The following is a 57,671-nucleotide window of genomic DNA, read 5'->3' as shown; positions in this document are numbered from 1 at the left end:
TTTCCGTACCAAGCTTGCTTCCGCCTTTAATTAGGACATATTTCGCACCTAAAGCATGAATTTTCTTCGCTGCTTCTTTCATGTCCTCAAGAGAATTAATTTTCACACCGCTTAATTGGTAAGCTTCAAATAAGTTTGGCGTTACAACTAATGCTTTTGGCACAAGAACGTCACGTAAGCAGTCATTTGTTTCAGGATGTAATGCTTCATCAGCACCTTTACATACCATAACAGGGTCAACTACTACATTTTTGAAATTATGTTTTTCGATTGTTTCAGCAACCATTTCAATAATTTCTACTGATCCAAGCATACCTGTTTTTAAAGCATCTACTCCAACACCGTCAATTGTCGTTTCTAATTGTGGTTTTAATGTAGAAGCTGGGATTGGGAATACGTTATGTGCCCAACCGTTATGTGGATCCATCGTTACGATTGTCGTAAGAGATGTCATTCCGTATACACCAAGTTCTTGGAATGTCTTTAAATCTGCTTGTATACCAGCACCGCCACTTGTATCAGAACCAGCGATAGTAAGTGCTTTATTTAATGTCATTATGAAAGCCCCCTCAAGTGATATAATGAAAACTATGTTTTCACCATTATATCAATGTTACGAATAAGTACAAAGTGAAAAGTAGATGATTTATTTTAGGAGCTATTTAAAATTTTGCGTGTAGGAGACTGATTATGTTTCGAGATAATCGCACAAATGAATTAGTTATATTAAAAGAAATTGCAGAAACACTAAATACATCAAATGATACATACCATGTATTGCAAGCGGTGCTAGAAAAATTGCTTAGTGTAACAGGTTTAACGACAGGATGGATTTTTCTTGCGGATGAAAATGGGAAGTATACGAAGTTGATTGATTACCAGTTGCCAGAGGCACTTACATATGAAAATAAACGTCCGATGTGTGAAGGGGAATGTTGGTGTTTACGTGGCTTTGTGGATGGGAAATTGGAGAGAGCCGTTAATATTATTGAATGTAAAAGAATTAATAATGCAATTGAATATAATTGGGGAGATACAGAAGGCATTCTTCATCATGCTACGGTTCCTTTAAAGGCTGGAGGAGAAAAGTTTGGTGTGTTAAATGTAGCAAGTCCTGGTAAAACGCATTTTTCGGAAGAAGAATTAGTATTACTTCAATCGGTTGCTTTCCAAATTGGGACGGCCTTAAAGCGAACAAAATTATATGAAAATGAAAAGCGAAGAGCACATTATTATGTGAAATTGGAACGCTTTATTCAAGATTTAAAAACGATTCATAAATTTAATGTATTACCTGAAAAAGTGGTAAATCATATAGGTGAAGTATTTCAATGGAATCAAGTGGCTTTTTTTATTAGGGAAGAAAAGGAATTATCTTTGCGAGCGTCCTATAGTCAGGAAGAGTTACAAGAGGATGTAAAAGAAGCGGCAAAGAAGGCGTTAGAACAAGATGAGCCGGTGCTACTAAAACATCAAATTGGGCATAGTGTACATCTAAATAGAGCTGTTATTGCTACACCAATACATATTCAAAATCATATATTTGGTGTTTTATGTGTTAGTTTGAATAATGGAGAATTTGATGTTAACACAATAGATGTAATCCAAGCGCTATCGAATCATGTCTCGTTAATAATCGAGAATTTAAGATTAAATGAGCAGCGCCGTGAACTTGTACGAATGGAAGAAAGGAATCGGTTGGCAAGAGATTTACATGACTCAGTCTCACAAAAGCTATTTTCGTTAACCTTTATGACAAAAGGCGCTGAGGCAGTTTTAAAAGGTCAAAATGAAAAGGTAGATCAATCTTTGCATGAGATGCGTGAATTAGCACAAGGAGCTTTAAAAGAAATGAGGACATTAATTTGGCAGCTTCGTCCGGCAGGATTAGAGAAAGGGTTATTACCTGCTCTAAAGCAGTACGGTGAAAACTTAGGATTGAAGATTAGGGAGCAAGTTACTGGTGTTCGTGACTTACCTCGTGTAGTAGAAGAAGCACTGTGGCGCATTGGACAAGAGGCGCTAAACAATGTGAGTAAGCATGCAGGTGTAAAGGAAGCGACGATTTATTTTAAAGTAACTGAGAACAATGTATCATTAGAAATAGTGGATCAAGGTAATGGGTTTATAGAAAAGGACATAAAAGAGAAGAAGTCACTTGGCATGACAACGATGCGCGAAAGAGTAGAACTAATTGGTGGAACAATTAAAATTGTAAGTGAAAAAAAACGAACAAGTATAAAAATAAATGTACCATTATGATGTGAAAATGAGGGAAGTTTGTGAAAATAAAAGTATTATTAGTTGATGATCATACAGTCGTTTTAAAAGGATTAGCATTTTTCTTAAGTACACAGGAAGATTTAGAGTTAGTTGGAGAAGCAAATAACGGGAAAGAAGCATTAGTGAAAGTAGGAGAAACAAATCCTGATGTTGTACTAATGGATTTATATATGCCCGAGATGGATGGTGTCGAGGCGACAGCGTGTATCAAAAAAGAATATCCTGATGTGAAAGTAATTGTATTAACAAGCTTTTCTGATCAGGCGCATGTTTTACCAGCGTTAAGGGCGGGGGCAAGTGGGTATATTTTAAAAGATGTAGAACCGGATCAACTTGTTGAAGCTATTCGAAGCGCATATAAAGGTAATATTCAATTACATCCGGATATAGCAAATACTCTTCTCTCTCAAACATTACCTGTGGAAGAAAAGGAAGAAGAACCTTCTATTCAAGTGGATGTGCTAACGGCGAGAGAAAATGAAGTGTTGCAGCTATTAGCGAAAGGGATGAGTAATAAAGAGATCGCTTCTGTTTTAGTTATTACAGAAAAAACGGTAAAAGCGCATGTAAGTAGTATTTTGAGTAAGTTGAATTTATCTGATCGCACGCAAGCAGCATTATATGCAGTGAAAAATGGAATTATATAAGACAAAAGTCGTAAGACCTAGTTCGCCTTTAGAAGGTGGACTTTTTTTTTGGAAAAATACGTCTATGTGAGGACGAAATTGTCTTGATATAAAGATAAAATATGTTTGTAAGCAACAAAACAACAATTACAAGGGATACCTTTTTTGAAAGCATATAACAACAGAAGAGTGAGTACTAGGAGGAAAAACAATGGCAACAGTTTTATTTGTAAAAGCAAACAACCGCCCAGCGGAACAAGCAGTTAGTGTGAAATTATACGAGGCATTTTTAGCAAACTATAAAGAAGCACATCCAAATGATACAGTAGTAGAACTTGATTTATATAAAGAAGAATTACCATATGTAGGCGTAGATATGATTAATGGTACATTCAAAGCAGGTAAAGGATTTGATTTAACTGAAGAGGAAGCAAAAGCAGTAGCAGTTGCTGATAAGTATTTAAATCAATTTTTAGAAGCTGATAAAGTCGTTTTCGGTTTCCCATTATGGAACTTAACGATTCCAGCAGTGCTACACACATATATTGATTATTTAAACCGAGCTGGCAAAACGTTTAAATATACGCCAGAAGGTCCAGTTGGTCTAATTGGAGATAAGAAGATTGCATTATTAAACGCGCGCGGCGGCGTATATTCTGAAGGTCCAGCAGCTGAAGTAGAAATGGCTGTTAAATATGTAGCAAGCATGATGGGCTTCTTCGGTGCAACAAATATGGAAACAGTAATTATTGAAGGACATAACCAATTTCCAGATAAAGCAGAAGAGATCATTACAGCTGGTCTTGAAGAAGCAGCTAAAGTAGCAAGTAAATTTTAATTGAAAATAGAATCGTCACTCGAAAAAAGTAGCATTAACAGGTAAACGTTAATGCTACTTTTTTTATATTTTAAGTTCATCAGCCAGTTTTTCTAATTGAATTCGATCTTGTATGTAATAGGTTCTTCCGTCTTTTTTTAAGTAATTTTGCTGGCAAAACTGGTTTAATACGTATAAAAGATGGCGGTAGCTGACATTTAAGTATTCCGAAGCCTCGGTATGTTTTTCTGTATAACTGTTATTTTGTTCTGTTAATAGAATAAACGCCGCTAATCGATTTTCGAACGGATAACTATTGTTTTTGGCGTAACTTTCTGTTCGGCTAATTGTTTTTTCACCGATAAATTTACATAGTTTCTGTAGAAAGGTAGCATCTTGCAATAAAAGATGCTGACAATCTTTAAGAGGAAGCGCTAAGCACATACAATCTTCAATCACTTCCACTGTTTTCGTAACGGATTCTACGCCAATTAATCCTAATTCTCCAATGAACGAAGGTGCTTGAATAAAGTTAATTAAGGAGACCTTCCCGTTTTTGTGACTCATATATACTTTCGCTTTCCCGGAAATTAAGTAATAAAGATAAGGAACATCAACGCCTTCATTACATATCCTTTCTCTCTTTTGAAAGGAATGTAGTTCAGCGTAAGGTAAGACATCAAAAGAAAAAAGAGTATGGAAGTTGTAAGTTTGCATGTAATGAGAGATTTCGTCGCTATTTTTGCTGACTTTCATATTTTCACCTCATGTTTAGTATGAGATATCTCCTATTATTTTTACAAGAAGGAATGATACGATTTACGTAAATTTATTTTTGTAGAAAAGAGTGTGTGAAGGGCTTATGAAAAAATATAAAACATTGCTATTTGATGTAGATGATACATTGTTAGATTTTCAAAAGGCGGAGAAAGTGGCGTTACGTATGCTTTTTGAAGAGAAAGGGATCCATCTAACTAGCGAGGTTGAAAGGCGGTATAAAAAAATTAATAAAAGTCTTTGGGATGCTTTTGAAGAAGGTGAAATAAACCGTGATGAAGTTGTAAGTACACGGTTTTCAATTTTGTTTAAAGAATACGGGGAAGAAGTAGACGGGATATTATTCGAAAATAATTATCGTAGCTACTTAGAAGAAGGAGATCAACTTATGCAAGGTGCGTTTGAATTTATAAATCAAATTCAAAGTGAGTACGATTTATATATAGTGACAAACGGTATTTCTAAGACGCAAGATAAACGTTTACGTAATGCAGGATTACATGCCTTGTTTAAAGATATTTTCGTTTCTGAAGATACGGGATTCCAAAAGCCGATGAAAGAGTATTTTGATTATGTTTTTGAACGGATTCCTAATTTTTCCTTTGAAGAAGGACTCATTATTGGGGATTCGTTAAGTGCTGATATTAAAGGTGGATATGTAGCGGGAATTGATACTTGTTGGTTTAATCCAGAAAAGAAATCAAATAATAGCGAGATTGTGCCAACATATGAAGTGCAAAATTTTGAAGAGTTATATGCGTTATTGAAGCAACGTGTGTAATAAAAATAGGCAGTGGAACTTTTGTCCCTACTGCCTATTTTTATTCGTTTGTAGCTTCGTTGTTTTTAGGAAGTGGAAATGCATTACCAATCGCTGCCGCTCCAAGCATCGGTAATAGTAAATTGAGCGGGAAAAACATGAGTAATAGTAATGTTATAGCAATTGGTTTTCTTAATGCATAGCTTGAAATTGCTGTCGTGACGATGGCTACCGAAGCGATTGGATCTATCGGGATAATAGAAGCTATAGCATATCCGATACTAGATCCAGCAAATATAATTGGGAAAATATGTCCACCGCGCCAACCTGTATTTAAACAAACGGCAGTAATACATAATTTTAAAACACCTGAAAGAAGTAGTACCCAGAAGGATAAATGACTCCATTCAACGACTAAATCTTTTAATTGGTGTTCTCCTGAGAATAACGTGTACGGGAGAAAAGTTCCTGTAATTCCTAATAAAATACCACCGATAATTCCAAGTGATAGTTTGTATTCCCTGAAGGGATGGATTAATTTCTCTAATGTGAATTCAAATTTGAAATAAAAGAAACCAACTATAGCACCAATACTAGCAAGTGGTAGAAAGGCGATCCATTCATTAAGAGAAAGGGAACCTTCCCCAAAATCAACGATAAAGGATCCGCGATTATCGAATTTACTAAGTAATAAATAAATGGAAAAGCCAGCGAAAGTGGTAGCTAAATATACAATTGCTTTTTTTCCTTTAGAAAATTCGTTAATTTGCTCACCCTCATTTTCATTTGGCGCTAAATAACCGAATAATGGCGCGTTAAAAATTACACTTAAAGTAGCGCCAATTCCAACCTCTGTTAGTTCATTCATTCCTTTTAAGGCGAATGTAAAGCGATCCCCTACCCATGTACAAAGTCCACCGATAATTCCAACAAGTGCTGCTTCGGGACCTAAGCTAGCTCCAAATATTAAAACGATAATCGCAGTTAAAGTAGCTTTATGTACAAAAAGGTATTCAATTCTACCTGTTTTTTTATATTCACTCATCACTTCCGGCATAAGACGTGGATATGTGCCGAAGTATTTTTGGGTGAAACCAACGAGAATACCACCGATAGTTGTTACACAAATAGTGTAATACGGGGGAGAAGAGAAAATAGTAGGTAAGTATCCCCAAATAAAGTGAATGCCGATATTTATTGTAACTAAAAATAGCCAGACTGTAGCTCCTACTATAGAGCCTAAAAGAATGCCGTATAGGATGAGTATATAGTGTATGTCCTTTGTGTTTGTCATGTTATACCTCCGTTATGTAAGTTTTAATGTCGAAAGGATTAAATATGCTACTGTGAAATGAAATGAATATGTATAGTATCTTTTTGAGAGGTTGGCTTATTCAATATATTGAGGTCTCGTGAGAGTTTGAAATGTATACAGTTAAACTACTTACTTAATTTTATATAGTAATCGTGGGTTTTAAAAGGTCTTTTTTAAATGAATATGGAATATATTTCTTTTGTTATGCATGTCAAATTCTTTACGTTTAATTTAGAACATTCAGAAAAATTGATTGACATTAGGAAATTATTGCTATAAAATCAACGGTAATTGCATAGTCTTATCAAGAAAAGGTGGAGGGACAGGCCTGATGAAACCTTGGCAACAGCCGTATAACGGAATTGTGCCAAATCCTGCAGGTAATAATCCTGAAAGATAAGAAAGAGCCTTTAGAGCGTGTTTTCAAACTGCTCCTTTCTTGTTTTCAGGAAAGGAGCAGTTTTTTTATTTTGTATAAAAGAAAGGAGAATGAGAGATGGGAGAATCATGGGGAAAAGGAACAATTTGTGTGCAAGGTGGCTATACACCAAAGAATGGTGAACCGCGTGTTTTACCACTTTATCAAAGTACAACGTATAAATACGATACTTCAGATGATTTAGCAGCGCTATTTAATTTAGAGGCAGAAGGATATATATATACGCGTATTGGAAACCCTACTTTAGCTGCATTTGAGCAAAAGTTAGCGGATTTAGAGGGTGGTGTAGGAGCTGTTGCAACGGCTTCTGGGCAGGCTGCTATTATGCTTGCTGTTTTAAATATTTGTAGTAGCGGAGACCACTTGCTTTGTTCTTCCACAGTTTATGGCGGAACGTTTAATTTATTTGGAGTGAGTTTGCGTAAGCTTGGTATTGACGTTACGTTCTTTAATCCGAATTTAAGTGCTGATGAAATTGTGGCCCTTGCTAATGATAAGACGAAACTTGTTTATGCGGAGTCGTTAGGAAATCCAGCGATGAACGTTTTAAATTTCAAAGAATTTTCAGATGCAGCGAAAGAGTTAGAAGTACCTTTTATCGTGGATAATACATTAGCAACTCCTTATTTATGCCAAGCATTTGAGCACGGAGCAAATATTATCGTTCATTCTACGACGAAATATATTGATGGTCATGCAAGCTCTTTAGGCGGCATTGTCATTGACGGAGGGAACTTCGATTGGACAAATGGGAAATATCCTGAACTTGTTGAACCGGATCCAAGTTATCACGGCGTAAGTTACGTTCAAAATTTTGGTGCAGCAGCTTATATTGTGAAGGCGCGTGTTCAATTATTAAGAGACTACGGAAACTGTATGAGCCCATTCAATGCGTATATTAGCAATATCGGCTTAGAAACGCTGCATTTAAGAATGGAGCGTCATAGTGAAAATGCTCTCGCAGTTGCTAAGTGGCTTGCTAACCATGAACGTATTGAGTGGGTGAATTATCCGGGATTAGATAGTAATGAAAATTACTCGTTAGCACAAACGTATTTGAAAAAAGGTGCTAGTGGTGTTTTAACATTCGGCATTAAGGGCGGATTAGAAGCAGCGAAAGAATTTATCGCAAATGTAAAACTAGCAACTCTCGTAACGCATGTAGCGGATGCACGAACTTGTGTTATACATCCTGCTAGCACAACGCATAGACAATTAAGTGCTGAAGATCAGCGTCTAGCTGGCGTTACATCAGATTTAATTCGTTTATCGGTTGGTATAGAAGATGTTTCTGATATTATTGCAGATTTAGAAGCAGCGCTAGTCGGAGGCAAAGAACATGCCGATCATAATTGATAGAGATTTACCAGCTCGCAAAGTGTTGCAGAAGGAAAATATTTTTGTAATGACGAAGGAGCGAGCAGAAACACAAGATATCCGGGCATTGAAAATTGCTATCTTAAATTTAATGCCTACAAAGCAAGAAACAGAAGCGCAATTACTTCGTTTAATTGGCAACACACCGCTGCAATTAGATGTTCACTTACTTCATATGGAATCACATTTGTCTCGCAATGTAGCGCAGGACCATTTAACGAGTTTCTATAAAACATTTCGTGATATTGAGAATGAGAAATTTGATGGACTTATTATTACAGGAGCACCAGTTGAAACTCTTTCTTTTGAAGAGGTAGATTATTGGGAAGAGCTTAAACGTATTATGGAGTATTCAAAAAAGAATGTAACATCTACGCTTCATATTTGCTGGGGGGCACAGGCTGGCTTGTATCATCATTATGGTGTTCCAAAGTATCCTCTTAAGGAAAAAATGTTCGGTGTATTTGAACATGAAGTTCGTGAGCAACATGTGAAATTGTTACAAGGGTTTGATGAATTGTTTTTTGCCCCGCATTCTCGTCATACAGAAGTACGAGAGCGTGATATTAGAGAGGTGACAGACTTAACATTATTAGCAAATTCTGAGGAAGCGGGTGTTCACCTTGTCATTGGGCAAGAAGGAAGGCAAGTGTTTGCGCTCGGGCATAGTGAATATAGTTGTGATACGTTAAAGCAAGAATACGAACGGGACCGCCAAAAAGGGTTAAATATTGATGTGCCGAAAAATTATTTTAAGCATAATAATCCAAATGAGAAACCACTTGTAAGGTGGAGAAGCCATGGGAATCTATTATTCTCTAATTGGCTGAATTATTACGTGTATCAAGAAACCCCTTATGTATTATAAAAAAAGATTGTGTAACACGTGGTAACGTTTTCTTTGTAAAGATTAACTTATATTTTTACGAATGTTCAAAAAACATTGTTTTTCAGATTTTTTACTCATATAATTTCATCTAAACACAATTTTTGAGGGGTGGACAGTATTATGAAAGAAATTCAAGTTGGTTTATTAGGTCTTGGGACAGTTGGTAGCGGTGTAGTTCGTATCATTACAGATCATCAAGAGCGACTTATCCACCAAGTAGGTTGTCCTGTAAAAGTAACGAAAGTACTAGTACAAAATATTGAAAAAGAGAGAGAAGTAGAGGTACCTTCTACTCTATTAACACAAGATGCAAATGAAATTTTAGATAATCCAAATATTGACGTTGTCATCGAAGTGATGGGTGGCATTGATGATGCAAAAGCATATATTTTGCAAGCCTTACAGAGCGGGAAGCATGTTGTGACTGCCAATAAAGATTTAATGGCGTTACACGGGGCGGAACTCTTAGCGGTAGCAAAAGATAATAAAGCAGATTTATTTTATGAAGCAAGTGTAGCTGGAGGGATTCCGATTTTACGAAGTATCGTAGAAGGACTTTCTTCAGATCTTATTACGAAAGTAATGGGAATTGTAAATGGAACGACAAATTTTATTTTGACGAAAATGTCAGATGAAGGGAGAGCATATAACGACGTGTTAAAAGAAGCCCAACAACTTGGATTTGCAGAAGCAGATCCAACATCAGATGTGGAAGGTTTAGATGCAGCGAGAAAAATGACGATTTTGGCTACCCTTGGTTTTTCTACAAATGTAGAGCTTGGAGATGTGAAGGTAAAAGGGATTACTTCTATTACAGAAGAAGATATTGAATACAGTAAGAGTTTAGGATACACGATTAAATTAATCGGTCTTGCGAAGCGAGATGGTGAAAAATTAGAGGTGACAGTTGAACCGACACTACTTCCAAATACACATCCTCTTGCGGCCGTGCAAAACGAATATAACGCTGTATATGTGTATGGTGAAGCGGTCGGAGAAACGATGTTTTATGGGCCAGGTGCAGGAAGTTTACCGACAGCAACAGCTGTTGTTTCAGATTTAGTAGCTGTAATGCAAAATATTCGATTAGGTGTAAACGGAAATAGTGCGGTATCCCCGCAGTATAGAAAAGTATTAAAAGAACCAGACGAAATTGTTGTGAAGAAATTTTTAAGACTTCATGTAAAAGATGAAATTGGTGTATTTGCAAAAATTACTTCATTGTTCTCTGAGCGTGGCGTTAGCTTTGAAAAGATTATTCAAATGCCGCTTGAAGAGAAAGGGAAGGCTGAAATTGTAATTGTGACGCATCGTGCGTCTCTCGCTGATTATGATTATATTCTACATACGTTGCAAGGGTATGAAGAAATAGATTGTTTGAAAGCAAACTATCGAATTGAAGGAGATGCTAAGTAGTATCTCTTCTCATAAAACAGAAAAGAGCCTGTTAAGCAGCTTGCTTAATAGGCTCTTTTCTATTTAAAATCTTCGTACCAATTTGAATAAATGCGTGGATAATCCAGCCTGTTGTAAAGGATAAGATGATTGTTCCAAAATAGATAGGTCCATCTAATAGGAAGCTTAATGTTAAAAATAAAAACGCTAACGAAATTTCTGTTCTTCTAAATGTCCATTTCTTTTTCTCAGAAACGGTTAAAACGAAAGCTTCTTGAGGTGCTGCGCAAAGGTTTGTAGAGACGTAAAGACCAATTCCAGCTCCAACGAATAGATTTCCGCAAATAAGTGTTATATATTTTGGAAGAGAACGGATAGCGTCCATAATAGTTGGCATGGAACCAATCCAATCAACAAAAAGAGAAATAAGAGCCATCGTTACAATTGTACCGATCGTAATTTGTTTTTTATTCCAAAAGAGTACGATAAGGGTAAAAGCAAAGTTAATTATGAAAATCCAAAAACCGATACTTATCCCAAAATTTTGATATAGTGCAATAAAGAAGGAATCATAAGGGCTAAGTCCAAAGGAAGTAATTGTCGTCATCATATTAATACCGATGGCGAGAGTAAGTAGACCGCCAATGAAAAATATATATTCTAATTTGAATCGAAGCATAGTTGTAGATCCTTTCAAAATGTATTTGCTAGGAAAGGATATATTGTGGAAAGCTTACCAGGTCAAGGGAGAATTTTTGCAGAGAAGGGGAAAATGAGATGACGAATATAAGGAAGATTGCTGAACTTGCTGGAGTATCTGTTTCAACTGTTTCACGTGTACTGAATAATCATCCATATGTGAATGAACAGAAACGAAAAGAAATTTTAGCAATTATAGAAGAATTAAATTATACGCAAAATGTGAATGCAATTCATTTAGTGAAAGGAAAAACGAATGTCATTGGTGTTTTATTACCGCACGTAAATGATCAATATTATAGCGCTATTATCGAGGGAATATCAAAGGAAACAGCAAAGAATAACTATAATATGATGCTTTGTCAGACGAATTATAGTGAGGAAAGAGAATTAGAAATTTTGAATATGTTAAAAATGAAAAAGCTTGATGGGGTTATTATATGTTCCCGAGCAAATAGTAAGGAAAAGCTTGAAGAATATACGAAATTTGGTCCAATTGTTATGTGTGAAGAAATAGACTCGAATTTCATTTCGAGTGTGCATATTGATTACTATAAAGTCTTTTCGCGTGGGATGAAGAGCTTAATAGATGCCGGCCATACAAGTATTGGGTATTGCATTGGAAGAAGTAATAGCATTAATAGTCAGCGAAGAAAACAAGCTTATGAGGATTCGCTTCAACAGATTGCTGTAACACCGATGGAGGCCTGGAAGTTTAAAGGCTGTTTTACAGTGGAAGATGGGCGTAATGTGATTAGGGAATGGGTCCATATGTTAGTAAAACCAACCGCGTTTCTTGTATCTTGCAACCATATTGCGGCGGGAATGGTAACGGAAGCGAAAAAACAAGGAATTCGTATTCCGGAAGATATTACGATTATCGGTTGTGATGATCAAGATGTGGCAGATATTTTAGGCATTACGACGATTTCGTATTGTAGTAAAAATGTTGGTGTGAAGGCATTTGAATTGTTATATGACAAGATTAATGATGAGAAAATCGATATAAAGCATGTAGAGCTATTGCCAGAATTAGTACATAGGGAAACAACATAATAGATAAGGTGTGAAAATCGCTTTTCAAAATTGCGTTTGGTATAATTATGGACAATCTATGAGGGCTAAAAGGGGTTTTGATATGAGATCAAAAGTAGTAAAAGTAATTCTACTCATTACAATTGCATCTTTCTGTTTATTTGCATATGGCTTTGTTTCAGGTGTAAATGATGTGTTAAATCCGAAAGCTTCAAATTTAATTAAAAAGACCGATGTAGTGGCAAAAGAGAAAAAGAAAACGGGAACGTTAAAAATCGTTAGTTTAGGTGATTCATTAACACGCGGTGTTGGTGATAAAGAAGGAATTGGCTATATTGGAAGGGTGAAAGAAGATTTACAAAAAGATTATAAGCAAAAGGTTGCTTTAACGAACTTAGCTGTTAGTGGTGCGAAAATGCCTGACTTATTAAAACAAATGGAGAGTAGTGGCGCTCAATATTCAATTAAGCAAGCAGATGTAATCGTTTTAACGATTGGAGGAAATGATTTATTTCCAGGTTGGGAATCGCTTGGAAAGGTAGATTTAGAAACATACCGTCCTGATACAGAAACATTCCAGAATGAAGCAAAGAAAATTATAGAAGAAATTCGTAAGTTAAATACAGATAGTCCTATTTTTTGGCTAGGTTTATATAATCCTTTTGAAGATGTAGAAGATTTAAAAGGTTCTTCAAACATCGTTGTAGACTGGAATGCATCTTTAGAAAAATTGGCGATAAATAATAAAAATGTATATATTACACCGACATTTGATTTATTCCAAAACCGTGGGAAAGATTTATTATACTCCGATCATTTCCATCCGAATGAAATAGGATATACATATATGGCGGACCGATTAGTTCAAAATGTTGCGAGTAAATTAAAACTAGAACGAGGAGGGGTAAAATGACGACGATACTTTCCGTACGTGACGTGAAGAAGGTAATTGGAAAGAAGACAATTGTAGAGAATATTTCCTTCGATGTAAAACAAGGGGAAGTGTTTGGCTTCCTAGGGCCGAATGGTGCCGGAAAAACAACTACAATTCGAATGTTAGTTGGATTGATTAAAGAAACAGAAGGTACGATTTCTATCGGTGGTTATTCTATTAAGGAAAATTTCAGAGAAGCGATGCGTCAAATAGGGAGTATCGTTGAAAACCCAGAACTGTATACATATTTAACGGGATGGGAAAATTTAAAGCAATTTGCCCGTATGCTAGGTGGTATATCAGATGAACGTATTATTGAAATTGCTCAAATGGTTCATTTAGATGAAAGAATTCACGATAAGGTAAAAACGTACTCACTCGGTATGAAACAGCGCCTTGGCATTGCGCAAGCGCTTCTTGGAAATCCAAAATTGCTCATATTAGATGAGCCAACAAATGGTTTAGATCCAGCTGGAATTAGGGAACTTAGGGAATTTATACATAAGCTTGTGAAAGAAGAAAATATGAGTGTATTTATTTCAAGTCATTTGCTAAGTGAAGTACAAATGATATGCGATCGGGTTGCGATTATTCATAAAGGAAAAATGATAACAGTTGCCAAGGTTGAAGAGTTAATTAAAACAGCAAGTGATCGTGTAGAATGGATTGTTACACCAATTTCTAAGGCAAAAGATATGCTAGAAGATGCTGAGGAAGTAAGAGAAGTGAGTATAGAAGGTAATCGATTACTATGCCGCATGGATATTGTATCTATAAGTAGTTGGAATAAACGTTTTGTAGAAAACGAGATAGATGTGCATAGTGTTAAGGAGCTTGTATTTACGTTAGAAGATTTATTTATTGAACTCACAAGGGGTGAGCAGCATGCGTGAATTTGCGAATCTAGTCTTAAATGAATCGGAAAAAATTTATCGTAAGAAACGTATTTTTGTTGTCATGCTTATTTTAGCAATCTTGATCCCACTTTTCGTGTATGCACAGTATCGTGAAGTAGAAACGACACAAAAAAGGCTCGGTACAACGGATTGGAAAGTTTCATTACAACAACAAATTGTTGATTCTCAAAACCGCTTGAACAACTCTAGATTACCAGAAGAATGGCGTGATTGGCTAAAGGTAAGAGTGGAGCAACAACAATATTATTTAGATCATGATATTAACCCGATGGCACCGGGCGCACCAACTTTTGTAAGGGCGTTTATTGAGCAAGGAATTACATTGTTTATTCCGCTTCTCGTAATGATTGTCGCTATTGATATTGTTTCAGGAGAACGAAGTGATGGAACGATGAAGATGTTACTTACACGGCCGATCCGGCGCTGGAAAATACTCCTTAGTAAGTACGTGACGATGTTATTTTTTATTTCACTCATACTGCTTCTTGTCGGTTTGTTTGCTTACATATTATCTGGGCTTGTATTTGGATACTCGGGATGGAATTTACCTGTGTTAACAGGATTCATCATTGATAAGGAAACGTTAAATACAAACTTTGTGCATCTTATTCCGCAGTGGCAATACATCTTAATGGCGTATGGATTAGCTTGGTTCGTTGCTATCGTTGTCGGAACTATATCATTTATGGTTTCTGTTTTAATTCGAAATACACCAGCCGGTATGGGCGTTATGTTAGCCGCATTAATCGCAGGTGGCATTCTAAGCTCATTCGCAACATCGTGGGAAGGCGCGAAATATATTTTTAGTGTGAATTTATCATTAACAGATTATCTATCAGGAAAATTACCTGCATTACAAGGCTTATCGATGGGGTTCTCTTTAATGAATTTAACAGTATGGGCAGTTGTTTCCCTTATTATTTCGTTTGTAGTATTTACAAAGCAAGATATGGTGAATTAACCGGACAGGAAGTGAAGATATGGAAAATGTTTTAAAGAATGATTGGGAGCCATTATTGGTACCAGAATTTGAAAAAGAATATTATCGTACTTTAGCCAGTTTTTTGAAAGAAGAGTACAGTGCACATGTTGTTTACCCGAAGATAGAAGATATTTTTAACGCCCTTCAGTATACAAGTTATGAAAATACAAAGGTTGTTATTTTAGGACAAGATCCATATCATGGACCGAATCAAGCGCATGGTTTAAGTTTTTCTGTACAACCTGGTGTTAAAACACCACCATCATTGTTAAATATGTATAAAGAACTTCGAGATGAATATGGTTATGAAATTCCGAATAACGGTTATTTAGTAAAGTGGGCAGAGCAAGGGGTACTACTATTAAATACTGTATTAACAGTTCGACAAGGTGAAGCAAATTCTCATAAAGGAAAAGGATGGGAGCATTTCACTGATCGCGTGATTGAGCTATTAAATGAGCGTGAAAAACCAGTTATTTTCATATTGTGGGGACGCCATGCACAGGCGAAGAAGAAGTTAATTACGAATCCGAATCATCATATTATCGAATCCGTACATCCAAGTCCATTATCAGCAAGACGTGGTTTCTTTGGGAGTAAGCCATACTCTAAAGTAAATGCGATTTTAGCTAATATGGACGAGAGAGAAATTGATTGGGAAATTCCAAATTTATAAATAGAAAAGGTAGTTAACATTCGTTAACTACCTTTTTATTATTGTTGTTCGTTCTTTAATTTTGCATCTAGTACAAACGTACCAAATGGGATAACTGATGAAACGAATGCCCCAAGTGCCCATAAAATCGATTTACGGTGTACGATTGTTACTTGAATTACTGCGAAGATGAATAGAATAAATAAAACGCCGTGAGCCATGCCTGTAATTTTAACAGCTGTTGCAAATCCTGCGAAATATTTCAATGGCATTGCTACAAATAATAGTAATAGGAAAGAAATCCCCTCAATTAAGCCGATTGCTCTTAATCGTCCGATTGGTGTAGATAACATGAAGTAGCCTCCTTTAACGTATGCTTGTTTATAGTAAATTTGTATTCTTTTTCAAAATAAAATAGTCTATTTTGTTTCATTATATACAAAAAGAAAGTTTACACTACGAGAATAGTGCAAAGTTCAAAATATAGTCACAAAAACATGAGAATTTAAATAAAAACCTATTTGAAGTGTTTGACTTCAAATAGGTTTTATGGGTGGAAATATTAAACGAGCGCTTCTCTTTTTAATACGAATTTCTCTACAACCTTTGCAACGCCATCGTTCATATTTGTATCTGTTACGTAGTTTGCAATTTCTTTAATATCATCTGGCGCATTGCCCATTGCAACACCAAGACCAGCGAATTCGATCATTGCCTGGTCGTTATAGCTATCGCCCATTGCGATAACTTCTTCACGCTTAATGCCTAGCTTTTGAATTAATTGGTTTAAGCTCGTTCCTTTTGTAACACCAGCTTCAGTAAATTCTAAGAAGAATGGTTTCGAACGCATAACGCTTAATTGACCTTCTAGTTGTTTTTGTAGTTTTGATTCTACCGTTTGTAAATGTCCTGGATTTTCTACCATTAATACCTTTACAACTGGTTGTTGTACAGCTTCTTTCAGGTTATTTACTTCTACGATAGGCATACCCGTAATTTGACCTTCAATTTCTGTATAAGAGTTGTTTTTCTCAGTGATAATATCGTCACCAATGTATGTGTGAATCCATACATTTTCTTCTTTACTAATGTCGTATAGACTGTGAACGATTTCAGGGGATAACGTACTACTGAATAACTCTTCATCTGTTTTACAGTTAATAATTTTTGCACCGTTAAATGAAAGAATAAAACTACCGTACTCCTCTAAATGTAATTCTTTTGCGATTGCACGCATTGCGAATGTTGGACGTCCAGAAGCAAGTACAACTTTTACACCTTGCTCTTGTGCAGTCATTAGAGCCTCTTTCGTACGAGGTGAAATGGTATGGTCGTCACGTAATAAAGTATCATCTAAGTCTAAAACAATCATTTTATAAGTCATATTGAAAATTCCTCTCTTTGTTGAAATAGAAATAAAGTTTTATGAAGATATTGGGGAATATATAGTAAGACATCGAACTTCTTTATGTGAAGCTAGGAGAAGTTCTGTATTTTTAGTATAAATTATCACGAGCACGTTGCCCATGATAATTTATACTGCTAATGCCCGATCGATGAGAGCTAATCATTAGTAAAGATGAGTGGCTCTCATTGATCAAAGTTGCACTTTATCATTATCGTAACAACTCTAAAGATAGAGTGCAATAATGGAAGTTTTCCAATTTACGATGGTTGTTTTTCTGTAGAACGAGAAAATAGTATTTCGAGCAAAATTGCCATTACAGATCCGAGAACAAGACCGTTACTTAAAAACGATGCTAGAAACGGCGGGAGTGTAGAAAATGCTCCTGCTGGAACAAACATAACTCCGACTCCTGTAAAGATCGAAAGACCCGCTACTTTAAATAATCGTTCTTTATCCTGTACTGTTTCGTATTCGCGAAAGGCAAGACCAATCATGCTTGCAAATACAGGGTAAATGGCAGCATATCCGACTGCGACAGGTATCGCCGCAAAGAATGAAGTAATCTTCGGGAATATACTAACGAAAATAATAAAGCTTGACCCTAACATAAATGGGAGTCGTTTATAAATATTAGTCGTTGCAATAAATCCTGCTGATCCAGAAATCGCGACAGGTCCAATAGCTGAGAATAGACCGCCTAATAATTGATTGATCCCTGTTATAATGCCGGCTTGTTTGAAGCGATCTGGTGCGGCATCCTTTTCATACTTAGAGACAATCCTTTGCACAACGCGAATACTTGCTAACATATTTGTTAGAAGTAATAGTGTAACGAAAACTACCGTAATTGCCATGTTCCATTCAATGCGAGGCATTCCGAAAACAAATAGAGACGGAAAACGGATTATATCTGTCACAGGCGTTACTGGATTAGATAATCCGAAGCATGCGAATAATGTCCAGCCGCAGACGATACTGAAAAGAACGGAATATTGTCCAATAATAGGTAGCTTCATGATGAAAAAGGATAGTAAAATAACAATGAGTGAAAGAATAAATACGTCAGCTTGTACTTCTGTATGTTGTCCGTCAAGACCGAACATTCCCTTTAAGAAGGACCCGCTAAGTTGCGCGACAAGAAGAAATAAATATGTTCCAATGACTGTCGGTGTAAAATAGCGGACTAGTTTATCGATGAGTCCAAAAACACTAAGAATAATACAAATGATACCACTTAATAGGAAAGCGTACTGAAGGACTTTAAGCGTTTCATTGCTGGATCCAAATAATACGACACCTAAACTTGCATAAAGGGAGAAAATACCCCACCAAAGTCCAGCAGGACCTTCTTGAATAGGAAGTTTATGTCCAAATATAGCTTGCAGTAGGCCAGCAAAGCCAAGAACAAATAATGTTCTTTGTACGAATGCAATAGCTTCAGCGCCATCGAGACCATAATTAGTTGCGACGCTAATTGGTACAATAAGGCTTCCAGCTAAAATAAATAGTGCCCATTGTAAGGCGGAAAGAAATGTTTTCATTATATCAACCTCTTTCATAGATTCCGTATCTAGTATATATGTATTTCATTTCCACTGGCAAAGATTGTAGATAGAGAAAAGAGTTGAAGCGCAATATGAATGCACGTAAGCAATTATGGATAGCAGTTATATGTATGACTTTTGTTGTAATTCTAGGAACGCTAGGATTTATGATGATTGAAGAGATTAGTTTGTTTCAAGCATTTTGGATGACGATGATTACTGTATTGACTGTTGGATACGGAGATGCCGTTCCTGTAACGCAAGCGGGGAAAGTATTTGCACTCCTTATTATACCTGTTGGTGTCGGTATTGTTACGTATGCAATTGGTGTAGTGGCAGCTATGATTATTGAAGGGAATTTATTTCATGCAGTACGGAGGAAGAAGATGGATAAACAAATAGCACAGTTACAAAATCATATTATCGTATGTGGTTGCGGTAGAGTGGGGCTTCAAGTTGTACATGAATTGCAAGAAAAGAAAATCCCATTTGTCGTTGTTGATAAAGATGAGAGTATATTGGAACAGGAAAAGCTTTTATTTGTACACGGAGATGCAACGGAAGACCAAGTGTTACATCATGCTGGAATTTCAAAGGCAGCTGGTTTAGTTGCTATCGTAGCAAATGATGCTGAAAATGTATTTATTACATTAACGGCAAGAGGGCTAAACGATGCAATTAAAATTGTGGCAAGGGCGGAAAAACCAGAAACCGAAGACAAATTAAAGCGTGCTGGGGCAAATAAGGTGATTAATCCATCTAGCATGGCAGGAATTCATATTGCAAAAGGTATTGCGAATCCGCTAACAGTTCATTATATTGATACAGTACTATATGGCATGGAACAGTCATTTGTAATTGAAGAAATTGCAGTCGGCAAGGGTTCTATTTTAGCTAGTAAATCGTTACTAGAGAGTGATGTGAGAAATCAATTTGATGTAACAATTTTAGCGATTTTGAGAAATGGGGATGTTATACATAATCCAACGGGGCAGGAAAAACTACAAGAACATGATATGATAATAGTGTTTGGTTCAGTAGAGAAGCTAGGACAATTTGAGAAAGAACTACAAAGTAAGAGGTGACAAGGAATGCAAATATCGAGCGATAAGATTTTAAATAAAATGGCGAATGAAATTGCAAAGGCAAAAAGCAGTGAAGGGCAACAATCAAAAGCGCATTTATTAGTTGTGCGAGCGTTATGTGATTTATTATTAGATGAACAAGCTGAGCCTTCTATGTATAGAGAACCTGAGATTCCATCACAAGTAATTGGATCTCAGCCTATGACGACAGTTCAACCAGTTATGCCGGTTTCTGGAGAACCTGTGTATATAAAAGAAGAAGGCGCAAACGGTAATTCTTTATTTGATTTTTAGAAGATAAATCGTTTGGCTTATATGAAAAAATTGCTTATGATAAAGGTAAAAAAAGGGGAATTAAGATGAAAATTTTCTTTTTACTAGGTTGTATTGCGGCAGGGCTATCTGTTGCGCTAGGGGCTTTTGGAGCACACGGTTTAGAAAATAAAGTTTCTGCAAAAATGTTAGAAGTTTGGAAAACAGGCGTTACATATCAAATGTTTCATGCAGGTGGACTATTCGTAGTTGCTTTATTAATGGATAAAATTCAATCATCACTTTTAACTACTGCTGGCTGGCTTATGGTAGCTGGGATTATTATGTTTTCAGGTAGTTTGTATGCATTAAGTACGACAGGTATTAAGTTCTTTGGCCCAATTACACCTCTTGGTGGTGTAGCGTTTATCGTGGCATGGATCTTAGTCGGAACTGCAGTTGTAAAAGGTTTATAAAAAAACAAAAGCTGGCATATGCCAGCTTTTTTTATGGTCTTGGAGCATAAGTTGCTTGTTGACTAGGTAAATACATAATTTCTTCTGGGAATTCTACATAATCTAAGTAAATCATTAGTAGTAAAAAACGTTTCCCCGATTGCGGTTCACTAATAACGATGTGATCACGTCCAGCTGCCTCAATAATACCTGTATAAGATTGTGTACCGAGTGAACTACCACGCTCATAAGTCATTACTACGGTGGCTTGCTTGCCTTTGTTCAAGCGAAGAATATTTTCAATATACGACTGTTCTAATGGTAACATGCCTTGAGAAACGGCATATTGAGCTTGCGCAGCTTGTTGTTGCATCGCTTGCTGTTGTTGCTGTTGCTGTGGGGTCATTTGTTGCTGTTGTGCATAAGTTCCGGATGGTTGATAAAAACCTGTTCCATAATACGGGTTTTGTTGCTGTGCCATTCAAAAATCCCTCCTCGTTTTCATTCCTTAATATACGCTAGGGCAATCCCCGGCAGATGGTTGGAAGAAGCAGTGCTTTTTAAAACGTCCAGAGTTTTGTTGGTCATACCAAGTTGGTGGGCAAGGACCTTCAGGTCTAAAAAACCATAAGGCGAAATTTGCAGGCCAAAAACGTTGTCCTTGAATCGTTCGCCTTGCTAATGCGATATCTTGTTCTCTTGCACGCTGATAAAAATACCCTTTTTGCGTTGCCTCAAAACCGCCAGGATTTTGATAAACCATTTGACGTAAATTACGTATTTTTTTAAAATCTAAACAATTTCCGCGGACACGATTTACCCCTACGTTTCCGACCATTAACATTCCTTGTTGTCCTTCTCCTTCGGCTTCAGCACGCATCAGTCTAGCTAATAACTTTACATCTTCTTCGTTATAAGCAATAACACCCATTATGTGTCACCTCTCTTTTTGGAATACCTTGTGGAAAGAGGTTTATTTCTAGATGAAGTGTGTAACGATTACTAGTTCATACGTATGAGAAAAAGGACTCAGATATGACAACCAAACGAAGTTTTACATGGAGAGAGGAAAATAAAAAAAGCTAGCGTGAGCTAGCTTTCCATCATTAAAATACTTTAGACCATAAGTTTGAGAAGAAATCTCCGATAGAGCGCATTGTTAATACGAACCAATTTGCCTTTTCAACTTCTTCTGTCGTTTTTGCAGTAACTTTCATACTTTTACTACCGTCTAAGAAACCATATTTATCAGTTGATTCTAAAGTAATTGAGCCTACTTTGGCATCTTTCTTAATAGGAGCAACTAAATGTCCATCTTCAGCAAGAGATTTATCTACTTCAGTCCCAATTTTATAAGGATCTTTGCTACCTTTTTTCGCGATTACTGTTATTTCTTTTTCCGGTACAACAGTTACTTGATCTTCTTTACCTTTTACTACAGAGATTGTATTATTTTTATCAACTTTTAGCTTTTGTTTTTCGAAGTTATTAAACCCGTATTCGATTAATTCACGAGATTCTGTGAAGCGCTCGTCCATTGATTTTGTTTTAATAATGACTGAAATAAGACGTACATCACCACGTTTAGCAGTAATAGTGAATCCATATCCAGCGGTATCAGAACTACCAGTTTTTAAACCATCTGATCCTTCATAAGAGAAAGCAGCACCTGGTAACATCCAGTTCCAGTTTTCCATACGAATTGGTTTCGGATGATTATCTGGGAAGTTTCTAAATCTTTGTTTTGTATCCTCTAGCATTTCTGGATACTTTGTAATCATTGCTTTTGAAAGCATACCCATATCGCGAGCTGACATGGAATTTTCTCCATTCGGATCCGTTCCCTCAGGGTGTTTTCCTTTTAAGTCAGCGTTATTTAACCCAGTAGCGTTTACAAATTTATATTTCTTTAACCCTAGTTTTTTTGCATGTTCATTTGCAAGATTTAAGAAGTTCTTCTCACTTCCTGCAAGAAGTTCTGCTAAGGCAATACTAGATCCGTTTGCAGAGAAGATAACGATAGAATGATATAATTCTCTTACAGTATATTGACGTCCCTTTTCAAACGGAACGTTAGAGAATTCATTATTACGTGAAACTTCATAAGCATAATCAGAAATGTTTACCTTTGTATCCCAAGTAATTTTTCCTTCTTTAATTGCTTCTAATACGGCATAAACAACAATTAATTTTGACATACTAGCAATAGCTAGTAATTCATCTGGATTTTGTTCATGCAGTATTTTTCCTGTATCTGCATCAAATAAAAGTGCAGCTGCCGCCTCAATGTGTATTTTTTCTTCCGCATGGGATGTTGTTACTCCTAAGGAAGAAATTGACAATAAAAGCGCTAGTAAAATAGACAAGATTTTCTTCATATAGATTATCACCTTCGCATCGTTATTAGCATGTAGCTCGTACCATTTTAGCATAAATTTGGATATAGAAAGGTTACAATTTTGTAAGGAAATTGAAAAGAATTTGTCGATTTTTGTTCAAATTTGCAGAGAAAAGAAGTATTTTGAGGAGAAATATAGAGGATAATAAAAAAAGGAACGAAATTCGTTCCTTTTTTACGATTTATATGTGTAAAAACTTCTCTACCTTTTCGTCTGGTAAAATGTTTCCAACGAAAAATGTTCCGAATTCACCATAACGAGCACTTACTTCATCGAAGCGCATTTCATATATAAGTTTTTTAAATTGAAGAACATCGTCAGCGAATAATGTTACGCCCCACTCAAAATCGTCGAATCCAACTGATCCTGAAATAACTTGGCGTACTTTACCTGCGTACTGGCGACCGATTTTACTATGACTGTACATCATTTTTTTACGTTCTTCCATAGGAAGCATGTACCAGTTGTCATCACCTTGGCGACGCTTATCCATTGGGTAGAAGCAAATGTGATTTGCTTTTGGTAGTTCTGGATATAAGCGAGCTAAGATTTGTGGGTTTTGATATGGATCTTCATCAGCTGGAAGGTAGTTGCTTAGTTCAACAACAGATACGTAAGAGTATGCAGGAACCATATATTCAGCTAATGTTGTTTTATTCAATTCTGTCTCAATTTCATTTAACTCTTCCATTGTTGGACGTAAAATCATAAGCATAATATCAGCTTTTTGGCCAACAACAGTATACATTGCATGACTACCTTTTTTCGCGGTAGATACTTCGTTCCATTTTTCAACGACATTTAAAAATTCAGATACAGCTTGTCCGCGTTCGTCGCTAGATAATGTTTTCCATGCAGCCCAATCAATAGAACGTAAATCATGTAAACAATACCAGCCATCTAACGTTGTTGTTGCTTCACTCATTCTATTCACCTCAGTTAATGATAGTTTTACACGTTAACTATAGCATATATAGTTTTAAAATCATCTATATAAAGCCTTAGCGCATAAAATTGTCACATTTAAATTTACTTGAAAATAGGAGAAGATAAGGCTTAAAGGGGATTTATTTCTAGGCTGAATTTTATGAAAATATAATCATTTTCATTTTATCTATTTTTTGGGAGCTATAAGTTTAAAATATAGAGGAAAAGCAGTATTCTTAAAGATAGAGTTTTTTTAACATAAGTAGGAGGGTTTATTCGTGAGCAACTTATTTACAACAGTAAAAGAAAAAGTTCAAGGAAAAGGCATTTCTATCGTACTTCCTGAAGGAACTGATGAAAGAATTTTAGGCGCTGCAGAGCGTTTAGCAAAAGAAGAGTTAGTACAACCAATTTTAGTTGGTAATAAAGAAGAAATTAGCGCAAAAGCTGCTAGCATGAATTTAACATTAGCAGGCGTTGATATTTATGACCCAGCTACATACGAAGAAATGGATGCAATGGTAGCATCTTTCGTTGAACGCCGTAAAGGTAAAGCAACTGAAGAAGACGCTCGCAAAATCCTTAAAGACGAAAACTACTTCGGTACAATGCTTGTATACATGGGCAAAGCACACGGTTTAGTAAGTGGTGCAGCTCACTCTACAGCTGATACAGTTCGTCCAGCACTTCAAATCATTAAAACAAAACCAGGCGTTACAAAAACTTCTGGCGTATTCATCATGGTACGTGAAGAAGAGAAATATGTATTCGCTGATTGTGCAATTAACATTGCACCAAACAGCCAAGATTTAGCTGAAATTGGTATCGAGAGTGCGAAAACTGCTGAACTATTCGGTATTGATCCACGCGTTGCTATGTTAAGCTTCTCTACAAAAGGTTCTGCGAAATCTCCAGAAACAGAAAAAGTTGTAGAAGCAACTCGCATTGCAAAAGAAATGGCTCCAGAATTAACTTTAGATGGAGAATTCCAATTCGATGCTGCATTCGTACCATCTGTAGCTGAGAAAAAAGCTCCAGGTTCTACAATTAAAGGTGATGCTAACGTATTCGTATTCCCAAGCTTAGAAGCTGGTAATATTGGCTACAAAATCGCTCAACGTTTAGGTAACTTCGAAGCAGTAGGACCAATTTTACAAGGTTTAAATATGCCTGTAAATGACCTATCTCGCGGATGTAACGAAGAAGAAGTGTACAAGTTAGCTTTAATTACAGCAGCTCAAGCACTTTAATTCTATAATGAATCGAAATAAAGACCGTCGCTATTATAGCGACGGTCTTTATTTTTCTAAGCCAAGTGCTTTATTGTTACGATCAATAATACGTTGTAAATTCGTCTCATATAAAGGTATTTCATCTATTGTTAATTGAGATGGTTTTAACTTTGGAGCGAATTGCTGCAGTGTTTTTAAAAGGCGCATCATTAAATCTTGTACTGTAATGGTTTCGCCAAGTAATTCTGAAAGTGAAGCCATCGTACTCGGTACAATTTCAGGATACGTAAAGCGTGTTTCTTCTCCTTGAATGGCTAGGTTGTAGAAATCACGAACGAGTGCGGCACGCTCAGAGCCACTTCCTGTAGCGCAGAGATAAATTTGGACAGCGACACCACCGCGAATACGGCGCTGTGAAATGCCAGCAAATTTTTGATTGCGAATACTTAAGTCATAGCTACCAGGACAGTAAGAGCCAACAATTTCTTTTGCCTCGATTGTAACATCGTAATCGTTTAACATTTCCTTAATTAAATGCCACATTGTATCGTATCCAAGATCAATATCGATACCTTTTTCTGTCTCTTGGAATAAAAGTGATATGTTTAAAACACCTTCATCAAGTACGACTGCAAGTCCACCGGAATTACGAACGATAACATTGAAGTTGTTTTCTTGTAAAAAGGAAATACCTTCTTCCAAGTGTGGTAGGCGTGAATCTTGAATGCCAAGAACAATTGTATTGTGATGAACCCAAGAACGCATTGTTGCAGCTGATTGACCATTTCCAATGCTTGTGCACAGTGTGTCATCCATTGCGAATGACTGCAATGCATGGAATGTTGGTCCCAAACTAGACTGATCTACAATACGCCACTCTGGCTGAGATAAAATGGAACGGGAATTGCTCATATAACTAACCCCTTATCTTTAAAATGACAATCTCTATTATAGCAAAAAATGTAGAAACGGTTTTTTTCATATATAAAGGGAAGTTTAAAGGTGAAAGAATAAAAAGGATGCATACAATGCATCCTTTTTATTCTGCAATTTTTTCTAAATTACCGTTTCGATCCATTCGGAAAGATGTTTGAGAACGTTCTTCGTCATCCATGACTGCCAGCTTACGAGCACGGTTCATAATATTCATAAGTGTTTCGTAATCTTCTTGTACAGTATGAGATTGTTTTTCTAATTTTTCTAGTTTCTTTTCTAGTTCTTCATTTCGAAGGATTTGTGATTTAATTTCTTGTTTCAATCTCGTATTCTCGTTTTCAAGAGCTGTCACTTTTATATTTGAAGATCCGACCGTTTGTAAAAAATAAATAACATCTTGCATTGTCATAGAGCCTTTTGCAGCAGGAACAGTAGGTTCTTGATATGGAATAGCTTCTTTATATTGCACAATTGATTCCTCTTGTACGAATTCTTCATAGTCAGTTATCGAATCTGAAGCTGGTGGTGTATAAAGTAAACGTTTTTTCGCTTGTTCACCGCTTGCAGCACGCATTTTATCTTTACGATGTTTTTTTGCTAGTTGAAGAGCTTGTTCATAGCTATAGCGAACAACAGCATTCCAACGGAAACCACAGGCAGCCGATGTACGATTTAATTGATCACCCACTTCTTCAAATGCATTTAATTGAGTACTTCCTTCTCGAACGTGACGAAGTACAGTTTCAGCAAGTAATAAATCATCCTCATCCGTCCAAGCATCTTGTCTTACTTTCATAGATTCAACTCCCTTTCTTTTTATGAACTTCCTATTTTTATAATGGGCAAAAAAATGAGCTTTTATACAAAGCTTTTAAAAATATGGTAGATTTCGATGAAAGGTATAAATTTTGCTATGAATGATGAGAGCTTATGAAGGAGAGCATATAAATATGTAACATTATATGAAGAAAGAGCGTTGTAAGGACACTTGCAACGAGCTTCAAAGAGCGGTAAAATACCATTTAGTGTTTATTTTTAAATGTACTTGTGAAAAGTTTAAAATAGAGGAAGTGTTATATATAATGGGAAACGAATTTCGTGTGTGCGATGATTGTCAGGCAACGAACGTTAAAACGTTGATTCCAAAGTTAAAAAAAGTAGATTCATGTGCAACAATTGAAGTTGCATGTCAGTCTTACTGTGGTCCTGGTCGTAAAAAATCATTCGCATTTGTAAATAATCGTCCAGTCGCGGCTCCAACAGAAGATGAATTAATTGTAAAAATTGAAGCAAAGTTAAATAAGTAAGAAAAAGAAGAGTGAACAGATTACTCTTCTTTTTTTATGCCCATACGAGGAATGAGTTATTCTACGAAAATACAATTGAGTAGATTAACATTCAATGAAGGAGGAGCATCATCTATTCATTCAAATATAAATTTATATTTCAAAATAATGGTTGACAGTCTTTTGAAGCGATAGGTAGAATAGAAAGTGTCTGATTCTGAGAATCATTATCAAGAAAAGGTCAATTAACCTAATTTTTTTATTACTATTTGAGAATAAATTTCATTAAATATATGTTGTTGGTTAGGATGGTTGAGGTATGGAAGCGAGCGCAAGGAGTATAGAACAGCAAGATGTGAATGTTAAAGAGATTAAGAGCAGACCGCTCGTTGCTTCTATTATTTTAGTAGCAGGTACAGTTTTGTTAGCTTTAAGCATGGCAGTTTCTATTTCGTTTGGTGCTGCAGATATTAGTTTAAAGACTGTATGGCAAGCTGTGTTTCAGTTTGACGGTTCTATTACGCATCATAACGTAATTCAAGAACTTCGCATGCCTAGAGCAATAGGGGGCGTAGTTGCAGGTGCCTTTTTAGCGGTATCAGGGGCAATTATGCAAGGTATGACGCGAAATCCACTTGCTTCACCATCGTTAATGGGAATTACAGATGGAGCTGTATTTGGAATTGCAATTATGTATGCATTCTTCCCTAATTCACCTTATTTAATGTTCGTTATCGCATCTTTTATTGGGGCTGCGTTTGGAGCGAGCATTGTATATGGAATTGGGTCTTCTTCACCAGGTGGATTAACACCTGTGAAGTTAGCTTTAGCCGGTGCAGCAATTAGTGCTTTATTAGGGGCCATTTCATCTGGAATTGCGCTATATTTCAACCTTGCCCAAGAGGTGAGTATGTGGAATGCAGGCGGAGTTGCGGGAGTGAAATGGGAAAGTATTAATATGTTAGTACCAATTGGCCTTGTTTGTCTCTTTATTGCAATTATGATGTCGAGGTATATTACAATTTTAAGCTTCGGTGAAGAAATTGCGATTGGACTTGGTCAAAATACGACATTAATTAAATTTATTGGAACAGTACTTGTTCTTGTGTTAACAGGTTCTGCGGTTTCTATGGCAGGATCGGTTGGATTTGTTGGTCTTGTAATCCCGCACATGACTCGTTTCCTTGTAGGCTCAGACTATAGATGGGTTATTCCATGTTCTGCGGTCTTAGGTGGGCTGTTAATTGAATGTGCAGATATGTTATCTCGCGTTATTAATCCGCCGTTTGAAACGCCAATTGGAGCAATTACAGCGCTAATTGGGGTTCCATTCTTCCTCTACTTAGCACGTAACGAAGGGAGAGGAAAAATGTGAGGACAAGTGTCTTAACAAAAAAGAACGTTTCTGTTTTAACAATCTTAGTAGGATTAATCGTTACTGTATTTTTAGTAAGTTTAAATACAGGGACATTTAAAATACCGCCAATGGACGTATTAAAGTCATTGGTTGGACTTGGGGCTGAAGATCAGTCTGTTATTTTATTTGAATTCCGTATGCCGCGTATGGTTATTGCTATATTAGTCGGATCCGCTTTAGCGATGTCAGGTGCGATTTTGCAAGGATTATCACGAAATCCACTTGCTGATCCAGGTATTATCGGTATTAACGCTGGAGCGGGATTAACAGTTGTTATATTCGTCTACTTTTTCTTCGGAAAAGTTGGGACTGGTACATTTTTATCTGTATTTATCCTTCCATTCTTCGCGTTAGTTGGTGCAATATTAGCGGCGGTTATTATTTATTTACTAGCATGGAAAGACGGCGTTTCATCAACGAGATTAATACTAGTTGGTATCGCTGTTGCAGCCGGGTTTGGTGCTGTTAGTTTAATTTTTTCTATGAAGATGACATCTAACGATTTCCGCTTTGCTACGATTTGGTTAGCAGGAAGTCTATGGGGTACAGATTGGAAGTTCGTACTAAGTGTACTTCCATGGATGGTTATTTTCTTGCCACTTGCTATTAGTAAGGCACACATATTAAATGTAATGAATCTAGGTGACTCCACAGCTGTTGGCCTTGGTCTAAATGTAGAAAAAGAAAGACGTAAATTATTATTTATTGCAGTTTGCTTAGCTGGTGCATCTGTCGCTGTTGCCGGTGGAATTGGTTTTATCGGTTTAATGGCTCCGCATTTAGCGAGGCGCCTTGTTGGTGGTAAACATCAAATTATGCTGCCTACCGCTGCACTAATAGGGACGTTTTTACTCTTATTCGCAGACGTAATTTCAAGAAGTGTGTTAACAACTTCAGAAATACCGGTCGGTCTTGTTATTTCTGTAATTGGTGCACCATATTTCATATATTTACTTATGAGGACAAAATAAAGGGAGGCTTTTTGTATGGCAACTTTAGCAGTTGATGCGGTATCTGTTGGCTATAATGAAGGGTTAATTATTGATGGATTAACAGTTGAAATTCCGGAAGGGAAAATTACAACAATTATTGGACCAAATGGTTGTGGGAAGTCCACATTATTAAAAACGGCTTCTCGTATTTTGAAGGCGAAAAAAGGTACTGTTTATCTTGACGGAAAAGCAATCGAGAAACAACCAACGAAAGAAATCGCAAAGAAAATGGCGATTTTACCACAGACTGCAGAAGTGCCAACTGGCCTTACTGTGTTTGAACTTGTTTCATATGGACGTTTTCCTCATCAAAAAGGATTTGGAACGTTGAAAGAAGAGGATTATCGTTACATTCATTGGGCACTTGAAGTGACGGGAATGACAGAATTTGCAAATCGTTCAGCAGAGGCGTTATCAGGCGGGCAACGTCAACGTGTATGGATTGCGATGGCCCTTGCACAAGGAACAGAATTACTCGTATTAGATGAACCGACAACGTACTTAGATATGGCGCATCAATTAGAAGTATTAAATTTATTGAAAAAGTTAAATGAAGAAGAAGGTAGAACGATTGTTATGGTTATCCATGACTTAAACCATGCTTCTCGTTTCTCAGATCATATGATTGCATTAAAAGCAGGTAAGTTAATGAAACAAGGAACGCCAGATGAAGTGATGACAAGTGAAACACTTCGCAGTGTATTTGAGATTGAAGCTCAAATCGTTCCGTGTCCAGTAAACTGTAAACCAATTTGTTTAACATATGATTTAGCGATGATTAGTAATCAATTGCGTAAAAAAGCATAAGTAGAATCCCCCCCGTAAAGAGGGGGGCTTCTAATGGACGTTGAGCTTCTTATTAGTAAATAGGAAGTTGAACACCCGTTAGAACGGGGCATAAGTAACAATTAATCAATATATATTTATTAATTGTTAATATTGTTTCTTATAGTTCATTGTAACCTATAAGAGAAATACAGCTAGAAGGAGTGGGAACATGAAGAATTTTAAAATGGTGTTATTAGCAATGGTACTAGTCGTTACTTCTGTACTATTTGCAGCTTGTTCTAACAAAGAAGAGAAGAAAGCAGATGCGAAGGATGCGAAGACTGAAGAGCGCACTGTACAACATGCAAAAGGGGAAATTAAAATCCCTGCAAATCCAAAGAAAATTGCTGACCTTAGTGGTTCAACAGAAGAATTATTAATTTTTGGTATGAAACCAATTATTACTGCTAATACATCTCAAGAAAAAATTGATACACATATTGAAAAGAAATTAAAAGACGTAAAACCAGTTGGTTCTGCTTGGGGCGATAAAATTAACATCGAAGCAGTAGCTGCTGCAAAACCAGACTTAATTCTTGTAAACAATCGTCAAGAAAAGATTTATGATCAATTATCTAAAATTGCACCAACAGTTATGTTAAAAACTCCATTAGATCAATGGCGTCCAAAATTCGAAGAAGTAGGTCAAATCTTCGGTAAAGAGAAAGAAACAAAAGAATGGTTCAAACAGTATGATGAAAAAGCAAGCAAATTACATGATAAAATCGTTGCGAAAACTGGCGATGCTAAATTTATGAAAATGGCTGCATATCCAAATGCTTTCCGCGTATACGGTGACTACGGTTACGGTAGCGTAATCTTTAATGATTTAAAATTACCAGCAGTTAAAGGTACACCAACGGATAAACCACTAGTACAAGTACAAAAAGAAGCTTTAATCGATTACAACCCGGATTACTTATTCGTATTTACAACTGGTGACGGTTCTCAACGTCTAAAAGAATTCCAAGAAGAATCAATTTGGAAAAACATGAACGCTGTTAAAAACAACCACGTATTTACAATTAAAAACGAAGACGTAAACAAAGGTTACTTCCCTCTAGGTAAAGAAATGATCTTAGATGAAGTTGCTGAATTCGTTTTAGGGAAATAATGTATAAACAGAAATCACTTTTACTTCGGTAAAAGTGATTTTTTCTTTATATAAGGGCAATTAATATAGTCTTTCATTTCTTTCTGTTTCCTATTTCGTTTATAATATATAGTAAGAATGCAGTAAAGAAAGGGGGATGTCGGAAGGTGGTATATTTAAACGACAAACTCAGCGAAACAAAAGTGTTTAAAGACCCGGTACATAAATATGTGCACGTACGCGATCGTGTTATTTGGGATTTAATCGGAACGAAAGAATTTCAACGCTTGCGCCGTATTAAGCAGCTTGGAACGACATTTTTTACATTTCACGGTGCAGAGCATAGTCGCTTTACTCATTCGTTAGGTGTATATGAAATTATTCGTCGTATGATTGATGATGTGTTTGATGGCAGACCGAACTGGAATGCTGAAGATAGATTGTTATGTTTATGTGCGTCATTACTTCATGATGTCGGTCACGGCCCATTTTCTCACTCGTTTGAAAAAGTATTTTCATTAGATCATGAGAAATTTACGCAAAAGATTATCGTTGGAGATACGGAAATTAATCGCATATTAAGTCGTGTGGATAAAGACTTTCCGCAAAAGGTAGCCGATGTAATCGCCAAAACATCTACGAATAAATTAGCGATTAGCATGATTTCCAGTCAAATTGATGCAGATCGTATGGACTATTTATTAAGAGATGCATATTTCACTGGCGTAAAGTATGGAAACTTTGATATGGAACGTATACTACGTGTCATGCGTCCATATGGGAATCAAGTAGTCATTAAAAATAGTGGTATGCATGCTGTTGAGCATTATATTATGAGTCGTTATCAAATGTATTGGCAAGTATATTTCCATCCGGTAACGCGCAGTGCCGAAGTTATTTTAACGAAGATTTTACACCGTGCAAAATCATTGCACGAGAAGTATTATACATTTAAAAATCATCCGGTTCATTTCTACTCTTTATTTGAAGAAGAAGTAACAGTAGAGGATTATTTAAAGTTAGACGAGAACGTTATGTATTATTACTTCCAAGTATGGCAAGACGAAGAAGATCCAATTTTAAGTGACTTATGCCGCCGTTTTATGAATCGAAACCTATTTAAATACGTAGAGTTTACAGATAAGCACGGTTTAGATAATTGGATGGAATTAAGTAGCTTATTCAAAAAGATTGGACTTGATCCAGAATACTATTTAGTAGTTGATTCAACATCAGACTTACCGTATGACTTTTACCGTGCTGGCGAAGAAGAAGAGCGTCTGCCAATCTTACTTCTTATGCCAAATGGAGAGCTTAGAGAGCTTTCACGTGAATCGGATATCGTTGAGGCGATTACTGGTAAGAAGAGAAGGGATCAAAAATTATTCTATCCGCATGATTTAATCTATGAAGATGGAAGAAAAGGAAAATATAAAGAGAGAATCATCGAGTTACTAGAAGGAAAAAAATAAGAAGCAGCTAAGGGCTGCTTCTTATGAAAGAACTTGAAATTATTTGTCGCTTAAGCGTTTTCCGCCAACTGCATAATGGTTTTTAGACATTTCTTCGATGAAAACAACGATGTTTTCTTCAGGAGCACCAGTTGTTTCGCTTACTGCTGCTGTTACTTTCTCAGCAAGAGCTTTCTTTTGTTCCTCTGTGCGTCCTTCTAGCATTTTCACTGTTACGTATGGCATATATAATCGCTCCTTTTATGTAAGTTACACTCTTATTATAGCGGATTATGGGGAAGAACAATCGAAAAAACAAATAATTTCTTTTTTTTGACAGATTGAAGAGGAGATGAATCATGGATCAGTTATTTAGATACCCATTGCAACAAATTCCGTTGGTAGCAATGGCCATTATTATTGCGTTATCAGTGCATGAATTTGCGCATGCATATGTTGCATATAAATTTGGAGACGATACAGCAAAGAAGCAAGGCCGTTTAACATTATCACCGATGGCGCACTTAGATCCTATTGGGATGATCGCTGTATTAATTCTTGGTTTTGGTTGGGCAAGACCTGTTCCTGTTAACCCATATAACTTTAAAAGGCCGCGTCTTGCAGGTATATTAGTTTCAATTGCAGGCCCAATTAGTAACTTAATTTTAAGTGCAATTGGTTTAATCATTTGGTATAGCCTATTAACATTTGGTGTATTAGACTCAATTCCATTTGCGGTAGCGGATACATTGGCTCAATTCTTCCGAATTTTTATTATGCTTAATATCGTATTACTTGTATTTAACTTATTGCCAATTCCGCCACTTGATGGGTATCGAGTTGTGGAAGATCTAGCACCAACAAATATTCGTGCGAAAATGACACAGTATGAAAAGTATGGAGCAATAGCGTTATTAATTCTTGTTATTACACCGCTTAGCAATTATACAATTCAGCCTATTTTTAATGTTGTCATTCCATATGTATTTGTATTTTTAGACAGTATCATTGCGCCTATTTTTGGCCTTTTATAATCATTAAGTGAGGAGGAGTTTACATATGACAGAGAAAAAGAAAAAAATCGGTTTTAATATCGTGAAAAATGATTCAACAGATGGACATGGTGGTTTTGGTGTTGGAGCATTAAGTCTAGAAAACATTTCACCTGTATTTGTCGATGTACTAGAGAAAACAGCATTTGTTGATATCGGTGCGATGCATGCGCGTAGTACTGTCGAAAAAGGTATTAAGTTTTTAACAAATAAAGATGAAGTTCCAAACGGAAAACCATTTTGGCTTGTGTGGGTAACGGTTGAAAGAACGGCGACAGGAGCTTATTATGCAGGTGTAACAGCTTGTGAAATGACAGTTGACCGTGAAATTCGCCGCGGATATAAATCACTTCCAGAGCACGTAAACAAAATGGATAAATCAATGAAGCGTCACATTATGGTTGACCATATGGATGAATCATCTAAAAAAGTACTTGGTACGTTCTTGAAAGAACATAATGAAGCGATTTGGAACGAATCTAGTGAAGAATTGCGCCGTGCATTATTAAGTGAATAAAAAATAGCTGACGGATACCCGTCAGCTATTTTTTTTACCAAGGAAGATATTTTTTCCACCAACTTGTTTTCTTCTTTTCTTCAGTTGTCTTTTCAAATTCTTCTTTATCATCAACATGATCCATACAATATTCAGTCGGTTCTGTACCTTTTGCGAAATACATTTTCACTGAAATGGGACAATTTTTTGTAGCGATTTTTCCGTTTTCAGGGTTAATATCGACTGCAACGACGTCACTTGGTTGTTTAAACTCTTTTTGAGGTTGTCCATCTAAGCCTTTTTCCATCGTATCGGTCCATATTTTTTTCGCATATCCTTGTTCTGCTACGTTTGAAATCGATTTAGGTTGATCGTATCCAACCCACACACCAGTTACAAGTTGCGGGGTAAACCCTATCATCCAACTATCTGTTTCTGTAGAACCAGACTTTCCGGCATATGTTCTTGATAGCTTTGATAACATTGATTGGCCGGTTACAGCGGCATAACTACTTAGGTTTTTATTAAACATACCTGTCATCATTTCTTCCATTACAAACGCTTTGCTTTTATCGAGAACTTGTTTACTCTCCAAATGAGCATCGTATAGCATGTTTCCTTCCTGGTCCATAATGCGGCGAATAAACATCGGTTTTACTTCTTTTCCGCCGTTTGCGAACATGCTATAAGCGTTAACCATTTCAATTGGTTTTACAGGAGATGTACCGAGAGCGAGAGACGGAACATCTTTTAATGCGGTAGTAATACCGAATTGCTTCGCTGTTTTTGTAAGAATGTCTTCGCCTAAAAATAAATTGGTCTTCACGGCATATACGTTATCAGAGACCGCAAGAGCTTGCGCCATTGTTACAAAATCGTCTGCATAATAGTCTTTATAGTTTTTCGGTTTATACTTTGAAACACCGTCACCTAAAGTGAACACAGTGTATTCGCTTTTTAAGCGCGTAGCAGGGGTGAATCCTCGTTCTAATGCCGCGTAATACAGGAATGGCTTAAACGTAGATCCAGGCTGTCGAGCGGCCTGTGTAGCCCTGTTAAATTGACTCGTATTATAATCAGTTCCACCAACAAGGGCAGCTACTTCACCTGTTTTTGGATTCATAGAGACGAGCGCAGTTTGTATGTTTGTTGTGTCAGGTATGTGATCTTTTACAGCTTGCTCTGCGACCGATTGTAATTTAGGGTCTAGCGTTGTATAAATACGCAAACCACCCTTTTGTAAGGCTTGTTCATCTAATCCGATATCACGAAGAAGAGAAGCTTGTACAGCATCTTGGAAATAAGGTGCAATCTCTGCAGCTTTTTTTGTATCTAATGAGGAAAAAGTTAGTGGCTCTTTCTTTGCTGACGTTGCTTGTTTCTTCGTAATGTAACCTTGTTCTACCATTTCGTCTAATATGAGAGATTGTCGTCCTTTTGCACGATCCTCTTTTAAAAAGGGAGAGTAGACACTAGGTCCTTTCGGGATACCTGCGAGCATACTAGCTTCCGCTAATGTTAATTCTTTTGCTGTTTTATCGAAATATAGACGAGACGCAGCTTCGATTCCGTAAGCACCATGCCCGTAATAAATTGTATTTAAATATCCTTCTAAAATATGATTTTTATTATAGTTCACTTCAAGGCGAATTGTGTACATCGCTTCTAATAGTTTACGTTTCCACGTTTTATCATGATCTAAGTATAGGTTACGAGCATACTGTTGTGTAATCGTACTAGCACCTTGGACCTTTGCCATCGCTTTTAAATCGGCAACAATAGCACCAGCAATACGTTTCATATCAAAGCCATGATGTTTGTAGAATCGTTGATCTTCGATAGATAGTGTCGCCTCTTTTACATAAGGAGAGATTTCATTGAGAGATACATTGTAACGTTTTTGCATTGCATTACTTTGTCCGATAACAGTGTCATCATTAGCATAAAAGACACTCGTTTGTGGGACAGCAACAGGAGGAGGTCCCATAATTTTTGCAACTATAATAATAACAAAAAAGGAAAAAACGAAAAAAAGAACAGAAGAAAACATTACGGTGAAGAAAAGACGTTTATATTTTTTAAGTTTCGGATTCATAGTTTGATCCATCTTTTTCAGCCCCTCAATACTAATACAAACATTATTGTATTAGTATTGAGGGTTTTCGGTTATTTTAAACAATGAAATTTCGAAAACAAAAAGCTCCTTCAATTAAGAAAGGAGCTCAAGGGCACGTGCTGGCCAATCGGTAATAATGACATCCACGCCATAGTCAATCATAGTTTGTAAATCTTTGTATTCGTTAATCGTATAAGGGCGGAAAACGTACCCTTGATTTTGTGCAAATTGGACAAATTCTTTTGTTAATAATTGAAAGTTTGGGTGTAAACCAGTTGCGTTTCTATTTTTTGCTTCAGCAATCGGATCAGCAAGTGGTGTGTCATATAAAATTGCTCTCGGGATTTCAGGAGCTATTTCTGCTAATAATGAAACAGAGTCGTGGTTAAATGATGAGAATACAATTTGATTAGATAGATGGTATTCACGAACGAGAGCAACAGCTTTTTCTTCAATAGTTGGATAGTGGATAACATCTGTTTTTAACTCAATATTGAGCTGTAAATTTGTCGTAGATAACCAAATGAATACTTCACGTAACGTTGGGATTTTTGCTTCATGGAAAGAAGGTTCTTTATGGCTACCAGCATCTAAAGCTTGTAATTCCGCTACCGTTTTTTCAGAAACAAGACCTATGCCATTTGTTGTGCGATCTACTGTTTCATCGTGAATCACGACAAGTTCACCATCTTTTGATAGGTGGACATCAAGCTCAATTCCGTGGGCACCAATGCGTTCTGCTTCTTGGAAGGCAATCATCGTATTTTCTGGATGTGTTCCTTTTACCCCGCGGTGGGCGAAAATAAGTGGTTTATTCATACGGAAATCTCCTTATCGTTTCTTTTCTTTCATTATGAAACTGCTTTTGGAAAAATACAATTGAATGGGATAAACATTTACAAAAGTCTAACAGTTGCGCAAAAGTTAACGTTAACGTAAAATGTAATAATCGAGTGAAGGGAGGAATAAACATGTATAAAATTGATGAAGTCACAAAGCAAGTTGGTTTAACAAAACGTACACTTCGTTATTATGAGGAAATTGGTTTAATTCATCCCCCTGAACGTAGTGAGGGGAACATTCGCCTGTATACGGACGAGGACATCGCTAGAATTAAAAGGATTGTAGAAGCGAAAGAAGTATTAGGGATTACACTTCAAGAAATGCAACATTTTTTATCGTTAAAAGAAAGAATGGAGCAAAGAAGAAATAGTGAGAATCCTCGTGACCGCGAAGTGATTCAAGAAATTAAAGAGATGCTTGAAAAACAAGTGCAAACGCTAGACGAGAAAATGGAGCAAATGCAGCGTGTAAAGGCGGAACTCGAAGATAGCCTACATCGTGCAGCGACATTTTTAGAGAGTACAAAAGGAGAATGATCAAAATGGAGAGCAAACAAAAATTAGGGAGATTGATTACAGTGGTGGCTACCTTCCTTGCCTTTTCGGGTATAGGGGTAGTCGACCCAATCTTACCAAGTATTGCTGAGCAAATTGGTGCATCGCATTGGCAAGTAGAGATGTTATTTACAGCATATATTTTAACGATGGCAATTATGATGTTACCAGCTGGAATATTCGCATCAAGATTTGGTGATAAACGAATGATGACGATCGGTCTTGCGATTGTAACTGTATTTGCGTTTATATGCGGTATATCGCAAACGATTGCCCAATTATCTATTTTCCGCGCGGGGTGGGGATTAGGAAATGCGATGTTCTTCGCAACGGCGATGACATTATTGATTGCATTAAGTAAAGAAGTTCATGAAGCAGTAGGACTATATGAAGCAGCTATCGGTTTAGGGATGGCAGGCGGACCGTTATTAGGCGGGATATTAGGTGGACATTCTTGGCGTTACCCATTTTTTGCGACGAGTATTTTAATTTTCTTAGCATTTATTTTAGTTTTCTTTTTTGTAAAAGAACCGGAGCGAAAAGTGAAACGTAAAGCGGCAGGCGTAGGGGAATTACTTAACCTGGTGAAATATAAACCGTTTATGCAAGGTGCGATTTCAGGAATGTTATACTACTACGGATTTTTCGTTGTGCTAGCATATTCACCACTTATTATGCATTTATCTGCTATTCAATTAGGGTTTGTATTTTGCGGATGGGGATTAGCGTTAGCTTACGGTTCTGCAATTTTGGCCCATAAGCTAGAAGGGAAATATGAACCGAAAGCATTGTTGAAAGGTAGTTTACTCGTATTTGCGCTTTTCTTAATCGCACTATTCTTCGTGAAAGTTATGTGGTTACAAATTGTATTAATTGTTCTATCGGGATTAGCATCTGGATTAAATAATGCATTATTTACAAGTTATGTAATGGATATTTCACCTTATGAAAGATCTGTTACATCAGGTGTTTATAACTTCGTTCGTTGGTTAGGTGGCGCAATTGCTCCAATCTTATCAGGAATTATCGGCCACACTGTTTCACCGCAAAGTCCGTTTTTAGTCGGTGGAATTGTTGTGTTAGTCGGTTGTGTAATGATTTTAATTCCGGTTCGAAAACCAGTAGAAGTAGAGACAAAAGCCCTTTCTTAAGAAAGGGTTTTCTTTCCTATTACAGGGCAATTCCTTTTCGTACATATGTTAGAACCCTCTGACTAAAATATATTTTCGGTATTTTTGTACTTTTAACTATACTTTTTGGATGTTTTGTTTTATTTTTGTTAGGGGACATTAATGATGTCCCTATTATAAATTTGCATTGAAAGGCGTGATTGTACGATGGAACTATGGTTCACTGAAAAACAAACAAAACATTTTGGGATTACGGCGCGTATTAACCGCACATTACATACGGAGCAAACAGAATTCCAAAAACTTGATATGGTTGAAACGGAAGAGTTCGGAAACATGCTTATTTTAGATGGCATGGTTATGACAACAGAAAAAGATGAGTTCGTTTATCATGAAATGGTAGCGCACGTACCTTTATTTACACATCCAAACCCTGAAAACGTATTAGTTGTAGGTGGTGGCGATGGCGGTGTTATTCGTGAAGTGTTAAAACACCCAAGCGTAAAGAAAGCAACTCTTGTTGAAATCGATGGAAAAGTAATTGAGTACTCTAAACAATACTTACCATCAATTGCAGGCGCACTAGATAATGAGCGTGTAGAAGTAAAAGTAGGAGACGGTTTCCTACACATTGCAGAAAGCGAAAATGAATATGACGTAATTATGGTAGATTCTACTGAGCCAGTAGGACCAGCAGTAAATCTATTTACAAAAGGATTCTACGCTGGAATCTCTAAAGCGTTAAAAGAAGATGGTATTTTCGTTGCACAAACGGACAACCCTTGGTTCACACCAGAACTAATTACAACTGTGTTTAAAGACGTAAAGGAGATCTTCCCAATTACTCGTTTATACACAGCGAACATTCCAACTTACCCAAGTGGTCTTTGGACGTTCACAATTGGATCTAAAAAACATGATCCATTAGAAGTGAGTGAAGAGCGTTTCCACGAAATCGAAACGAAATACTACACAAAAGAATTACACAATGCAGCATTCGCATTACCGAAATTTGTTGGCGATTTAATTAAGTAAGAAATCGAGTTTGAACAAATATAGTGTAGGTAGCTCATTTAAGGTGTTTGTCCAGAAGACTTGAACATGCTAGCTACTTACACTCCTGTAAAGAAAATTGTCTTCTTATTGTTAAAAAAGAAGACACCGGTAAATCGAGAAAGAGGAGCAGCTCGCTCCAAATTTGAGAAATAATGAAAGGTTGGGATACCTTAAGTTCCACACAAGGAGGAAAAGAGTATGCGTTTTGATGAAGCTTATTCAGGTAAAGTATTTATTAAAAGTCATCCAAGTTTTGAAGAGTCAGAGGCAGTTATTTACGGGATGCCAATGGATTGGACAGTAAGCTACCGTCCAGGTTCTCGTTTTGGCCCTGCACGTATTCGTGAAGTGTCAATCGGTCTTGAAGAATATAGCCCATATTTAGATCGTGAACTAGAAGAGGTAAAATATTTTGATGCGGGTGATATTCCATTACCATTTGGAAATCCACAGCGTAGCATAGACATGATTGAAGAGTATGTATCAAAACTTTTAGATGCCGATAAGTTTCCACTAGGTCTCGGCGGTGAGCACTTAGTGTCTTGGCCAATTTTTAAGGCAATGGCAAAAAAATATCCGGATTTAGCAATCATCCATATGGATGCCCATACTGATTTACGTGAATCGTATGAAGGGGAGCCTTTATCCCACTCTACACCTATTCGTAAAGTGTGCGATTTAATTGGTCCGGAAAACGTATATTCTTTCGGTATTCGTTCTGGAATGAAGGAAGAATTCGAATGGGCAAAAGAAGTAGGTATGAACTTATATAAATTTGACGTATTAGAACCGTTAAAAGAAGTATTACCGAAGCTTGCAGGACGCCCAGTTTATGTCACAATCGACATTGACGTATTAGACCCAGCTCACGCCCCAGGAACAGGAACGTTAGAAGCTGGAGGTATCACATCTAAAGAATTATTAGATTCCATCGTGGCAATTGCAAATTCAAATATAAATGTAGTTGGAGCAGACTTAGTAGAAGTAGCTCCTGTCTACGACCATAGTGATCAAACACCAGTCGCAGCAAGCAAATTCGTGCGGGAAATGCTGCTCGGTTGGGTGAAATAAAAGTGAAGCCGACTGTTTAGACACGGTGACTAATGTTCTTTCCTGCAAAAGGTGCTTTTTACCTTTTGGCAGGAAAGGTTCTTAGACGCAAGGGTCTAGGAGGCGTAACTGGATAGAATAAAAGCGGAAGTGGCTCGTTTAGAATGTGAGGGGGATGGAGCTTCAGACGTAGAGGCGCTTTTTGCCTCGAAGGAAGAAGCGAAGCCACCGATCATTCTGGCCGTTCCGTTGTAGTTGGATAAAATAAGAGCCTCCTATATGAATAGGGAATTCTTATTTTGTCGTTATGTGTCGGTAAGTCGATATATTTGAAAAATCGCTAATATAATTTCATTTACCGTTACATGACAAGAAAAAGAGCTACTCTCAAACAATGAGAATAGCTCTTTTTCTTATGCAACTTTTTCTTCCGAAGTAATGCCGCGAATTTCATCAGCAGAACGAATTGGATATTTGCGGAATACGATTGATCCGATGTATCCAACAATAGTGGTAACGATTCCACATAATACAGCAGCAATTGTTACTTTTACAACGTCATTAAATCCGAATAAGACAAGAAGTCCTGGGATTGGTGATGCTGTTCCTGGCGCATTATTAACGAGCTGGAACAGAGAGGTAATAATACCAGCAAGCGCACCGCCAACGAAGTTTGTCGCATAAATTGGAATTGGATTTGCTGAAACAACATCGGCTTGTGTTAAAGGCTCGATTGCTACAGCGATTGTGTCTTTCTTTGAACAAATTTTTAGTCGTTTAAAGAAAATAAAGTTCATTGGGGCTGAGGCTGCTACGGCAAGACTACCAATTGCCATTGGTAAACCTGTTAATCCTAGCATTGCAGTTAGTGCCATAGAACTTAATGGAGAGGTAGAAATAACTGTTATTAATCCACCAAGCATAATACCCATAATGATAGGACTTTCTGTAGTTGCAACTGAAATCATAGAACCGATTTTACCGAGCGTTGCGTTCACGAGCGGATCCATAAGCATGGCCATTCCGCGTGAGATTGGTGCGGCAATAAATAAAATTGCTAAAAATTCTACACCAGCCGGTAATTTCTTTTCGAGAAATTTCACGACGAAAGCGCAAACGTATCCAGCGAAAAATCCTGGTAAAATACCGAATCCGCTAGTAGCGATACCGATTAAAACAGCATATACGGGTGAAACACCGATTGCTAGTGCGACTAAAATTGCCGCTGCGACACCGCTCATACTACCAGAAGCTTCTCCTACTGATTGTAAAAAGTCATTATGAAACATCTCTCCACCGATATAACGGTGAAATGCTTCAATAAGAAAACTTGCGATTGCTGCATTAGCTAAAGCACCCATTGCTTTCATTCCGTAAGGAGCACGGTAACTAAAAAGTGTAAATAGACAAAGTACAACAAGTAATAGTGCTAAACCTTGCAAGATAGCCATTTGAAAACTGTCTCCTTTGATTTTTATAATAAAAATTTGTATCATTCAATAATAATATAAAAGTTCATGAAACGGAAAATTTTTTATTGGGAAATTGCTATAAGTTGAAAAACCCTTACAATAATGTAAGGAAAGTGTAAGACTTTTCAATAGAGTATAGTATGCCTTTTTCCGTATAATACAGGTATAGACATAAGATTAGTGAGAAAGAAGTGCAAACAGGAGGCGCATGTATGAAATTGGTAATTAAAGTTTTAGCTGTATTCGCCATTATTTTAGGTGGAACAGCGTACTATTTAAACACGAAAACAGAAGGTGTGCATGCTTTTGTAGACAACTTCTTTTCAAATAAAGAAATACAAGATTATTATGCGGTTATAAATAAAGGTGAGAAAAAAGACGGTGAATACTTGTATACATTTAAAGGGTATACAGAAGACGGAAAGTTACAAGTTGTGAAAAGAATGATGAACCGTGAATTGCATACGGGGGCGTTTATAAAAATTTATGCAAAAGGTATGCAAGGAAAAGGATGGGCTGAAATCCCAAAAGAATCAATTCCGCAAAAAGCGTTGGAAAAAATAGAAAAACCGTAAAAGGAGCGAATCGTTCGCTCCTTTTTTAGTGCGTTAAAATGGTGATAGCTGAATTCTCTTTATTAGAAATGATTTTTGCACGTCCACCAATTGGGAAAGTGAAAATCGGGGTTGTATGCCCGAAACTTGCGTTTGCAATGATAGGTATATGTGTAAGTTCAGGCTTTGAAGCAATCATTTCTTGAATGTCTTCTATCGTACATTCTGCACCTTTTTGCATCTTTCCTATAACGATGCCTTTTACATGTTCAAAGTCAGGTTGCTGCATAAGAGAATGTAAATAACGATCAAAAGTGTTAAGGGTAGCTTTTCCAGTTAAACTATCCTCCTCAAGAAATAATATTTTCCCCTGTAAGTTTGGCATATATGGTGTACCTTGTAGTAAATTCAATGTACTCATATTACCACCGATAATCTCTCCAGTTGCTTCGCCTTCATGAATCGAAATATAACCTTCATTTGTAATGAATTCTCGATTTTCCTGATCTATATACCAAGAATCATCGCTCCACGTTTCAGATGGTAGGACTTCAATAGGCTTATTAGAAGTTAAGCATTGTAAAAAGTAATCAGTCGTATATTCGAGACCTTTCTCCATTCCAAATGAAGAGAAATGGGGTCCTGAAAATGTAATAAGTCCTGTTTTTGTGTAAATTGCATTATTTAAAGCGGTAATATCAGAATAGCCACAGAAAAATTTCGAGTTTTCTCGAATTAAATCATAATCGAGATGTTTCAATAAACCATTAGAGTTGTATCCGCCAAGTGTTGTCAAAATGGCTTTTACATTAGGGTCTCTAAATGCCTCGTGGAGGTCTTGAACACGTGAAGAAATAGAAGAGGAAGCAAATCGATCTATCTCATCAGCATATGTTGAGAATGTAACTTGAAAGCCCATATCGGTTAATCTTTTCATAGCAAGCTCTTGGTTCGTATTTGAGACAATACTTAGACTACAAGATGGTGAAATAACTCTAATTTTATCACCTTTTTTCAATTTTGTTGGTAGCACATAATTCACCTCTTTAAATGAAAGAATATTTAGATTTAAAAAATATTTTATCATATGAAATAAGGTGAAGGTGAATTATTTTTTGAAAAGGAGTTTTCCTGATTTTTCAGCAGACAGACAGAGGTTTTTTTTGATATGATAGGAAAAGTGATTTATTATATACATTATTTAATATCTATAACATGTGAAGGGTGTGCAAGACGTGGAGAAACAACTTGCAGGCTTGCCGGTACACGTTCATTTCGTAACAGAAATCCGTGAAGGGGCGAGGAAGGAAACCGTTGCTTTTGAAGCAAATGGTCAATACTATGTAAAAGGTCAAGGTACATATGTAACATTCCAAGAGCCGAACGAACAGGGCGAAGTGAAAACAATTATTAAAATTCAAGATGAACAAGTTCTCATTATGCGTTCAGGTGCTGTTTCAATGCGTCAAACGCATGTGAAAGGTGAATGGACAACTGGTACGTATACGAGTGAACTTGGTACGTTTGCATTGCAAACGAAAACTGATAACGTTCTTTTTAAATGGTCGGATGAAAAGAAAAAAGGACAACTTTTCTTAACGTACGCATTGCTTCTAAGTGAACAAGAAGCTGGCAGATATACAATTACACTTAATTTGAAGGAGGCAAAATAATGAATTCTTTAGAACAAGTAAAAGGATTGATTAAAGAAGAAATTCAAGCTGCTGTATTAAAGGCAGAATTAGCGACAGAAGAACAGATTCCAAACGTTGTATTAGAATCTCCAAAAGATAAAACAAATGGTGACTTCTCTACAAATATGGCAATGCAACTTGCACGCGTTGCGAAAAAAGCACCTCGTATGATTGCAGAAGAATTAGTTGCAAACTTCGATAAAGCAAAAGCTTCTATTGAAAAAATTGAAATCGCAGGACCTGGTTTCATTAACTTCTACATGGATAATAGCTACTTAACAGACTTAATCCCAACAATCGTTAACGCTGGCGAAGCTTACGGTGAAACGAATACTGGTAAAGGTGAAAAAGTACAAATTGAGTTCGTATCTGCGAACCCAACAGGTGACCTTCACTTAGGACATGCACGTGGTGCGGCAGTAGGTGACACTTTATGTAACGTATTAGCAAAAGCAGGATACGATGTATCTCGTGAGTACTACATTAATGACGCTGGTAACCAAATTCATAACTTAGCTCTTTCTGTTGAAGCTCGTTACATGCAAGCTTTAGGCCTAGAGAAAGAAATGCCAGAAGACGGATACCATGGTGCGGACATCATTGGAATCGGTAAGCGTTTAGCTGAAGAGTTTGGCGATCGTTATGCAAAAGCTGATGCTGAAGAAAGCTATGAGTTCTATCGTTCATACGGTTTAAAATATGAGTTAGCAAAACTTCAAAAAGACTTAGAAAGCTTCCGTGTTAAGTTTGATGTATGGTTCTCAGAAACATCATTATACAAAAACGGAAAAATCGATGCTGCACTTGCAGTATTAAAAGAGCGTGACGAGATCTTTGAAGAAGGCGGTGCAACTTGGTTCCGTTCTATGACTTACGGTGACGACAAAAACCGTGTATTAATTAAAAAAGACGGTTCTTACACATACTTAACGCCAGATATCGCTTACCATCGTGATAAATTAGAGCGTGGTTTCGATAAGTTAATCAACATTTGGGGTGCTGACCACCACGGTTACATTCCTCGTATGAAAGCTGCTATTCAAGCGCTTGGTTACGATAAAGAAACACTTGAAGTAGAAATCATCCAAATGGTACAACTGTACCAAAATGGTGAAAAAATGAAGATGAGTAAGCGTACAGGTAAAGCAGTTACACTTCGTGAGCTTATGGAAGAAGTAGGCGTGGACGCAATGCGTTACTTCTTCGCAATGCGTAGCGGTGATTCTCATTTAGACTTTGATATGGACTTAGCTGTATCAAAATCTAATGAAAACCCAGTATACTATGCACAGTATGCTCATGCTCGCGTATGCAGTATCCTTCGTCAAGGTGAAGAGTTAGGACTAGCTGCAGGTGGAGATGTGAACTACAAACTTGTTACTTCTGAGAAAGAAGTAGAGTTACTGAAAAAACTTGGTGAATTCCCAGCTGTAGTTGCGGATGCAGCGCAAAAACGTCTGCCACACCGCATTACAAGCTATGCATTTGAATTAGCAGCAACATTACACAGCTTCTACAATGCAGAAAAAGTATTAAACCAAGATAACTTAGAATTAAGTAAAGCTCGCTATGAGTTAATGAAAGCAGTACGCACTACACTTCAAAACTCATTAGCAATCGTAGGAGTATCTGCACCAGAAAAAATGTAATAAAAAAAAGCGGAAGCGGCTCGTTCAGAATAGGAAGACGCGAAGCCACCGAGTATTCTAACCGATTTTTCGTTTTCAGTAAAAGGCAATCACACGATGTTGTGATTGCCTTTTTGTATGGAGATAATAAAAAAATAAAATTTTATCAAACAAAAGGAGAATTTGCGTCGTCTTATATAAATGACAGGAGGTTTAAGATGGAAGAAAAGGTAGAAGAATTAATTGATATATATAAGCAGCAAATATATTCCTTATGCTATAAATTAGCAAAAACGAAAGAAGATGCAGAAGATATTTTTCAAGAGACTTGGATAAAAGTTTTTTCCTCTCGGCACCAGCTTTCTTGCGTGGAAAATTATAAAAAATGGATTACTACAATTTGTGTTCGTGCGTTTTATGACTTTTATCGTAAGAAGAAAAGGTGGAAAGATCGCGTATTGGATTTGTTTCATAAAGAGGATGGTGGAGAAATCGATTTCGCAGATGAAGTGAATATATCAGAAGAATTTATTCAAAAAGTGGAAGCGGAAATGATACGGGAAGTTATACAGCTATTGAATGAAAAATATAAAACCGTGCTCGTACTCTACTATTATGAACAATACTCTTATAAAGAAATGAGCGAAATATTAAATATACCGATTGGTACGGTGAAATACCGCCTTAATTATGCGAAGAAGCAAATGCGGGAACATTTGGAGGGGTTCGTTTATGACGGAAGATAAGTTTGATCAGAAGATAAGGAGCAGCTTAGCTGAAGACATGATTCCAAGCGAAGAGCTGATAAATAATACGAAACAGAGCGTACGAAATGCTCGAAAATTAGAGAAGAGATGGGTTATTTGTATTCATGCGATTTGGATTATTTTATTAACAATTGTTATGGAGCAGTTTGTCACTCATTTGAATCATAAAGTCCCTATGTTGATAGCAAGTTTGATTATGATGCATCTATACGTTCCTATATATGTTGTCATACAGTCATTTTTAAAGAAGGAGTATAAATTACATGATAGAGTTCGCTAATCCATTTGTAGTATTTGAGATAGCTGGGATTACAATGCTTTTAACTTTTATAGCACTTTTAGTATGTGTAGCATCATGGGTGTATACAGATGCGAAAACGCGTGGGATAAGTAAGTGGTGGAGTGTTATATCGATTGTATTGCCATTTTTTATTGGAGTTTTGTTATATATGATACGAAGAAGTAACAAGAAAATAGAAGGAGAACATACGATGAGGGCTATGAAAAAACAAAAGATAACATTAGTTGTCATATTTGCAAGTGCGATGTTTGTATTACTGAGCGGCTTTGCTTTCGTTCAAACGTTAGATGATATGTGGAGAGCTGGTGATATATATTTAGAAAATGAGAAGCAAGGGGAGACCAGTTATGAGGCAAAATTCTCATCATGGGATATTGCTGGGAAAGATATTGAACTTGAGTATGAAAAAGATACAGAAGTAACATTTTCTTATGAGACAGATGCAAAACGTGGGAATTTATGCTTTAGTTTGCATGAAAGACAAGGAGAAGGTATAAGAGAGTTAAAAGAGATCTGTGAATCGAAAAAAGGTACTTTCAAAGCTACATTAAAGGCAAATGAAAAGTATGTATTTAATATAAGTGGTGTATTGGTGAAAGATGGTTTTGTAAAAGTGAATTGGGAAATAAAATAAAGGGCCTTGAGAAAGGCCCTTTATTTTATTGGATTGTATACGTAACGGAAAAGCTAACAGGACTATAGTAAACGAAAGGTGCATGAAATTGAACATACATATTTCCATCTGTTTTTGCAGTGAAAATTCGGCCGTAACCATCAGAATAGCTCCCAATAAGGTTATGACTTGAGTCATAAACACTGTAACTAGGAGTTTTACTGTTAGGTTGAATTGTTAGTTCCTGTCCTTTTTGGAGGAAAATAGGTTCTTGTTCAGAACTACTTCCAGTTTGTAAAGAATAAAATTTTGTAAAACTTTGTTCTTGAGTGGCAGCAGCGACTTTTGTTTCAGGAATAAAAGCGGTAGCGCCAGTAATTCCTGCTAAAGTTAAAGCACTAGCTAAAATCATTTTTTTCATAGTAGAAAAAACCTCCTTATTAGTTGTAATCATTTTTGTTACACTTAATATTGTATAGGATAATGGGCAGGAGGAAATATGCTTTTATGCATATATATATTTTCTCAATAAAAGACCACCGATAAAAATCAGTGGTCTTTTAAATGATTAAGCAGCTTTCTGTTCAGTTTGAGCAACAGATTTTTGAAGTGTATTATAAACTCCTGTCCCGATAACTTCTAATGCCATTTTCATACGTTCAGGCGAAATGTTTTCTAACACATTATCTTGAGGTGTATGGTATACCTTCTCAATATGATAGATTAATGGATTCCAACTATCGACACCCATCCAAATAAATAGGGCGGCAGGAATACCAACTTCAGCAAATGGCACGTGATCACTGGAGCCGAATTTTCCTTGCAGTACGAGGTCATTATTTAATTGTTTACCTGCTTGTAAGGCTGCGTCTGTTACAAGGTTTGGAGAACCGTTAGGCGTCATAGCATATAAATTCTTTGCTTTATCGTAATTTGTTGCAACCATGTCTGCGTTAAAGACACCTAAAATTCGATCGCGTTCTTTTTGGGATAGACTATTAACGTAATAATCGGAGCCAAGTAAGCCAGTCTCTTCAGAACCAAAAGCAATAAAACGAATTTCTTTATCAGTTTCTACATTTTGAAAAGCACGAGCTAGTTCTAATACTAATCCTGTACCAGAAGCATTATCATTTGCTCCAGGTGCTCCAACGACACTATCATAGTGCGAACTTACAACGACAGCTTTTTCATTACCTGTGCTGTTTTTTGGTTTCTTTTTAGCGATGACATTAAGTGATGTTAAGTTAGATTCATGTCTCGCTTTTAGAGAAAGAAGAGTGGTCCCCTTTTTAGCGATTTCCTCTTTAAATGCATTTCCTTGTGCATAAGCAAGACCAAAGACAGGGATAGACTGCTTTTTCGTTAGGCGGGGATTGAAGGTTTGTCCATAATTTCCGCGTCCGCCAATTAAACTGTATAAAAGGATACCTTTTGCTCCTTTGCTAACAGCATTTTCAACTTGTTTATTATAGTCTGCAACTGTTGTTCCTCTTTCAAATAGAACAATTTTTCCGTTTACTTCATTTGGGATATCCTCTAATTTTGTTCCACCTTGAACAAAGATAAGAGGAGCTGTAACAGCTTCTGTAGAAATTAGTGCGTTAGGGGCAGCGCCGGCTTGCCAATTACGTTTTGTGGATAATGGTGATTCAATAAATCCAACGTATTGATCCGGCACTTGAAATGGTTGATATTCTACTTCATAGCCCATTGATTTAAGCTGCATACCAACGTAGCGAGAAGCCCATTCTTCTGATTTTGTCCCACCAGGGCGAGGACCAATTGTTTCGGATAAGAAACGGATGTGTTCGATGGCGCGGCTTGCATCAACTTGTTTTGTGATAGGTGAAGTCTGTGTGATTTCTGACGTGGAATCAGCTTTGGCTTGTCCAATTGGAGCTAAGCTAACAGCGAGTGATACAGCAAGCAAAGAGCTTACTATTTTTTGTTTCAAAGATTTTTTCATTTTTTCCTCTCCTATTCTTCTATTCTCTCTGACTGACAAAAGAAGACGGATAACGACTTTATTTTACCGTCACCTTTATTATTTTTCAATATTCTGACATTGAGAAATAAAAAAACGCTATATGCATATTTGCATATTTTTGATGGAGATATGTATGCTATCATTTTAAATGAAGGTTCGCTTTCTGCTTGGAAAGCTCCTACATTGCATGAATCTAGTGTACCCAAACTTTAGATTATGTAGAGAAAAGAATCCTATAGGGTTTCTTTTCTCATGTTTGAATCATGTGATGATAAATATGTTTCCGCATTTCATACTTATTATCAGTGATATATGTAAGGCATCCATATGAAAATACGAGGCTGTTCAAAGGTTTTCCGTACTTTTGGGCAGCCTCACCCCGTTAAAAGGACGATACTCTATGTATCGTCCTTTTTTGGCATAAAAAAACACCTAATCAAATGTTCATTTGATTAGGTGTGAAAAACTATTAATAATATTTTTTTCGTTTTGTAGCTAAAATACTTAACAAACCAGCTAGTAGAAGTACGATGCCTACTGTTTGAGTAGGATCATTTTTGTGACCTGTATTTGGAAGTTCTTTACCCTTATTTCGGTCATCTTGCTGTTTGTTTATTTGTGTGTCAGGGTTTTCTTTTTCTAGTTCTTCAGAAGTTCCTTTACCATGTGTGTCAGGATTTCCTTTTTCTAGTTCTTCAGAAGTTTCTTTTCCTGTTTCCTCTTCTTTATTAGGAGGAGTAATTGGTTTATCATCTCCACCGGATGAAGAATCGATTTTTTTATTTGAAACTGTAACTTGTAGTGGTGCAGCTTGAGCTTTTTCAATTGTAAAGTTTATTGGTGATGCATCTAATTGATAGTCTTTAGGAGCCTTTGTTTCCACTAATTGATAATTACCAGGTTTCAAATCATTTACGATTAATTTACCATGCCCGTCTGTTTGTAAACCTTCTCGTACTACTTTTCCGTCGTGATCTAAAATATTGAAAAGGGCACCTGCAAGTGTTCCATGGTGATCAATATCAATTTTAGTTAACTCCATTGAACCTGTTGTTAAACTATTTAAAGCTGTAACAGAAGTAACTTGAGATTGTCCTTTCGTAATTGTGAAAGGAATTGGCTTAGCACTTAAATCGTATCCAATAGGAGCCTTCGTTTCAACGAAATGATAGTCTCCCGGACGTAAATCAGAAACAGAAATTTTTCCATCTTTATCAGTAGTTAAATCAGAACGAACATCATTGCCGTTATGATCAACGATTTTAAAGATAGCTCCTTCCAGAGTAGAGTTGTCAATGTCGTCGACTTTAGTTAATTCAACAGCGCCCTTCGTTAAGCTATTTGTAGCAGTAACAGAAGCTTTAGTCGTTTGACTCTTTTCAACAGTAAACTTGATAGGATTTTGATTTAAGTCGTAATGGTTAGGAGCCTTTGTTTCAATAAACTGATAGTCTCCCGGACGTAAATCAGAAACAGAGATTTTGCCGTCTTTATCAGTAGTTAAATCAGAACGAACGTTGTGCCCGTTCATATCGACGATTTTAAATACTGCATCTTTAAGGACAGAACGGTCAACGTCATCTACTTTAGAAAGTTCAACAGCACCCTTAGTTAAGCTATTTGTAGCAGTAACAGAAGCAATTTTTTCTTGTCCTTTTTTAACTGTGAACTTAATAGGTGTTTCGTTTAAGTCATAGTGATTAGGAGCTTTTGTTTCGATAAACTCATAGTCTCCTGGTGGTAATTCATCCACAACTAAACGGCCGTTTTTATCAGTAGTTAAATCAGTACGGACGTCGTGTCCATCCTTATTAACAATTTTAAATACCGCACCTTCAAGTGTTGTGTTTTCTTCAACATCGTCAACTTTAATTAACTCCACACTACCTTTCGTTAAGCTGTTCGTAGCTGTAACGAAGACATGTTTTGTTTGACTTCTTTCGATTGTGAACTTAATCGGCTCTTCATTTAAGTCATAATGTTTCGGAGCTTTCGTTTCAATAAATTGATAGTCTCCGGGTTGTAAGTCTTTAGCGATGATTTTTCCATCTTTATTGGTAACTAAATTCGTACGAATATCGTTCCCGTTCATATCAGTAATTTTAAATACCGCACCTTCTAGCGTTTCTTTCGCATCTAGAGAGTCAACTTTCGTTAATTCCACGCCACCTTTAGTTAAGCCATTTTTAGCAGTAACGGAAACGTGAGCTGGTTGGCTTTTCTCGATAGTGAAAGGAATCGGTGTTTTATTTAAATCATAATCTTTAGGAGCTTTCGTTTCAACGAATTGATAATCTCCTGGTCGTAAATTAGAAGCAGAAACTTTCCCGTCTTTATCAGTAGTTAAATTCGTGCGAACAACTTTACCTTTCGCATCAATGATGTTAAATACTGCATCAGAAAGTTTTGTATCTGGATTTATATCATCCACTTTAATTAATTCAACAGTACCTTCAATTAAGCTGTTAGTAGCAGTGACTTGTAGCTTCTCTGCTTGGCTTTTCTTAATTGTAAATTTAAGCGGTGTACTATCTAATTTATAATGTTCAGGAGCTTTTATTTCAATAAACTGATAGTCCCCTGGACGTAAATCAGGAACAGAGATTTTTCCATCTTTAACAGTAGTTAAGTCAGTACGAACATCATTGTTTTTGTCATCAACAATTTTAAATACTGCACCTTCAAGAGCTGTACCGTCGATATCATCCACTTTAGAAAGCTCTACCGCACCTTTTGTTAAACTATTTTTAGCAGTAACAGAAATCGGTTCAGCTTGTCCTTTTTCAATAGTAAAAGGAATCGGTTCTTTATTTAAATCGTAGTGTTTCGGAGCTTTCGTCTCGATGAATTGATAATCACCCGGACGTAAGTCAGAAACGCTAATTTTACCTTGTGAATTTGTAGTAAGATTCTTGCGGATTACAGTTCCATTCATATCAACAATGTTGAATACTGCGCCTTCAAGAGTAGTACCATCGACGTCGTCCACTTTAGTAAGTTCAACGCCGCCTTTTGTTAAACTATTTTTCATAGTAACAGTAGCAATATCTTTCTGGCTTTTTTCAACTGTAACTACAATTGGCTTTTTGTCTAAATCATAATGTTTAGGAGCCGTTGTTTCGACAAATTGATACGTACCAGGACGTAAGTTTTCAACAATGATTTTTCCTTCACTGTTCGTTTTTAAATCCGTTTTAAGTACTTTCCCGTTTTGATCTAGTAAATTAAACACAGCATTGGCGAGTTTTGTTTGATCGTTTAAATCATCAACTTTAATTAATTCGATACTGCCTTGTTTTAAACTATTTTTAGCAGTTAAAGAAATAGTTTTCTTTTGTCCTTTTTCAATAGTGAAATTGATTGGTGTTTCATCTAAAACGTAATGCTTAGGAGCTTCTGTTTCGATGAATTGGTAATCACCAGGACGTAGGTCGTTAATTTCGATCTTCCCTTTACCATTTGTAACAAGGTCTTTATGAATTACAGTCCCATTCATATCAACAATGTTAAATACTGCACCTTCAAGGGTAGTGTCATCGATGTCATCTACTTTAGAAAGTTCCACTGCACCTTTTGTTAGAGCGTTTTTAGCCGTAACATGAAGAGTTTCAGTTTGGCTTTTCTTAATTGTAAATTCGATCGGTTTTTTATTTAAATCGTAATGTTCAGGAGCAGCTGTTTCAATAAACTTATACGTATCAGGACGTAGATTTTCAACAACAATTTTTCCTTCAGCATTTGTTTTTAAGCCTTCTTCAACTATCTCTCCGTCTGCATCTAATAAATTAAATACAGCATTAGCGAGCTTCGTATCAGTATCAATATCGTCAATTTTTGTTAATTCCACGCTACCTTTTTTCAACGTATTTTTACCTGTAACAGTAATTTTTTCCGTTTGACTTCTTTCAATTGTAAATGGAATCGGTGTTTCGTCTAACATATAATGTTCGGGAGCAGCTGTTTCAATAAACTGATAGTCTCCTGGACGTAAATTAGAAACAGAAATTTCACCATTGTCGTTTGTAACAAGGTTTGTGCGAACTTCGTTACCCTTCATATCAACAATTTTAAATACTGCATCTTTCAGCATTGTACGATCGATGTCATCAATTTTTGTTAAAATGACGCCGCCTTTCGTTAAGCTGTTAGTAGCAGTAACGGTAATGTTTTCTTGTTGACTTTTTCCGATAGTGAACGGAATAGGGTTTTTGCTTAAATCATAGTCTTTTGGAGCTTTTACTTCAATAAATTGATAGTCACCCGGGCGTAAATCAGAAGCAGAAACTTTACCCTGTTCATCAGTAGTTAACCCTTTACGAACGACCTTTTTCGTATCATGAGCATCAACAATTATAAATTCTGCACCTTTAAGTGTAACGCCATCAACGTCATCCACTTTTGTTAAAGTGACGCCACCTGTAAGTAAACTATTTTTTACAGTGACAGGGATAGGAAGATCTTCCGTGCTACCTTTTTTAATCGTGAACTTAATCGGTGTTTGATCTAATTTATAATGTTCAGGGGCTTCTGTTTCAATAAATTGATAATCCCCTGGTGCTAAATCAGGAATAACTAGTACTCCATAATCATCTGTTTTTAAATCTTTCGCAATTTCTGTGCCAGTTGCGTCTTGTAATGTGAACACTGCGCCGGCAAGAGCAATACTACTTTCCACATCATCTTCTTTAATAAGTTTAACTTTTCCTTTCGTTAAACTATTTTTAAATGTAAGTGGAAGAAGCTTTTGTTGTCCTTTTTCGATTGTAAATTCAATAGGTTCTACATTTACATCGTAATAAGTTGGAGCCTTTGTTTCGATAAGTTTATAGTTACCAGGACGTAAGTCATCTACAACTAGCATTCCTTTACTATTCGTAACAAGTTCTGTACGAACAACTTCATTCGTATCTCTATTAACGATTTTAAATACTGCACCTTCAAGTGTTTCCTTTTCATCTGCAGCATTCACTTTTGTTAATTCAATACCGCCGTTTGTTAAGCTGTTTTTAGCCGTAACAGTAGCCGACGTTGTTTGACTTTCTGTAATCGTGAACTTGATCGGATTTGTATTCTTATCGTAATACTTTGGTGCTGTTACTTCGATTAATTTATAATCGCCAGGGCGTAAGCCAGTAGCGATAGCTTTACCATCCGCACCAGTTTTTACATTTTCGCGAATGACTTTCTTTTCATCATTAGCATCAACAATTTTAAATACGGCACCTTCAAGAGCTGTACCATCGATGTCATCAACTTTCGTTAATTCAACATCTCCTGGTTTTAAAGCATTTTCGGCTTTCACAAGTAGAGTCTCTTTTTGACTTCTATCGATTGTAAATGGAATCGGTGTTTCGTCTAGTACATAATGCTCTGGAGCCTTTGTTTCAATAAATTGATATTTACCAGGACGTAACTTATCAGCTTTTATTTTTCCATCAGCATCTGTAGTTAAGTCAGTACGAACGTCATTATTATTTACATCGACAATTTTAAATACAGCACCTGCTAGCGGCTTTTTCTGACTAAACTCATCAACTTTTAATAATTCGACATCTCCTGTTTTTAAACTGTTTGTTGCTGTAACAGTAGCAAAGGACTGTTGGCTTTTGTCGATTGTAAACTCGATAGGGTTTGCATTTAACACATAATCCTTAGGAGCTTCTGTTTCAACAAATTTATACGTACCAGGCTCTAAGTCTTTAACAGTTACTTTACCATCTGCGCCAGTTTTTACATTTTCGCGAATGACTTTCTTTTCATCATTAGCATCAACAATTTTAAATACGGCACCTGCAAGAGTTGTACCATCGATATCATCAGTTTTTGTTAAAGTGACGCCACCTTTAATGAGGTGATTTGTTGCTGTAACAGTAACTGCTTTCTTTTGACTTTTTACAATTGTAAACTCAATTGGTTTTTTATCTATGTCATAGTCTTTTGGAGCTTTTTCTTCAACAAATTGATAGTCTCCAGGACGTAAATCTTTTACTTCGATTTGTCCTTGGTCATTTGTCGTTAATTTTCCATAGCCAGGGATTATTTTGTTATTTCGATCTCGTACACTGAACTCCGCGCCTGCTAAAGTTTTTCCATCTTTATCGACCTTTTTTAAAATGGCCGATCCTGGAATCAAACTATTTGTTGCAGGTCGGTATACTACAGTCGTTTGATCTTCCTTGATTGTGAATCCAATAGGGGTACTGTTTAATTTATAATGCTCAGGAGCCTTTGTTTCTTGTAAGTAGTAAGTTCCAGGCTTTAAATTATCTACAGTAATTTGTCCTTTGTTATTTGTTGTTAATTCTTTATGTTCAGGAATGACTTGTTTGTTCTGATCTAGTAAAGAGAAAACAGCATGTTCAAGTTTTTCCCCACTCTTAGCATCAGTTTTTGTAAGTACTACTTTCCCGACAAACTTCTTATTTGTAAGAGTATATTTTGTAATTTCTTCAGAACCTAGCTCAACAAGTATACCTTCTTTTAATTCTTTACTAATTACATAACCTTTAGGTGCTTTCGTTTCTTTAATCATATATTTATCGCGTCGTAAGTTGTTAAACTTAGCGACACCATCATCACCTGTTGTAATTGGTCGAATAGCGGTTGTACCTGTTTGATCATATAAAGTAAATTCTGCTCCGGCTAATGGTACTTTTCTATCTTTATCATCAACCTTTATAATTTGAAGGCTTCCGCGTCCTTTACTAGCAGAACCACCTCCAGATCCAGAAGATACTTTAACTTCAACAAACTTAACATCTTCAGTTTTCGTTAATGTTAAACGGTGACCAGTAATCGTCGCTTTATTACTTACCCTTTCATTATGGTCTGCATTAATGAGTGAGCGGTATTCTAAAATATAAGCTCGATCAATGGTATGAAGGAATTCAACTTTAAACTGTTGTTTCCCCGTATCGTTGTCTGTTATTACTTTGAGTTTATAGTCTGTTCCTTCTTTTAATTCATTTGCTGTATCTTTCGTTAAAGTTCCATCCACGGCTACCGTTGTCGGATATAGATGGAAGGACTTTTCATCAAGCATTTGATTGTCTGTCGGTTCGTCTGTTACGACAGCATTTTCGATAGTTGATTGACTTGCATTAATAGAAACACTCCAATCAATATACTTGTCATTTTGTTTTGCTGTTTT

55 protein-coding genes and 1 riboswitch (2 of these 56 running past the window's edge) are annotated in these 57,671 nt (G+C 36.6%); of the genes, 34 read left to right on the top strand and 21 right to left on the bottom strand.

The features are described 5' to 3' along the window. On the bottom strand, positions 1-556 hold the 5' portion of the coding sequence (gene pdxK, locus QCI41_RS17575) for a pyridoxine/pyridoxal/pyridoxamine kinase (RefSeq protein WP_000174240.1). It extends 269 nt beyond the left edge of the window; the window shows 556 of its 825 coding nt (coding positions 1-556); it begins with the start codon at positions 554-556; its stop codon lies beyond the left edge, outside the window. A 134-nt stretch (positions 557-690) separates the two neighbouring features. On the opposite strand from pdxK, the gene QCI41_RS17570 reads away from it, so the two are divergent. The 3 genes from QCI41_RS17570 (at position 691) to QCI41_RS17560 (ending at position 3,747) form a co-directional block, all read left to right on the top strand. Beyond that, positions 691-2,262: a GAF domain-containing sensor histidine kinase gene (locus QCI41_RS17570; protein WP_046955478.1), complete on the top strand. Its 1,572-nt coding sequence runs from the start codon at positions 691-693 to the stop codon at positions 2,260-2,262. A 20-nt stretch (positions 2,263-2,282) separates the two neighbouring features. Next, entirely contained in the window at positions 2,283-2,930 is a 648-nt protein-coding gene (locus QCI41_RS17565) for a response regulator (RefSeq protein ID WP_353836987.1), read from the top strand. Between the two features lie 190 nt (positions 2,931-3,120). Further along, entirely contained in the window at positions 3,121-3,747 is a 627-nt protein-coding gene (locus QCI41_RS17560) for an FMN-dependent NADH-azoreductase (RefSeq protein WP_046958587.1), read from the top strand. Positions 3,748-3,810: 63 nt separating this feature from the next. Here QCI41_RS17560 and QCI41_RS17555 read toward each other — a convergent pair whose 3' ends face one another. Further along, positions 3,811-4,482: a transcriptional regulator YeiL gene (locus QCI41_RS17555; protein ID WP_353836988.1), complete on the bottom strand. Its 672-nt coding sequence runs from the start codon at positions 4,480-4,482 to the stop codon at positions 3,811-3,813. A gap of 106 nt (positions 4,483-4,588) precedes the next feature. Between QCI41_RS17555 and QCI41_RS17550 the strand changes: the two genes are divergently transcribed. Next, positions 4,589-5,284, top strand: a complete 696-nt coding sequence (locus QCI41_RS17550; RefSeq protein ID WP_353836989.1) for a YjjG family noncanonical pyrimidine nucleotidase — start codon at positions 4,589-4,591, stop codon at positions 5,282-5,284. Between the two features lie 40 nt (positions 5,285-5,324). Here QCI41_RS17550 and QCI41_RS17545 read toward each other — a convergent pair whose 3' ends face one another. Then, positions 5,325-6,557 carry a chloride channel protein gene (locus tag QCI41_RS17545; protein WP_353836990.1) on the bottom strand — a complete coding sequence of 411 codons (1,233 nt, stop codon included), beginning with the start codon at positions 6,555-6,557 and terminating at the stop codon, positions 5,325-5,327. 319 nt (positions 6,558-6,876) lie between these two features. Then, positions 6,877-6,981, top strand: a riboswitch (SAM riboswitch). Between the two features lie 93 nt (positions 6,982-7,074). On the opposite strand from QCI41_RS17545, the gene QCI41_RS17540 reads away from it, so the two are divergent. The 3 genes from QCI41_RS17540 (at position 7,075) to QCI41_RS17530 (ending at position 10,699) form a co-directional block, all read left to right on the top strand. Beyond that, positions 7,075-8,373, top strand: coding sequence for a bifunctional O-acetylhomoserine aminocarboxypropyltransferase/cysteine synthase (locus QCI41_RS17540; protein ID WP_000504750.1), 1,299 nt, complete (start codon positions 7,075-7,077; stop codon positions 8,371-8,373). Then, entirely contained in the window at positions 8,357-9,262 is a 906-nt protein-coding gene (metA, locus tag QCI41_RS17535) for a homoserine O-acetyltransferase MetA (protein ID WP_064056365.1), read from the top strand. Before QCI41_RS17540 ends, metA begins: the two co-directional genes overlap by 17 nt. Before the next feature lie 141 nt (positions 9,263-9,403). Then, the gene (locus tag QCI41_RS17530) at positions 9,404-10,699 is read left to right on the top strand and encodes a homoserine dehydrogenase (RefSeq protein ID WP_353836991.1); all 1,296 of its coding nucleotides are present in this window, start codon (positions 9,404-9,406) and stop codon (positions 10,697-10,699) included. Between the two features lie 31 nt (positions 10,700-10,730). On the opposite strand, the gene QCI41_RS17525 is transcribed toward QCI41_RS17530, so the two are convergent. After that, the gene (locus tag QCI41_RS17525) at positions 10,731-11,357 is read right to left on the bottom strand and encodes a YczE/YyaS/YitT family protein (RefSeq protein WP_353836992.1); all 627 of its coding nucleotides are present in this window, start codon (positions 11,355-11,357) and stop codon (positions 10,731-10,733) included. Between the two features lie 98 nt (positions 11,358-11,455). Here QCI41_RS17525 and QCI41_RS17520 point away from each other — a divergent pair, with 98 nt between their 5' ends. The 5 genes from QCI41_RS17520 to QCI41_RS17500 are packed head-to-tail and all read left to right on the top strand — an operon-like array spanning position 11,456 to position 15,921. After that, entirely contained in the window at positions 11,456-12,433 is a 978-nt protein-coding gene (locus QCI41_RS17520; RefSeq protein WP_353836993.1) for a LacI family DNA-binding transcriptional regulator, read from the top strand. Between the two features lie 10 nt (positions 12,434-12,443). After that, complete coding sequence (locus tag QCI41_RS17515; protein ID WP_353836994.1) at positions 12,444-13,325, top strand: SGNH/GDSL hydrolase family protein; 882 nt, start codon at positions 12,444-12,446, stop codon at positions 13,323-13,325. Further along, positions 13,322-14,239: an ABC transporter ATP-binding protein gene (locus tag QCI41_RS17510; RefSeq protein WP_088079990.1), complete on the top strand. Its 918-nt coding sequence runs from the start codon at positions 13,322-13,324 to the stop codon at positions 14,237-14,239. The genes QCI41_RS17515 and QCI41_RS17510 overlap by 4 nt, the downstream gene beginning before the upstream one ends. Continuing rightward, the gene (locus tag QCI41_RS17505) at positions 14,232-15,224 is read left to right on the top strand and encodes an ABC transporter permease subunit (protein WP_353836995.1); all 993 of its coding nucleotides are present in this window, start codon (positions 14,232-14,234) and stop codon (positions 15,222-15,224) included. Before QCI41_RS17510 ends, QCI41_RS17505 begins: the two co-directional genes overlap by 8 nt. 19 nt (positions 15,225-15,243) lie before the next feature. After that, positions 15,244-15,921, top strand: a complete 678-nt coding sequence (locus tag QCI41_RS17500; protein WP_353836996.1) for a uracil-DNA glycosylase — start codon at positions 15,244-15,246, stop codon at positions 15,919-15,921. Positions 15,922-15,959: 38 nt separating this feature from the next. Here QCI41_RS17500 and QCI41_RS17495 read toward each other — a convergent pair whose 3' ends face one another. From QCI41_RS17495 to QCI41_RS17485, 3 genes are all read right to left on the bottom strand, one after another. Then, entirely contained in the window at positions 15,960-16,253 is a 294-nt protein-coding gene (locus tag QCI41_RS17495) for a DUF3817 domain-containing protein (RefSeq protein WP_000953390.1), read from the bottom strand. A gap of 209 nt (positions 16,254-16,462) precedes the next feature. Continuing rightward, entirely contained in the window at positions 16,463-17,284 is an 822-nt protein-coding gene (locus QCI41_RS17490) for a Cof-type HAD-IIB family hydrolase (protein WP_353836997.1), read from the bottom strand. Positions 17,285-17,565: 281 nt separating this feature from the next. Further along, positions 17,566-18,849, bottom strand: coding sequence for a purine/pyrimidine permease (locus tag QCI41_RS17485; RefSeq protein ID WP_141475181.1), 1,284 nt, complete (start codon positions 18,847-18,849; stop codon positions 17,566-17,568). A 95-nt stretch (positions 18,850-18,944) separates the two neighbouring features. Between QCI41_RS17485 and QCI41_RS17480 the strand changes: the two genes are divergently transcribed. From QCI41_RS17480 to QCI41_RS17470, 3 genes are all read left to right on the top strand, one after another. Beyond that, positions 18,945-19,937: a potassium channel family protein gene (locus QCI41_RS17480; protein ID WP_000993991.1), complete on the top strand. Its 993-nt coding sequence runs from the start codon at positions 18,945-18,947 to the stop codon at positions 19,935-19,937. Positions 19,938-19,943: 6 nt separating this feature from the next. Beyond that, a complete protein-coding gene (locus tag QCI41_RS17475; RefSeq protein WP_001167358.1) occupies positions 19,944-20,231 on the top strand; it encodes a YwdI family protein in 288 nt (95 codons plus the stop codon). A 65-nt stretch (positions 20,232-20,296) separates the two neighbouring features. Continuing rightward, positions 20,297-20,665, top strand: a complete 369-nt coding sequence (locus QCI41_RS17470; protein WP_000688322.1) for a DUF423 domain-containing protein — start codon at positions 20,297-20,299, stop codon at positions 20,663-20,665. Between the two features lie 31 nt (positions 20,666-20,696). On the opposite strand, the gene gerQ is transcribed toward QCI41_RS17470, so the two are convergent. From gerQ to hemQ, 4 genes are all read right to left on the bottom strand, one after another. Further along, the gene (gene gerQ, locus QCI41_RS17465; RefSeq protein ID WP_000068635.1) at positions 20,697-21,125 is read right to left on the bottom strand and encodes a spore coat protein GerQ; all 429 of its coding nucleotides are present in this window, start codon (positions 21,123-21,125) and stop codon (positions 20,697-20,699) included. Between the two features lie 27 nt (positions 21,126-21,152). Next, positions 21,153-21,575: a cell wall hydrolase CwlJ gene (cwlJ, locus tag QCI41_RS17460; protein ID WP_000538157.1), complete on the bottom strand. Its 423-nt coding sequence runs from the start codon at positions 21,573-21,575 to the stop codon at positions 21,153-21,155. A gap of 175 nt (positions 21,576-21,750) precedes the next feature. Beyond that, positions 21,751-23,022, bottom strand: a complete 1,272-nt coding sequence (locus tag QCI41_RS17455; protein ID WP_353836998.1) for a serine hydrolase — start codon at positions 23,020-23,022, stop codon at positions 21,751-21,753. A gap of 202 nt (positions 23,023-23,224) precedes the next feature. Then, positions 23,225-23,968, bottom strand: a complete 744-nt coding sequence (hemQ, locus tag QCI41_RS17450; protein WP_001287602.1) for a hydrogen peroxide-dependent heme synthase — start codon at positions 23,966-23,968, stop codon at positions 23,225-23,227. A gap of 280 nt (positions 23,969-24,248) precedes the next feature. Here hemQ and pta point away from each other — a divergent pair, with 280 nt between their 5' ends. Beyond that, positions 24,249-25,220, top strand: coding sequence for a phosphate acetyltransferase (pta, locus tag QCI41_RS17445; RefSeq protein ID WP_000067226.1), 972 nt, complete (start codon positions 24,249-24,251; stop codon positions 25,218-25,220). Between the two features lie 48 nt (positions 25,221-25,268). On the opposite strand, the gene lipL is transcribed toward pta, so the two are convergent. Beyond that, on the bottom strand, positions 25,269-26,114 hold the full coding sequence (gene lipL / locus QCI41_RS17440) for an octanoyl-[GcvH]:protein N-octanoyltransferase (RefSeq protein ID WP_353836999.1): 846 nt from the start codon (positions 26,112-26,114) through the stop codon (positions 25,269-25,271). Between the two features lie 127 nt (positions 26,115-26,241). Beyond that, on the bottom strand, positions 26,242-26,934 hold the full coding sequence (locus QCI41_RS17435; protein ID WP_000868353.1) for an RsfA family transcriptional regulator: 693 nt from the start codon (positions 26,932-26,934) through the stop codon (positions 26,242-26,244). A gap of 286 nt (positions 26,935-27,220) precedes the next feature. Between QCI41_RS17435 and QCI41_RS17430 the strand changes: the two genes are divergently transcribed. The 6 genes from QCI41_RS17430 to QCI41_RS17405 all read left to right on the top strand — a co-directional run bounded on the left by QCI41_RS17430 (position 27,221) and on the right by QCI41_RS17405 (position 33,226). Further along, the gene (locus QCI41_RS17430) at positions 27,221-27,445 is read left to right on the top strand and encodes a YuzB family protein (protein ID WP_000526075.1); all 225 of its coding nucleotides are present in this window, start codon (positions 27,221-27,223) and stop codon (positions 27,443-27,445) included. Positions 27,446-27,743: 298 nt separating this feature from the next. After that, positions 27,744-28,799, top strand: a complete 1,056-nt coding sequence (locus QCI41_RS17425; RefSeq protein ID WP_000388283.1) for a FecCD family ABC transporter permease — start codon at positions 27,744-27,746, stop codon at positions 28,797-28,799. Further along, positions 28,796-29,812: a FecCD family ABC transporter permease gene (locus QCI41_RS17420; protein ID WP_001260774.1), complete on the top strand. Its 1,017-nt coding sequence runs from the start codon at positions 28,796-28,798 to the stop codon at positions 29,810-29,812. The genes QCI41_RS17425 and QCI41_RS17420 overlap by 4 nt, the downstream gene beginning before the upstream one ends. A 15-nt stretch (positions 29,813-29,827) precedes the next feature. Then, positions 29,828-30,640, top strand: coding sequence for an ABC transporter ATP-binding protein (locus QCI41_RS17415; protein WP_000212066.1), 813 nt, complete (start codon positions 29,828-29,830; stop codon positions 30,638-30,640). A gap of 190 nt (positions 30,641-30,830) precedes the next feature. Then, positions 30,831-31,775 (top strand): ABC transporter substrate-binding protein, encoded by a 945-nt coding sequence (locus tag QCI41_RS17410; protein ID WP_046958572.1) that lies wholly within the window; start codon positions 30,831-30,833, stop codon positions 31,773-31,775. 146 nt (positions 31,776-31,921) lie between these two features. Next, positions 31,922-33,226, top strand: coding sequence for an HD domain-containing protein (locus tag QCI41_RS17405; protein WP_000262747.1), 1,305 nt, complete (start codon positions 31,922-31,924; stop codon positions 33,224-33,226). Between the two features lie 39 nt (positions 33,227-33,265). On the opposite strand, the gene QCI41_RS17400 is transcribed toward QCI41_RS17405, so the two are convergent. After that, a complete protein-coding gene (locus QCI41_RS17400) occupies positions 33,266-33,451 on the bottom strand; it encodes a 2-hydroxymuconate tautomerase (RefSeq protein WP_001147171.1) in 186 nt (61 codons plus the stop codon). 113 nt (positions 33,452-33,564) lie between these two features. On the opposite strand from QCI41_RS17400, the gene QCI41_RS17395 reads away from it, so the two are divergent. Together QCI41_RS17395 and QCI41_RS17390 are read left to right on the top strand one after the other, a co-directional pair. After that, on the top strand, positions 33,565-34,239 hold the full coding sequence (locus QCI41_RS17395; RefSeq protein WP_000372469.1) for a site-2 protease family protein: 675 nt from the start codon (positions 33,565-33,567) through the stop codon (positions 34,237-34,239). Between the two features lie 25 nt (positions 34,240-34,264). Then, positions 34,265-34,774 (top strand): YwhD family protein, encoded by a 510-nt coding sequence (locus QCI41_RS17390; protein WP_000136686.1) that lies wholly within the window; start codon positions 34,265-34,267, stop codon positions 34,772-34,774. A 34-nt stretch (positions 34,775-34,808) separates the two neighbouring features. On the opposite strand, the gene QCI41_RS17385 is transcribed toward QCI41_RS17390, so the two are convergent. Beyond that, positions 34,809-36,860 (bottom strand): transglycosylase domain-containing protein, encoded by a 2,052-nt coding sequence (locus QCI41_RS17385; RefSeq protein ID WP_353837000.1) that lies wholly within the window; start codon positions 36,858-36,860, stop codon positions 34,809-34,811. A gap of 102 nt (positions 36,861-36,962) precedes the next feature. Further along, positions 36,963-37,688, bottom strand: a complete 726-nt coding sequence (locus tag QCI41_RS17380; RefSeq protein ID WP_001039759.1) for a glycerophosphodiester phosphodiesterase — start codon at positions 37,686-37,688, stop codon at positions 36,963-36,965. Between the two features lie 152 nt (positions 37,689-37,840). On the opposite strand from QCI41_RS17380, the gene QCI41_RS17375 reads away from it, so the two are divergent. The 4 genes from QCI41_RS17375 to speB all read left to right on the top strand — a co-directional run bounded on the left by QCI41_RS17375 (position 37,841) and on the right by speB (position 41,523). Then, positions 37,841-38,248 carry a MerR family transcriptional regulator gene (locus tag QCI41_RS17375; RefSeq protein ID WP_000276564.1) on the top strand — a complete coding sequence of 136 codons (408 nt, stop codon included), beginning with the start codon at positions 37,841-37,843 and terminating at the stop codon, positions 38,246-38,248. 5 nt (positions 38,249-38,253) lie between these two features. After that, complete coding sequence (locus tag QCI41_RS17370) at positions 38,254-39,417, top strand: MFS transporter (protein ID WP_060487953.1); 1,164 nt, start codon at positions 38,254-38,256, stop codon at positions 39,415-39,417. 186 nt (positions 39,418-39,603) lie between these two features. Further along, the gene (gene speE / locus QCI41_RS17365; RefSeq protein WP_000424696.1) at positions 39,604-40,431 is read left to right on the top strand and encodes a polyamine aminopropyltransferase; all 828 of its coding nucleotides are present in this window, start codon (positions 39,604-39,606) and stop codon (positions 40,429-40,431) included. Positions 40,432-40,650: 219 nt separating this feature from the next. After that, positions 40,651-41,523: an agmatinase gene (gene speB / locus QCI41_RS17360; RefSeq protein WP_001209823.1), complete on the top strand. Its 873-nt coding sequence runs from the start codon at positions 40,651-40,653 to the stop codon at positions 41,521-41,523. Between the two features lie 392 nt (positions 41,524-41,915). Here speB and QCI41_RS17355 read toward each other — a convergent pair whose 3' ends face one another. Next, on the bottom strand, positions 41,916-42,953 hold the full coding sequence (locus tag QCI41_RS17355) for a PTS sugar transporter subunit IIC (RefSeq protein ID WP_000996323.1): 1,038 nt from the start codon (positions 42,951-42,953) through the stop codon (positions 41,916-41,918). Between the two features lie 233 nt (positions 42,954-43,186). Here QCI41_RS17355 and QCI41_RS17350 point away from each other — a divergent pair, with 233 nt between their 5' ends. Continuing rightward, on the top strand, positions 43,187-43,549 hold the full coding sequence (locus QCI41_RS17350) for a YxeA family protein (RefSeq protein ID WP_000779928.1): 363 nt from the start codon (positions 43,187-43,189) through the stop codon (positions 43,547-43,549). Positions 43,550-43,574: 25 nt separating this feature from the next. Here QCI41_RS17350 and QCI41_RS17345 read toward each other — a convergent pair whose 3' ends face one another. After that, entirely contained in the window at positions 43,575-44,561 is a 987-nt protein-coding gene (locus tag QCI41_RS17345) for a S66 family peptidase (protein WP_353837001.1), read from the bottom strand. A 202-nt stretch (positions 44,562-44,763) separates the two neighbouring features. On the opposite strand from QCI41_RS17345, the gene QCI41_RS17340 reads away from it, so the two are divergent. The 5 genes from QCI41_RS17340 (at position 44,764) to QCI41_RS17320 (ending at position 48,552) form a co-directional block, all read left to right on the top strand. Beyond that, on the top strand, positions 44,764-45,201 hold the full coding sequence (locus QCI41_RS17340; protein WP_000414868.1) for a YwiB family protein: 438 nt from the start codon (positions 44,764-44,766) through the stop codon (positions 45,199-45,201). Continuing rightward, complete coding sequence (gene argS / locus QCI41_RS17335; protein WP_353837002.1) at positions 45,201-46,871, top strand: arginine--tRNA ligase; 1,671 nt, start codon at positions 45,201-45,203, stop codon at positions 46,869-46,871. The genes QCI41_RS17340 and argS overlap by 1 nt, the downstream gene beginning before the upstream one ends. A 197-nt stretch (positions 46,872-47,068) precedes the next feature. After that, positions 47,069-47,596, top strand: a complete 528-nt coding sequence (locus QCI41_RS17330) for an RNA polymerase sigma factor (RefSeq protein ID WP_000391645.1) — start codon at positions 47,069-47,071, stop codon at positions 47,594-47,596. Then, on the top strand, positions 47,583-47,897 hold the full coding sequence (locus tag QCI41_RS17325; protein ID WP_353837003.1) for an anti-sigma factor: 315 nt from the start codon (positions 47,583-47,585) through the stop codon (positions 47,895-47,897). Before QCI41_RS17330 ends, QCI41_RS17325 begins: the two co-directional genes overlap by 14 nt. Continuing rightward, positions 47,881-48,552, top strand: coding sequence for an ABA4-like family protein (locus QCI41_RS17320; protein ID WP_353837004.1), 672 nt, complete (start codon positions 47,881-47,883; stop codon positions 48,550-48,552). Before QCI41_RS17325 ends, QCI41_RS17320 begins: the two co-directional genes overlap by 17 nt. Positions 48,553-48,577: 25 nt before the next feature. On the opposite strand, the gene QCI41_RS17315 is transcribed toward QCI41_RS17320, so the two are convergent. The 3 genes from QCI41_RS17315 to QCI41_RS17305 all read right to left on the bottom strand — a co-directional run. Then, positions 48,578-48,952 carry a hypothetical protein gene (locus tag QCI41_RS17315; protein ID WP_353837005.1) on the bottom strand — a complete coding sequence of 125 codons (375 nt, stop codon included), beginning with the start codon at positions 48,950-48,952 and terminating at the stop codon, positions 48,578-48,580. A 147-nt stretch (positions 48,953-49,099) separates the two neighbouring features. Further along, complete coding sequence (locus QCI41_RS17310; protein WP_353837006.1) at positions 49,100-50,500, bottom strand: M28 family metallopeptidase; 1,401 nt, start codon at positions 50,498-50,500, stop codon at positions 49,100-49,102. Between the two features lie 490 nt (positions 50,501-50,990). Further along, positions 50,991-57,671: the 3' portion of a SpaA isopeptide-forming pilin-related protein gene (locus tag QCI41_RS17305; protein WP_353837007.1), read on the bottom strand. Its footprint extends 3,012 nt past the window's final position; the window shows 6,681 of its 9,693 coding nt (coding positions 3,013-9,693); its start codon lies beyond the right edge, outside the window; it ends in the stop codon at positions 50,991-50,993.

Source organism: Bacillus cereus group sp. MG4, from assembly GCF_040460055.1.
GTDB lineage: Bacteria > Bacillota > Bacilli > Bacillales > Bacillaceae_G > Bacillus_A > Bacillus_A wiedmannii.
The sequence above is the reverse complement of the archived record's forward strand: the minus strand, read 5'-3'. Positions and strand labels throughout refer to the sequence as shown.

Bases quoted from the DNA above. Each gene is read 5' to 3' on its own strand.
- QCI41_RS17570 (WP_046955478.1), top strand. From the start codon at position 691: ATGTTTCGAGATAATCGCACAAATGAATTAGTTATATTAAAAGAAATT.
- QCI41_RS17560 (WP_046958587.1), top strand. From the start codon at position 3,121: ATGGCAACAGTTTTATTTGTAAAAGCAAACAACCGCCCAGCGGAACAA.
- QCI41_RS17555 (WP_353836988.1), bottom strand. From the start codon at position 4,482: ATGAAAGTCAGCAAAAATAGCGACGAAATCTCTCATTACATGCAAACT.
- QCI41_RS17550 (WP_353836989.1), top strand. From the start codon at position 4,589: ATGAAAAAATATAAAACATTGCTATTTGATGTAGATGATACATTGTTA.
- QCI41_RS17545 (WP_353836990.1), bottom strand. From the start codon at position 6,557: ATGACAAACACAAAGGACATACACTATATACTCATCCTATACGGCATT.
- QCI41_RS17540 (WP_000504750.1), top strand. From the start codon at position 7,075: ATGGGAGAATCATGGGGAAAAGGAACAATTTGTGTGCAAGGTGGCTAT.
- metA (WP_064056365.1), top strand. From the start codon at position 8,357: ATGCCGATCATAATTGATAGAGATTTACCAGCTCGCAAAGTGTTGCAG.
- QCI41_RS17530 (WP_353836991.1), top strand. From the start codon at position 9,404: ATGAAAGAAATTCAAGTTGGTTTATTAGGTCTTGGGACAGTTGGTAGC.
- QCI41_RS17525 (WP_353836992.1), bottom strand. From the start codon at position 11,357: ATGCTTCGATTCAAATTAGAATATATATTTTTCATTGGCGGTCTACTT.
- QCI41_RS17520 (WP_353836993.1), top strand. From the start codon at position 11,456: ATGACGAATATAAGGAAGATTGCTGAACTTGCTGGAGTATCTGTTTCA.
- QCI41_RS17510 (WP_088079990.1), top strand. From the start codon at position 13,322: ATGACGACGATACTTTCCGTACGTGACGTGAAGAAGGTAATTGGAAAG.
- QCI41_RS17505 (WP_353836995.1), top strand. From the start codon at position 14,232: ATGCGTGAATTTGCGAATCTAGTCTTAAATGAATCGGAAAAAATTTAT.
- QCI41_RS17500 (WP_353836996.1), top strand. From the start codon at position 15,244: ATGGAAAATGTTTTAAAGAATGATTGGGAGCCATTATTGGTACCAGAA.
- QCI41_RS17495 (WP_000953390.1), bottom strand. From the start codon at position 16,253: ATGTTATCTACACCAATCGGACGATTAAGAGCAATCGGCTTAATTGAG.
- QCI41_RS17490 (WP_353836997.1), bottom strand. From the start codon at position 17,284: ATGACTTATAAAATGATTGTTTTAGACTTAGATGATACTTTATTACGT.
- QCI41_RS17485 (WP_141475181.1), bottom strand. From the start codon at position 18,849: ATGAAAACATTTCTTTCCGCCTTACAATGGGCACTATTTATTTTAGCT.
- QCI41_RS17480 (WP_000993991.1), top strand. From the start codon at position 18,945: ATGAATGCACGTAAGCAATTATGGATAGCAGTTATATGTATGACTTTT.
- QCI41_RS17475 (WP_001167358.1), top strand. From the start codon at position 19,944: ATGCAAATATCGAGCGATAAGATTTTAAATAAAATGGCGAATGAAATT.
- QCI41_RS17470 (WP_000688322.1), top strand. From the start codon at position 20,297: ATGAAAATTTTCTTTTTACTAGGTTGTATTGCGGCAGGGCTATCTGTT.
- gerQ (WP_000068635.1), bottom strand. From the start codon at position 21,125: ATGGCACAGCAACAAAACCCGTATTATGGAACAGGTTTTTATCAACCA.
- cwlJ (WP_000538157.1), bottom strand. From the start codon at position 21,575: ATGGGTGTTATTGCTTATAACGAAGAAGATGTAAAGTTATTAGCTAGA.
- QCI41_RS17455 (WP_353836998.1), bottom strand. From the start codon at position 23,022: ATGAAGAAAATCTTGTCTATTTTACTAGCGCTTTTATTGTCAATTTCT.
- hemQ (WP_001287602.1), bottom strand. From the start codon at position 23,968: ATGAGTGAAGCAACAACAACGTTAGATGGCTGGTATTGTTTACATGAT.
- lipL (WP_353836999.1), bottom strand. From the start codon at position 26,114: ATGAGCAATTCCCGTTCCATTTTATCTCAGCCAGAGTGGCGTATTGTA.
- QCI41_RS17435 (WP_000868353.1), bottom strand. From the start codon at position 26,934: ATGAAAGTAAGACAAGATGCTTGGACGGATGAGGATGATTTATTACTT.
- QCI41_RS17430 (WP_000526075.1), top strand. From the start codon at position 27,221: ATGGGAAACGAATTTCGTGTGTGCGATGATTGTCAGGCAACGAACGTT.
- QCI41_RS17425 (WP_000388283.1), top strand. From the start codon at position 27,744: ATGGAAGCGAGCGCAAGGAGTATAGAACAGCAAGATGTGAATGTTAAA.
- QCI41_RS17415 (WP_000212066.1), top strand. From the start codon at position 29,828: ATGGCAACTTTAGCAGTTGATGCGGTATCTGTTGGCTATAATGAAGGG.
- QCI41_RS17410 (WP_046958572.1), top strand. From the start codon at position 30,831: ATGAAGAATTTTAAAATGGTGTTATTAGCAATGGTACTAGTCGTTACT.
- QCI41_RS17400 (WP_001147171.1), bottom strand. From the start codon at position 33,451: ATGCCATACGTAACAGTGAAAATGCTAGAAGGACGCACAGAGGAACAA.
- QCI41_RS17395 (WP_000372469.1), top strand. From the start codon at position 33,565: ATGGATCAGTTATTTAGATACCCATTGCAACAAATTCCGTTGGTAGCA.
- QCI41_RS17390 (WP_000136686.1), top strand. From the start codon at position 34,265: ATGACAGAGAAAAAGAAAAAAATCGGTTTTAATATCGTGAAAAATGAT.
- QCI41_RS17385 (WP_353837000.1), bottom strand. From the start codon at position 36,860: ATGGATCAAACTATGAATCCGAAACTTAAAAAATATAAACGTCTTTTC.
- QCI41_RS17380 (WP_001039759.1), bottom strand. From the start codon at position 37,688: ATGAATAAACCACTTATTTTCGCCCACCGCGGGGTAAAAGGAACACAT.
- QCI41_RS17375 (WP_000276564.1), top strand. From the start codon at position 37,841: ATGTATAAAATTGATGAAGTCACAAAGCAAGTTGGTTTAACAAAACGT.
- QCI41_RS17370 (WP_060487953.1), top strand. From the start codon at position 38,254: ATGGAGAGCAAACAAAAATTAGGGAGATTGATTACAGTGGTGGCTACC.
- speE (WP_000424696.1), top strand. From the start codon at position 39,604: ATGGAACTATGGTTCACTGAAAAACAAACAAAACATTTTGGGATTACG.
- speB (WP_001209823.1), top strand. From the start codon at position 40,651: ATGCGTTTTGATGAAGCTTATTCAGGTAAAGTATTTATTAAAAGTCAT.
- QCI41_RS17355 (WP_000996323.1), bottom strand. From the start codon at position 42,953: ATGGCTATCTTGCAAGGTTTAGCACTATTACTTGTTGTACTTTGTCTA.
- QCI41_RS17350 (WP_000779928.1), top strand. From the start codon at position 43,187: ATGAAATTGGTAATTAAAGTTTTAGCTGTATTCGCCATTATTTTAGGT.
- argS (WP_353837002.1), top strand. From the start codon at position 45,201: ATGAATTCTTTAGAACAAGTAAAAGGATTGATTAAAGAAGAAATTCAA.
- QCI41_RS17330 (WP_000391645.1), top strand. From the start codon at position 47,069: ATGGAAGAAAAGGTAGAAGAATTAATTGATATATATAAGCAGCAAATA.
- QCI41_RS17325 (WP_353837003.1), top strand. From the start codon at position 47,583: ATGACGGAAGATAAGTTTGATCAGAAGATAAGGAGCAGCTTAGCTGAA.
- QCI41_RS17320 (WP_353837004.1), top strand. From the start codon at position 47,881: ATGATAGAGTTCGCTAATCCATTTGTAGTATTTGAGATAGCTGGGATT.
- QCI41_RS17315 (WP_353837005.1), bottom strand. From the start codon at position 48,952: ATGAAAAAAATGATTTTAGCTAGTGCTTTAACTTTAGCAGGAATTACT.
- QCI41_RS17310 (WP_353837006.1), bottom strand. From the start codon at position 50,500: ATGAAAAAATCTTTGAAACAAAAAATAGTAAGCTCTTTGCTTGCTGTA.